The organism is Microcoleus sp. PH2017_09_SFU_O_A (genome assembly GCF_020738625.1).
Taxonomy (GTDB): domain Bacteria; phylum Cyanobacteriota; class Cyanobacteriia; order Cyanobacteriales; family Microcoleaceae; genus Microcoleus.
Window position 1 is genome coordinate 1 of record NZ_JAEQCF010000042.1, and the last position, 46,060, is coordinate 46,060.

Consider the following 46,060-nt stretch of genomic DNA (forward strand, 5'->3'; position numbering starts at 1 on the left):
CAAGGGTATGGCTTTTCTAATTTTGATAATTTTAGAAATCGCGTATTAGCTTGTTTCTTGCATTAGATAAAATTATCACCATAAGTTCTGGAGAGCCTGTCATAGCCAAATTACAAACCTTTTAAGTATTATAGCGGGCGATCGCCAATCAAACGCATCTTAAACGCATATCAAACTCATAGTATTTGAAACCCATACACAGGCTGACTTTCAAGGTTTTGCCCTTTATGATTAAAACATCACCAATCAAAAGGTAGCAATTATGAAAGCTCAACCAAATATGACACCTGCTAAACCTAAATCTCCTAAAATGATTCGTAAAAATACCTCTCCTCAACCTCCCTCTCCTTTCGAGTACGTCTTCGCAACTGTTGTCTGTATTACCTTACTTTCTGGAAGCGTGTCCTTATCGCTTAGTATGGAAGATCGGCTATCTCCGCAACAAATTCGCATTTTTGAGACTTGCAAGGATACTTGGAATATGGGTGTCGGTGCAATTTTCGGACTTTTAGGTAGTAAAGCAGATGATGATGAGTAATCTCTGATGGTTTATTTGCAAAAGTGCGATCGCCCTTAATGTCCAAAAGTGCGATCGCATTTAATCCCTCACCCAATTCCTCAAATTGTCCAATCTTCAAACCTCAAACCCGGTACTCGCTCAAAATCTCGCCGGTTCCGCGTCACCAGAATAGCGTTTTTAGAAAGCGCAATAGCAGCAATCCGCAAATCTTTTGTGCCGATGCGAATCTTTTGACGCACCAAATCTGTATAGCAATTGTAAGCATCGCGATCGAACTTCAACACATTCACACTGTTGAAATACTCTACTCCATCCAGAAATCCCTTATAACCCCAGATTACTCGCTCCGATTGAGAAGATTGGTTGATCGCATTCAACCATCCCCGCATTTGTTCCTCAACGGTAATCACTGTTACTGCAATCTCTTCAGGATTAACCTGACTAACTCGCAGCTTTACCAGCGGATGATCGTTTTGAAAAAGTGTCAAACAATCCGTATCCAGTACCCACAAACTCATTTTACTCCGATCTCCACATCAACTTGTGGGTAATCTGTTCCCATTTCCTCATCAAGGGTGTTGCGATCGGCTTCCATATAAGCAACCACCTCATCAAATAGCGGATTGTCTTTATACATTCCAGCAAACTTCATCCAAGGATGTTCCGGTTTGGGCGGTTGAATTGCCAAAGAAATGAGTTCGGCTTTCTCTAGCCGATCGCCCACAACTAAGCTAATATTGGTAATAACCTCTTCCCGGCTATTACCCTCTGCCTTACATTCTTCCCAACCCAAAGCCATCGCTTGATACTTTCCCTCTGTTTCCTGTTCGATCAGGATTGTCAAAGCTGGGCTATCGGGTTTTTGCTCTTGGATTTCTAGCGAAATGAATTCAGCTTTTTCTAAATGATTCGTCACAAGTTGGCTGAGATTTGCGATCGCCTCTTCGCGAGTATTTCCCTCAGCTTGACATTCAGGTAAACCCAATACCATCGCTTGATATTTTCCCTCTGTTTCCTGTTCGATGACGGCTGTCAATGAAAAGTTAGTTAATTTGTCCGACGACTTCAGTAATATTTTGGTAGTCATAATAGTAAATTCAAGTGAGAATTATATTGTTAATTATATCAACATCTTATATCATTTTCAATAAACCTTTTTGGCACGGGCAAGATGCCCATCCCACAAGAAAATTTACTCTTTGTGGAACAGGCATCTTGCCTGTTCGAGGTGATTGCAAAAAACTACGATAAAATTGACTCTTTGTGGAACAGGCATCTTGCCTGTTCCTAGAACCCCACAAGAAAAATGACTGTTTGTGGAACAGGCATCTTGCCTGTTCCTAACAAAGCCCTACAGACAAATTACGAATCGCGATCGAGCTTAAGCACAGCCATAAAAGCCTCCTGCGGCACATCCACAGTACCCACAGACTTCATCCGCTTCTTACCCTTCGCCTGCTTTTGCAGCAACTTCTTCTTCCGCGAAATATCGCCGCCGTAGCACTTCGCCAACACATCCTTCCGCAAAGCCGGAATATGTTCCGAAGCAATCACCTTAGCGCCAATAGTCGCTTGAATCGGCACCTTAAACTGGTGGCGGGGAATCAACTCCTTCAGTTTTTCCGTCAAGCCGCGGCCAACATTGTAAGCCTTATCCCGGTGCACGATCATCGCCAAAGCATCAACCGGATCGCCATTAATTAAAATGTCCAATTTCACCAACGGATTTTCGCGATAACCGATGATGTGATACTCCATACTTGCATAACCGCGCGATCGCGATTTCATCTGATCGAAAAAGTCCGTCACCACCTCCGCCAAAGGCAACTCATAAACCAACGTAGTCCGCCCCTGACTCAGATACTTCATATCCATAAAAATGCCCCGCCGACTTTGAGACAACTCCATCAGCGCCCCCACATAAGTTTCCGGCGACAGCATTTCTACCCGCACATAAGGTTCCTCAATCTTCTCCCGATATTGAGGATCTGGCAAGTGACTCGGATTGTCAATTGTTAACACTTCTCCCTTAATTGTTGTGACTTGATAAACCACAGAAGGAGCCGTAACAATCAAATCCAAATTGTACTCTCTCTCCAATCTTTCCTGCACAATTTCCATGTGCAGCAAACCCAAGAAACCGCAGCGAAAACCAAATCCCATCGCACTAGAAGTTTCCGGTTCGTAGGAAAGCGCCGCATCGTTGAGTTCCAGTTTTTCCAAAGCTTCCCGCAAGTCAGGAAATTGGTCTGCATCGATCGGGAATAAGCCACAAAAAACCATCGGCTTAGCCTCCGTATAACCAGGCCAAGGCTCCGGTGCAGGCTTTTTGACCAAAGTAATCGTATCCCCGACGCGAGCATCAGCTACCGCCTTAATTGCCGCGCCCAGATAACCCACTTCTCCCGCGTGCAGTTCGTCTACTTGTACTTGCGTCGGTGACAAAATGCCCAATTCATCGATGACATATTCCTTCCCCGAAACCATCAACAAAACCCGATCGCCCTTTTTGACACTTCCGTCCATCACCCGGAAATACACAATTACCCCGCGATAAGCATCGTAATAACTATCAAAAATTAGCGCCCGCAGCGGTTTCTCAACAGTATCCTGCGGCGGCGGCACCAATTCCACGATCGCCTCCAAAATATCATCAATACCAATTCCTTCCTTAGCAGAAGCCTCAATCGCCCCGCTACAGTCCAGACCGATAATTTCTTCAATTTCCCCTTTAACCCGTTCCGGTTCCGCCCCCGGCAGGTCAATTTTATTTAGAACCGGAATAATTTCTAAATTATTTCCCAAGGCAAGGTAGACATTTGCCAAGGTTTGTGCTTCCACGCCTTGAGAAGCGTCTACCACCAGCAGCGCCCCTTCGCAAGCAGCGAGCGATCGCGAAACCTCATAGGAAAAGTCAACGTGTCCGGGAGTGTCGATCAGATTTAGCACGTACTCCTGACCGTCCTTGGCAGTGTAATTCATCCGAGCCGCTTGCAGCTTGATCGTAATGCCACGTTCGCGTTCGAGATCCATATTGTCTAAAAACTGCTCCTTCATTTCCCGTGCCTTCACAGTCCCAGTCGCCTGCAACAGTCGATCGGCCAAAGTCGATTTTCCGTGGTCGATGTGAGCAATAATCGAAAAATTACGAATGCGAGATACAGGAACGTTTGTCATAAAACCTATCGGCAAAAGATTGACTTTTGTTATATTATAAAACTTCATTCAATCTACAGTCATTTATAGTCATTTAGAGACTTAAATAGAATTTAAATTTTTCTCGGTTGTGGGTTGACAAAGCCATTGTATTTATGCTATGTTTTTTAGCCTGCTCCAGCCTAGACGCCCTCCTCAGAAAAAGTTTTGTCTTTGTTCTTTTACAGAAAACTCTGGAACAGTTGAGAAAAAGGCGATCGGCAGCATCCCGCATCAAACGAACAGCCCAGTCCATTTGAGATTAGAGATTTTAGACTTCGGGGTGCACAACAGATTTAGATTTGAGATTGGAGACTGCGGCGTGAGACTTGAGCGAGCGCGAGCATCGAGTTCAAAAAAGGAGAACGATTTTCAACTTACTCCGCAACCGATAAATCTGGGAGATCGAGCAGGGGTCTAAAATTTTGGGCCGAGCACCACGATTGTCGGGCGCTTGTACCCATTTTTGGCGTCAGGTTACTCTACAGAGGCGGATAGCAAACTGAAAAATATTGGTGAGAAGTTGCTAGCGCTTGACAAGAAGCAGATAATTTGGTCAAATGACGGAAGCGGGGCGGCAAGGGTGTAAAAAATACAGGTTTTGAGCCGCTGTGCATCTCTACTAGGGATAAGGCATCACTTCCTTCAAAACACTTCCTTCAAAACAAAAAGGCGTAAATTCCTAGAAGGAATTGAAACTTAAGAATTAAAACTAGGATTTTTTAAGTATGAGCGAGTCAAGTATACACTCCCACAGTTCGTCAGAAAAAGTGGAACTATCTATCCATATAGATTCTGAACTGCTAGACCAAATTAAGCACTTGACAAATGACCCCAGCAAAGTCATTGAAACAGCAATCAAGCAGTGGCTCAGAGGCGAGCGTCGCGAAGACGATCAGGCTATGAGTTTGCGTCGCACCCCTCCTGTCCCGCCCCGCGGCGAATGGAACGACTGAGGTTGTCTCCTGTCTCGCCCTCCTACGGCGCGCACAAATCTGCTGGGCATAAAATTTCTGGGTGTGAAATTTAGATCGTCCGAGCTCCGGCGAGATAACTCCGGCAGATTTCCGGGCGAAATACAGGTGGTTCGGAGCAATATTGGTTAAGTAGAAGGAGCTTTTCTATTGTGACGGCAAAAATGCGATCGCCAGTCCCCGACTTGAGTTTTTGGCAGCCTCAACTTTTGGCGGAATTTTTAAACTCGATAGTTAATATGTGCAGACTACTAATTCCTACATCTTAAGTTGTATTTTTAAATTACCGAAAACTGCTGACAACAAATAGTTTTGAGTTTTGAGTTGAGTTATAAATTAATTTTTGGGGAAATTATTGATAACTAAAAATGCTGTGGTAGAAGTCTAAAAGAGTTCTGAGTTTCGAGTCTCGACCTGTGAATCATTCATTAAAAAGCCAACTACTTTGCAGTCAATTAATATAGCCACCGTGCCCGATCGCGGGGAATTTATTAATTGCTAAAACTAATGCGCTCGATTGCATCTTCCATCTTCAATCTTGCATCTTCCATCTTTTTAGCTTGAGCGACTTATACGGCTTAGCCGAAGGAAGCCGCAAGGGCTTATTCCTTCTTCCTTCTGTTAACCCTTGTCTTGCGCGATCGGGCTCTTCTGTCAACCCAACGACCGGCTTTTCGGGCTCTTCTGTCAACTATCAACTGTCAACTCTCCACTCTTCCTTATTGCTTCTACCATAACTCACATCTTAATTATCAAAACCCAAAACAATTTTGAGTTTTAAATTTTAAATCAAAAACTCAATACTCAAAATCAGAATTACTTTTATCCCCTAATCTGATGGACTCTAACACAGATTTCCGGCGATCGAACCTCGCCTCTACAGCATTTTTTCAAGAGTTAGGGGCAGAATTAGTATTTACCCAAGACGCAAGGGGTCGATATCTGTCTTTTTACTGGCAAAAAGCCGAGGAGTACAACCTCACAGCAGAAGAAATTGTCGTTAGCGAAGCCCTCGAAGAGGATCGCCCCCTTAGCGAAACCCTGCAACCCATCGCCCCTGCACCTTATCTCGAACGCCTGCGGCGGGCGCTCGAAACCCTTGTCCCCCAAAGGTTTAGCTATCCATTTTGCCACGCCGAACAATATTTTCTCTTCGATTTGACAGTCACTCCGGCGATCGACTCCAACGGTAAAGCTACAAAAGTCTTAGTTATGGGCAGGCTGCTGTCGGACAAACCCGTACAATTGTCGGCAGATTCCCCAGAATTCATGGCATATCCAGCTTTGCCATCTTCCTCCGACGCCAGCCAACAAATGCTGTATCCAGCCAGCCTCATCGGTAGACCGCTCACTACCTACTCGGAAATCGATCGCAAAATTATCTCCCAAATCGCTCAAAACCTGCACAGAACACTCGATTTACAGACAATTTGGCAGCAAACAGTTAACAGTTTGGGTGAAGTTTTGAACGCGAGCCGCTGTATCATCTGTTCCTCCAAAAAAGACAGCGAAAACCTCGAAATTTCCCCCTTCCCGATCTCAGAAAATCAGCAAAATTATCCAGATCTAGCAGCAGAATTGCAACACTCAATTGCCAGCGATGGATCGCCCCCGCTGTCTGCCGATCAAATCGAAAATCTCCAATCGAAAACTTTTAAAGTAGTAGCTGAGTACCGCCAAGAACCTTACTCTTCGATGCTGGGATTACAACTGCGCGCAGCCGAACAGCCGGGCTGGATTCAAACTTTAGCCACGTTAAAACCCGTAGCAGTCGATTACGCCTCCCCCATTGTCGATCGCTTCGATCGCCATTCCGTGCTCGTAGCAGCTACCTTCTATGAAGACCAACCCAATGCCCTGATATGTTTGCACCGCTGCGGCAATTCCCCGAAATGGAGTCCTGTCGAACTCGAATTTGCCCGCGAGTTAGTCGCTCAAGTCGGCAGCGCGATCGCCCACGCTACACTTTACCAAGAATTAGAACAAGCCCGTGCCGAAGCCGTCGCCCTTTCCCAACTTAAAAGTCAATTTCTTGCCAATACTTCCCACGAACTCCGCACCCCCCTCAACGGCATCCTCGGTTTCCTGAAACTGGTTCTGGATGGCATGGCAGATGACCCCGAAGAAGCGCACCAATTTATCGAAGAAGCTTATCAATCGGCATTACACTTGTTCAATGTGATTAACGATATTTTGGATATCGCTAAAATCGAAGCTGGCAAAATGGAGTTAGACCTCGCTCCAGTCAAACTCGGCGAACTTTTGCAGCAAGTGGAGAACTTTACACGGGTTCAAGTGCAAGAAAAGCGATTGCAATTTCAAATCCAAACACCAGCCATCGAGGACGAGATTATTTTGTATGCCAACTACCAACGCCTGCTTCAGGTAATTTTGAACCTCACCGGCAATGCAATTAAATTTACCAAGGAAGGCGGAATTCGCATCAGTGCCGAAGTTATTAAGAAAAAAGTAACTGTTAACAACCAGGAGTTACCCGGAATTGTGAAAATCCGAGTTGCCGATACTGGCATTGGGGTTTCTCTAGACAAGCAATATAAATTATTTGAGTCATTTTTTCAGGTGGACGGCGCTCGTACCAGACAATACGGCGGCACTGGTTTGGGATTGGCTATTTCTCAAAAACTGGTAGAAGCCATGGGTGGCACAGTAAATTTTTACAGTATGGGGGAAGGACTCGGCTCGACTGTTACTTTTACTGTGGTGCTTTATCAAGAACCGCTCTTGAAAAATTAATTATTGGTAATTGGTAATTGGTAATTGGTCATCGGTAATTGCTTCAGTTCTGGGTTATCCGAAGAGAGGAACGCTATCCATAAAAGCGATATCCGATCTATGAAAACTTTTGTGGGGTAGGCATCCTGCCCGCCCCAAAGATCAACTCATTTGATTAAAACTCTTGTGGGGTAGGCATCCTGCCCGCCCCAAAGATACAAACTAAATGCAAGACATTGTTTTTACCAGAAAGAATTGGTTGAAAGCCCCAAGTCTTTGAGGGAGAAATTAAAATCAGACTATTCATTACTCCAATCCTCTTCCTTCTAGGTAGAGGTCGCACTATTGAAAGCTTATCCCAAGCGTATTGGATCGTCGCGACGTTCAAGGACGTGGGGAAACGAATCAGTTTCAGGGATTTGACCGATTTAACGGATAGATGTTGAGGCCAGAAGTCCGAGATCAGAAGCCCGAGCAAATCACCAAGAAGCAAAACTTGTCCGCAGGCAAAGGAGGGAATAAGCAAGAAGCAAGAAATAAAAAATAGCTATAGCTGTTCTCAACTTGGGTGTCTCGCCAGTTGTCTTACCACTTACCAATTACCACTTACCACTTACAAATTTGTATATCACTCAGTTGATTATGTCGGGATCGGTGTATCCCTGATTACAAATTCGCGCATAAAAATCATTGATAATTGGTGGTTTTCATAATAACACAGTTATATTGCCCGTCGCAGTATCAAATTTTACCTTGTCCGCCACCAATCTCCCTCCTTCGGTGTTTTCCACTCAGACCGATCGCCCCACCGCTGCCGAACCCACGCAGAATTCGCATCAATGGCATTGGGGGGGGTAGGACAACAGATCATCTCGCTCTGTCTCTTCGCGGCTCACACCTGCGAATAAACCCCCCCAAAAAATCGCTAACCTTACCAGAACTGAATGCCCACCCATAGGACTGATTTAACTTCCACAGCCCTATTGTAAAGTTATATTAAGAAAACTTGACGTTCTTAGTTTTATGTGAGAATTGTAAAGATATTGTAAAGATCCTTGCAATAGATAGTATTTTTTGACTAAGTGTGGGAACATTTAAGTGTAATTACGCAAACCTCTATTTGAACAGTTTGCGTCTGGCAAATTAAGTAAATTTCTGCTGTGTTGGTGGAGTGGTAGACTTTTGCCAGTCTAGTAGAAAGAGGGTTGCTATGAATCAGCAAGTATCAGCTCAATCGCAAAAACTTTTGCTCCAAATTGGCAGAAAGATTCGTCGAACTTTGGATCTCGATACCATTTGGCAACAAACAGTTAACTCTCTCGGACAAACATTAGGTGTCAGCCGTTGCATCATTTGTCCCTATCAAAGTTCTAGCCAGCAAGTCACAGTGGCTGCTGAATACTGCCAAGAACCATTTCTACCAATGCTGGGAGTGAAAATCTCGCTCACGTCAGCACCTCATATTACTCAAGCTCTAGAGACCCTAAAACCGGTGGTAGTAGAATCGTTAGGAGCCGACGATCCTTTTGAACGGCATTCGCTGCTAGTGGTCGCTACCGCTTATCAAGATAAACCTAATGGCATAATTAGCTTGCACCGGTGCGAGGGCGGATTGTCAGGGAATGATGGTAATGCCGATCGACCTTGGACTCAAGACCAGATCGAATTCGCAGAAGAAGTTGCGGATCAAGTCGGAAGTGCGATCGCCCTAGCCACCCTCTACCAAGAGCGCAGCCAGCGAACAAAAGAACTATCCCAGTTTAAAAAAGAGTTTTTGTCAACCGCATCCCACGAGCTGCGAACTCCACTAAATCACATCATCGGCTATCTACAACTAACTGTAGATGATATGGCCGACGATCCAATAGAGGAAAGAGCTTTTATCCAAGAAGCTCACCGTTCGGCTCTCCATCTTTCCAAGGTAATTGGTAATGTCTTAGATTCCATTCAGTCAAGTAAAGCTTGTCAGGCTCACGTAGAGTTAGATGCTTTGAGGAGTCAGCAAAAATCTCTAAACAAGTAAAGATGCAATTCCCGCATTCAAAAACTCGAATATTGATCGGGCACACAAGTCTTCTGCCTGGAAAATGTGACACTTGCATCTATATAGCAATATAGCAATACTAATTTATTTGCTAGTTCTAGAAAAATTTAAATCCTTGTTCAACAAGGAGTCTAGCCAGACAAAAAAGTTTTTATCTTGTGCCAATCCGCTCTGATTGCTATAGATTTTTTCAAGAACTTCGATAGCTGGTTACTAAATTATTTTTAGGTCATTAGGGTTGTGTCTAACACAGCATAGCAAATAATAAAGGTAGAATCAGGGTGTATTTATTATGATATTATGTGGGATCGATCGAATAGCTTTGTAGTGAGGAAGTCCGTACTAATAAAACTCAGAATACCGACTTCCTTACTACAAATCTGCAACGGCTATTTTACCGGAGATGATATCGCCAGCAGAAGATTGCTGCTTCGGACTTTTAGTGTTTTTAACTTATAGCCTTTCTCAAAAAGATGAGGTATGACTGACAGCTTATATAACCGCTTAAACCAAGAGGGCCCAAGCCCAACAACATCCGCGAATCTTTCTGAGAACCGCTATATGCTTGAGGGAATTAGTTATCCCCATCTTTTTTCTTGGTTGGCGGGCGGCTGACATAGCGGGCCCAAAAAGGTTCTTCCATATTTTTCAGGGATGCTAGTTTTTGGCGCTCATCTTCTATGCGCTTGCGTTCTGAAAGGTCAGAAAATATGTTGATACTGCCGACTGTCTCGCCGCCTGCATCTTGTACGGGTGCGGCAAACAGCCAAAGGTCGATCGAACTACCGTCTTTTTTGGGCAAAGACACTTCCAAACCGTTTTCCGGTTTGCCATTACCCGCAGATTTCAGCAGCGCGTAAAAATCTTGCTTTTGTCCTTCAGGAATATTCGGCAATGGTTGACCCAAAACCTCAGCAGCAGTCCAGCCAAAAAGTTCTTCGGCGGCGCGGTTCCAGACAAGGGTGCGGCCGTCATTGTCGGTACAGTTAATCGCCAGCGGCGCCGATGCAATCTGGGCTTGCCAAACTCTGTTAACGAGTTGCAGTTTCAATTCTACTTGCTTGCGATCGGTAATTTCCTGACAAGCGCCCCACAAACGAACAACCCGCCCTTCAGTTTTGTCCCACACGGCTTGCCAGCAGTCCCGCACCCAGCGCACACCACCATTTTTGTTAACAATTCGATACTCATTGACTCCCATACCTCTAGAAGTACAGCCTTCTAATTGTTTAATTAACATTTCCCTATCATCAGGGTGAACGATATCTGAACTCCACCAGCCCGAGGCAGTTAATTCTTCAGGAAGATGACCGCTCACGCGCGCCAAAGCTTCCGTTACCCACTCACAAACAAAGTTACCGTTGGGAAGTGCCTTGAAAGAATAGGCAAAATCCGAAGTAATTTGTGACATAATTTTGTAGTGCCGTTGCGACTCCAGGAGTGCGCTTTCTGCTTGCTTGCGTCCCTCAATTTCCCGGGAAGCAATCAGAATTCCCTGTACGCTAGAATCGTGAAGCAAACTATTGCCGATCGACTCCAAGTAGATCCAAGAACCGTCCGCGTGGCGTTTGCGATATTCAATTGTCGCCCCAACTCCAGGAAATTCTAGCAACTTGCCAAAATATGCCTTCCAACTCAGCAAATCGTCTGGATGGATCAACTCGCCATGAAACTTGCCAATTCTCTCTTCTGGCTTGTAACCCAAAACTCTCTCTAGCGCTGCGCTGTGATATCGGACTCGCCCGTCGGAGCCAACAATAGTAATTATATCTGGAGAATTACGGAGCGCAGCCTGAAGTTTGGCTTCGCTTTTAGTTAATGCTTTATTATCCCGGCGGTGCTGGTTGATTTCTTCGTTCAACTGCTCCTGTAGCTTTCTGAGTTGCGCCGCTTGCTGGGCGACAGTGCGTTCCAAAAGACGATTTAAATTTTCCGCCTCAACTAACTTTGCCGCGTTATTTGTCGCACTTTCAAACTGGCGGCTGGTTGCCATTTCTTGCAAAGAAGTTGACAGAGTTTCCACAGTTTTTATTAAAATTGCCTGTTGGGGAGGTGGTAAATGCTTAACTTGTTCCTGCAACGTTTCTAGGTATTTGTAAATTGTTTCTAGCATTTTATTAATTAGGGAATCTAATAGTTGCCACAGGTGAAAACTCTAAAAAGCGGACAGAAGTTTTTTTTAAGATAACCCATAACTAAGAGTGATGTATGGCGATCGATCGCGATCTTAATCACCAGTCATTGCGTGACTTTATTTTGACATCATAGCAACTGAGACTGAAAGTAATTTTTTGTGGCGGTAAAGTTAATAGCCTAGCGACAGCACCCCATTCGGGAACCTGCGAGAGTCGGCAACCCGCCCCTGCCGTCAATGCAGGGCACAGGAGCGGTTACGCTAAACTAGATGGGTGTAAATAGAAAGAGAGATTTATGACAGAGCCAGCCAACGCTCGCGATTTGTTTCGCGCTGCTTACGAACACCGTTACACCTGGGATGCCAACTTTCCCGGTTACAGCGCCGATATTGAACTCAAGCAAGGCGACGAAGTATATACGGGTCATGTTTCCATTAAACCAGACATGACAGTGGAAGTCAGTGGCATTGCCGATGAGGAAGTAAAGCAGAGCGTTTACACTCAAATGCGCGATATTGTGACTCACCGGAAGCGATCGACATTTGAAAAATCCCACGGCAAAAACAGCTTCACCCTCGGCGAGAAGGACAGTACCGACGCTGTGGATATTTTAGTGCAAGGCGACTCAATGGGCTCGAATTATAAAATCCGAGGTCTGTCAATTTGTCAAGTCAGCCGGGTGATGGGTCGCATGGCTTTCGTCATTGACACGCACAAAAGCTTAGAGACACCCGAAGGTTCTTTGGCTAGTCATTACGATGCCGTTTTTCGCAACCCCGAAACCAACGAAATCACCAGAGAACTGGAATTTGAAGATACCTTTGACAAGATAGGCGACTATTATGTCATGACCAAGCAAGTAGTGCGATCGAAAGAAAAAGGTCAACTGACAACAACCGAGTTTAACTACTCCAACGTCAAACTGCTAGAACCAGCAGTAGTCTAGGGTTATACCCTTTTCGAGTTGCGCGTTGAAGATTAAAGACTTGGCAACGATGGATGACAACCCAGGTGGGGGAATCTCTCCTACAGTTGCAGTCATTCTGGGAAGGATTAATTGCAAAATCCGTTTTGTTGGAGCAAGCGGGTTTTGCGATTAGTGTCTCGGACTCAACTTCATTTAACGGCAAGTAACGGTACGATCGAACTAAGTCAATTGTACGAATAATTTTTGAGGCAAAATATGACAACACTAGCACTAACCAGAGATAACGTCGAAACAGTTCTCGATGAAATGCGCCCCTACCTGATATCAGATGGTGGCAACGTCGAACTGGTAGAAATCGACGGCCCAGTAGTACACCTGAGACTGCAAGGAGCTTGCGGCTCTTGTCCGAGTTCCACAATGACTCTGAGAATGGGCATTGAACGCCGCCTGCGCGAAGCAATCCCTGAAATTTCTGAAGTCGAACAGGTAATGTAATTAGTCAGTTGACAGTTGACAGTTGACAGTTGACAGTTGACTGTTAACGGTTGACTGTTACCTTTTTTCAATTCCTTATATAGCGACAGGTGATTTTAATCCAGAATTTACCAGCCTGAGTGTTAATTCATGACTGTACGGAAATGAAGATAATTCTAGTTGACTGGCTATTAAAGCTTTTACCGCTATTACCAGAAAGAATTGGTTGAAAGCCTGTCCATTTTAAGGAGAAATTAAAACAAGACGATTCATTACTCCAATCATCTTCCTTCTAGATAGAGGCTGCTGTCAACTGTCAACTGAATCCAATCCTCTTCCTTCGAGTTAAAGGTCGCCCTCAAGCGGTCAAATATCAATTGAATGAAAGCCCTAGATACAAAAAGTAGTTTTATGTGCTACTCGATGGTAGTAATGTGTGCAGCATCAACCTGCAATTGAGAAGTTGGAAGCGCTACTTAATAGGGACAATCTGCGCTGTTCATCACCCTAAAGATAGAAGTTAAGCATTCCTGACAAAATTACAAAATACCAATTACAAAATACCAATTACAAAATACCAATTACAAATTATAATTACCCATTACCCATTACCCATTACCAAAATCAATGTCTCACCCCCTTTACGTAGCCTTCATTTGGCACCAACACCAACCCCTCTACAAATCAAGATCGTTCACTAGCGCCGGAGCATCCGAGTATCGACTGCCTTGGGTGCGCTTGCACGGAGTCAAAGATTACTTGGATTTAGTCCTAATTCTGGCAAAATATCCCAAGCTGCATCAAACTGTAAACCTGGTTCCGTCCTTAATTTTGCAGATAGAAGACTGCATCGCCGACAAAGCATTAGACCCTTACTTGGCGGTAACTCTCAAGCCAGCAGAAACTTTAAACATCGCTGAACAAGAGTTCATTTTAGAACACTTCTTTGATGCCAACTACCACACCCTGATTCAGCCGCATCCCCGGTACGCTCAACTCTACACTCAGCGGCAGGAAAAAGGGATTCAATGGTGCTTGGCAAACTGGAAAGTGCAGGATTTTGGTGACTTGCTGGCGTGGCACAATTTAGCTTGGATCGATCCGCTGTTTTGGGATGACCCCGAGATTGCAGGGTGGCTGAAACAAGGACAAAATTTCAATCTGGCCGATCGCAAAAAGATCTATTCAAAACAAAAAGAAATCCTCGCCAGAATCATTCCCCAGCACCGTAAAATGCAAGCTGAGGGACAGTTGGAAGTGTCCACAACCCCCTACACTCACCCGATTTTGCCGCTGCTTGCTGACACAAATGGCGGCCGCATAGCGATTCCTAACATGACTCTGCCAGAACATAGGTTCCAGTGGGCTGAAGATATTCCCAGACATTTGAGAAAATCTTGGGATATGTATCAAGACAGATTTGATTGTAAACCGCGGGGTTTGTGGCCGTCGGAACAGGCAGTTAGCCCGGAAATTTTGCCCTACATTGCTAAACAAGGGTTTAAATGGATTGTCTCGGATGAGGCGGTATTGGGGTGGACAATTAAACACTTTTTTCACCGCGATGGGGCGGGGAATGTTTGCGAACCAGAATTGTTATATCGCCCTTATCGTTTAGAAACTCCTGATGGCGATTTGGCGATCGTATTTAGAGACCACAGGTTGTCTGATTTGATTGGTTTTACCTACGGTTCGATGGAACCGAAGAAGGCAGCGTCGGATTTGGTGGGACACTTGGAGGCGATCGGCAGAACTCTCAAACACCGACAACCCGACGGCCACACATCTTTAGAAAATCCGTGGTTGGTGACGATCGCCCTAGACGGCGAAAATTGCTGGGAATTCTATCCTCAAGATGGCAAACCGTTCTTAGAATCACTCTATCAAACTCTCAGCGACAATCCCGATATCCAATTAGTCACAGTGTCGGAATTTCTCGACAAATTCCCCGCCACCGAAACAATACCCGCCGCCCAACTGCATACCGGTTCCTGGGTAGACGGTTCCCTGACAACTTGGATCGGAGATCCTGCCAAAAATCGCGCTTGGGATTTGTTAGGGGCGGCGAGACAAGTATTGGCAAACCATCCAGAGGCCACGGAAGAAAGCAATCCCGAAGCTTGGGAAGCGCTTTATGCGGCGGAAGGTTCCGACTGGTTCTGGTGGTTTGGCGAAGGCCACACGTCGAATCAAGATGCTATGTTCGATCGGCTATTCCGCGAACACGTAGCAGCAATCTACGAAGCTCTCGGCGAGCCTGTACCCCCGGAAGTGCTGCGACAAGTAGAGGCACACGAGGTTCAAGGCGACCACCAACCGCTGAGCTTTATTCACCCGATTATCGACGGTATCGGCAACGAACAGGATTGGGACAAAGCCGGCCGGATTGAAGTTGGGGGAGCAAGGGGTACGATGCACCGGAGTGCGGCAATTCAGCGGCTTTGGTACGGCGTAGATCACTTGAATTTTTACCTTCGCGCCGACTTCAATGCTGGGGTGCGGCCGGGCATTGATTGCCCGCCGGAGTTAAACTTGTTCTGGTTTTATCCCGATCGCACGATGCACAACAGCTTGATTCCGCTGTCAGGTTTGCCCGATGAAGCACCCATCAACTATCGCTTCCACCATCAGTTAGAGATTAATTTGCTGACGAAATCGATTGGGTTTCACGAAGCAGGAGAGGGCGATGAGTGGCAGCCCCGCCTCAGCCGGGCCCAAGTGGGATTGGATAAATGTTTGGAGATAGCAGTACCCTGGGCGGATTTGCAGATTATGCCCGACTGGCAAATGAGGCTGATTGCGGTTTTATCGTCCGGGGAGCGCTACTCTAGCTGTATGCCGTTCGATTCTTTGATTGGAATTGGAATGCCTTAAAGAGTCATGAGTCATGAGTCCTGGCGTCATTAGTCATCAGTCATTAGTCCGATCGCGTCCGGTCGATCGAGCGCTATAAAATAGGTTTGTAGTCAGGACTTCAGTCCTCTGTTTTTTGAGGACTGAAGTCTTAACTACAAACCTGCTATAAAATAGGTTTGTAGTCAGGACTTCAGTCCTCTGTTTTTTGAGGACTAAAGTCCTCATTACAAACCTGCGCTAGAAAATTGGTTCGTAGTAAGGAATTCAGTCCTCTGTTTTTTGAGGACTGAAGTCCTCACTACAAACCTAATAATGGGTGAATTTACTGGACATCTAATCATTAGTCATTGGGAAATCATCAAACTAATGAGCCGCATTTTGCTCTCGCTCGATCGCTACCAACAACCCTTGCAGATCGCACACCTCAACACTGAGCATGAGGTGATGCTACTCGATTGGACTTCCGAACCAAACTCAGAATTTATTCTTCCAAAAATAGCTTTTGACTTGTGCATTCTCGACGAGGCAAACTTCGATCGTATCGGGCACATGGTTGAAACATTAAAAACTGCGGTGGAGCCTAGTTTTTTACCGTTTTTGCTATTGATAAATTCCCAAACGCCGACTCTTTCCGAGCAGCAGTTTTTGCTGAGTTCCAAACAACTCGAAGGCAGAATTGATGATTTGATAGTAAGTCCCATAGATGCCAGCCAACTGCACTTGCGCGTAGAAAATTTGTTAGCTCGCAGGCAGCTATCGTTAGAACTCCACAGACTTCAACAAGTAATTAAAGAACGCACTTTTACAGAAAGTTTGTTGATCGACTCGCTGCAAACGGCAAACGAAAATTTGCAACGGGAAATCGCCAAGCGGGGAGAGGTAGAAGCTGCACTCCAAGAAAACTCCTATCTCGAATCGCTGATGAATGCCATGCCAGATATTGTCTGCTTTAAAGATGGCGAGGGCAGGTGGCAGGAGGCAAATCAAGCAATATTGGAATTGTTTGAGCTATCAGCAGATAACTACCGGAGCCTCACAGATACTCAGTTAGGAAAACTCAGCAGTTTTTACGGGGAGGCTCTACAGGCTTGCGAGGTGAGCGATCGAGCAGCGTGGGAAAAAGGTACTCTTTGTAGGGGAGAAGAAGTGGTTCCCCGATCGAACGGTACTGTAAAAATCTACGATGTAATTAAAGTACCCGTATTTCATGCCGACGGCAGACGTAAAAGTATCGTGATACTGGGCCGCGACATTACTGAATACAAGCAAGCTAGAGATGAACTCGTGCGCTTGGCGTCGATTGTCGAGTCTTCCGACGACGGCATCGTGGGCAAAACCCTCGCCGGGACAATTCAGAGCTGGAATGCAGGAGCCGAGAAGATTTACGGCTACTGCGCGCAGGAAGTCAAGGGACAGTCGATCGAGATTTTAGCAATTCCCGAACGCCCCAAGGAAATCCCCCAAATTCTGGAAAATATTCGGGCTGGAACTACGATCGACCATTACGAAACCGTACACTTGCGTAAAGACGGCGAACAGATAGATGTGTCTCTGACGATTTCTCCGATTAAAGACGCCACAGGAGCAGTAACGGGCATTTCAACTATCGCTCGCGACATCACCGATAGCAAGCGAGTTCAAAAAGCTCTCGAACAACTCCGCCACCAAACAGAAATGATTTTGTTCTCCGCAGCAGAAGGAATTTGCGGGTTGGACAAACAGGGAAAAGTAACTTTTGTCAATCCGGCGGCGGTGAGAATGGCTGGTTGCGAATCGAAGCAATGGATCGATCGACCTTTGTCTGAAAGCTTACACCGTTCGCAGGCAGAATGCTCGAAGGCGATCCTCTTCGAGGGCTGCGCTAACGAGCAAATGTCACCTGCAACAGATATCAATTCCGGCTCTCAACTTGCCCCCGAGGGCGCCACACCAACCACGGGAAAACTCTCGAACCCAGTATGTTCTCAAATTTTAGACACCTTGAGAGACGGAGAGGTTCGGCGTGTCACGGATGAGGTTTTTTGTCGGCAAGACGGCAGCAGTTTTCCAGTTGAGTACGTTGTCGCTCCGATGCGAGAACAAGGCGAAATTATTGGCGCTGTGGTGACTTTTAAAGATATCACCGATCAGCTTGCGGTCGAGCACATGAAAGATGAATTCATATCTGTTATCAGCCACGAACTGCGGACGCCCATGACTTCGATTCACGGGGCACTCGGTCTCCTCAACAGCGGCCTGCTTGAGGCTCACCCCCAGAAAGCCAAGCGGATGCTGGAGATTGCGATAGCTAATACTGACCGGTTAGTGCGCTTGATCAACGACATCCTGGATTTAGAGCGCATGGATTCTAATTACAGCACTGCCATCAAACAAACTTGCAATGTCGCGGATCTGATGTTGCAGGCGGCTGACGAGATGCAGGGAATGGCCCAGCAGGCAGGAGTTACTCTGTCTGTGAGACCTGTGAGGGCGCAATTGCTCGCTGTTCCCGATCGGCTAATTCAGGCATTGACAAATTTGCTCAGCAATGCTATAAAATTTTCGCCCGCAGGTGCTACGATTTGGCTGAGCGGTGAGTCGATCGAGCATCCGGATTTGGCAGAAAAAGCTGAGTTGAAGTCAGTGTCGTCTCCTTGTTTGTTGTCTCCCGAGACTGCCACCAATCCGCACTTACCCGTGAGTTCGGAAATCCTGATTGCGGTTAAAGACCAAGGACGCGGCATTCCGGCGGACAAGCTAGAGATGGTCTTTGAGCGCTTTCAACAGGTTGATGCTTCTGATTGTCGCCAAAAGGGAGGTACTGGTTTAGGGCTGGCTATTTGTCGCAGTATCGTGCAGCAGCACGGGGGCCGGATTTGGGTGGAGAGCATTTTGGGGGAGGGCAGCACTTTTTTCTTACGTCTGCCAGTTATGGGGGAGGGAGAAGGTTAACGAAAGGCACTTATGTATTCGGCAGATGATATTCCCCATTAGGTAGATTGCATTCGCCATTACTCATGAAAAAATATTAATGCAAAAATTTTCATACCATCCTGGATGCAGAAACCAGGCTTTTTTACCAAAAGACTGGGTTGCAGGCAGCAGAAACGCTAAAAAACCAGCTTTCGAGGCGTCTGAAGTGCGTCCGGGCCAGTCATTTTTGGCAAAGACGGATTATACAGGCAGGGACGGGCAAAATCGCGATTGTCGATCGAACAGCGGATTTTTGGGGACTCCGTTGTATAGCAACGGCCAAGGCGGTTAGGACGTTCTTAATTGCTGAAACCCTTGCGCTAGATAGCTTCTATCGCGAGGAAGAAGGAAAGATTTCCTTCTTCCTTCCATCCGTTACATCCCGTACATTGCTCGTTGCCGAACTTCATTCTTCTGTACAGTTTTGCAGCTTTACTGTAAAGTCCGATCGGTAAAAAAGTTTGCTTTACAAAACATTCACATTTCGCCTCTAGTCTGTGATCAGTTCTGATTCTTAAAAAAGATGTTAATTTTGACTGCCAAACGCATCTTGGTTATTGACGATGCCGAAGATATTCGGGAAGTGGCTCAAGTCAGTCTTGAGGTGGTGGGGGGCTGGGAAGTCCTGACCGCAAGTTCTGGTCGCGAGGGTATGGCTAAGGCTCTTGCCGAACAGCCTGATGCTATTCTCCTCGACGTGATGATGCCCGACCAAGACGGGCCTACTACTTTTAAACAGTTACAAGCTAATCATGCTACCCAGCACATTCCGGTAATTTTATTGACGGCTAAGGCTCTCGCTAGCGACAGGCGGATGTTCGCAGATTTGGGGGTAGTGAGTGTGATTGCTAAGCCTTTTGAACCGATGGCTTTGGCTGCTCAGGTGGCTGAAGCTCTGGGCTGGCAGGAAGCATAGGTCGATTGTGCGCCTTAAAATCTGTGAAATCTCTAACCAAAAAAACAAATTATTTCTGCTCGGTTTTTATGCTGAATATAATCGGGCAGAATTATATTTTTTTTTGTAACAACTTACTTATCTTCATAAGTTCTTCAGGTTTAAGTTTTAATTTAAGCACATCGTCAGGAATCGATCCTGACTGTTTGCCAAAACCTTGGGAGAAGACGACTATGCCCTCAGCTTACATTTTGCTACTGATAGTTTCTCTGGCAGCCGTCTGGATTTACTGGCAAACCTCTCAAGATATTTTTGTTCTTGTGGCTTTGGCCGGACTGGGTTGTTTTATTTGGGGTTTCTCTTGGGCTCCTTGGGGCGTTCAGGTTCTAATTGTGGTGTTGCTGTTGGGCATCCAAAAGTGCTACTTGTCAGACGCTCAAAGTTTGGAGTGAAAAGAGCTTTTTTATTGTTGTGCCTGGAGTAGAGATACAGCGGCATTCCTCAATCTCTGTAATCAATTGGTTTATCGATCCATATCTTAAAGAAGGTTTAAAATATCATGAATAGTTGCCCTTGTTGCTCCTCTCAATTGTTACGCCACGCTCGCCACAATCGCGTTTATTGGTTCTGCTCGCGCTGCTGGCAGGAAATGCCGGATCTGTCGGAGATGATTTTAGGTAAAAGCCTGCGGACTCACAAACAGGAAGGTTTGGTTAAGCTTCCGGCTTTGACTCCTAAAGCGAGAATTTTGGATTCAGTAGGAATTGCTTAGGAAAGATCGAGTTTGACTGACGATAAATATTGAGACGAAAAAGTTTTTTGATTGTGCCATCGGTTTGAATTTTTAATAAAAAATGCAAAAGTCCCTTCACTGTGAGTGAAGGGACTTATTTGCGTGCGGGCGATCGCACTTGTAAGGGGGTCGATCGCCCCCACAAATTACAGCTCTTGTATGGAGTTAAGCTGATTACATCAAACCGATTTGAGAGAGAATGCCTTGACCGGTGAGGAATTCGGTAGCTAAGCCGATCGCAAAGCCTAGCATTGCCAAACGACCGTTCCAGGTTTCAGCGAACTCGGTGAAGCCTACTTTTGCGTCTTTGTTTTCCATGACCATAAACCTCGTTGTATTTCAACCTTATGTAACTAAACTTAACATAGCGAAAGAAACATTGCAACATATTTTTACATTTATTTTTCAAATGCTGCTTGTCAGCAGGATGAATCGACGTGTAGAGGGGCTTGTGGGCGATCGCACGGGGGTGAGAAACCGGGTTTCTCCCGATATGTTCTGTGAGTAGTCGCCAAATCTCGTAGAAACGGGGTTTCACTCTTGTCGCAAGCGCGTAACTTGCGATCGGTGTCAGGTTCACGAAAATATTGCTCAGAGGTCTAAGAATGTCAGAAAAATAATTTTTACTAAATACTTGACATCAAAAATTCAAAAAGCTAGATTAAAGGCAGAGCTAAAACTAAATATCGCATTCAAAATTAAGGAATGTTGATTGAGTCGTCTTAGCTGCACGGTTGATAGAACTGTAGCAAGTTTCTAGAATCCCGTTGAGCGGAAATTAAGTCTAATGTCGTTTTAACAAGTTAATAAGTAGTTGTGCAGAATTAATTACACGGCATTTCGCCTGAAACCATTACAAGCGTAAAGAGTCTTTATGTAATTAATTTTCCCCGGTTACTTACAATTTTGACATAAATCGAAACATTATAGAGTTAGATTTCCCTTCAACGGGCTGCTACTAAGCTCGTTACAGTTCTATCAACCCTGTAGCTAAGACGCTAATCAAATCCCTACAAAATCAAAGTGTTTTATGGTAACAGATTGTCTTGTGCCGAGATGTTCATTTTTGAGCAAATCCACAGACAAAACTCCATTAATGCTAGATGCGCGATATGTCGAGGCTGTCCAGCCCACCAAATTTTAGGAATTACTCAAATGGACACTCATCGAACCTCAAATGGATTAATCTACCAACAGCAAGCTTTAGTTTCCATTTATTGGGATTATCAAAACATCCCAACCTTAAAAATATCCCCAGATTTATTGCTCTTGGCTAATAAATTTGGATATGTAGTTAACCGCAAAGTTTACGATAATTGGCAACAACAAAATAAGGCAGCACAAGTAAATTTGCGCTCTCAAAATTTTGAATGTTTTCATGTATCCCAAAACATTAAAAATGCTGTAGACTTTCATTTGTCAGCAGACTGCTTTAGTGAGGCTTCAAGTAGCCTATACCCACACACATTTATTATTGTCTCTGGAGACGGCTACGGTGAGATTTTGATTCAGAAGCTGCATGAAAAGGGGAAGAAGGTAATAATTGTTGCCCGCAAAGGTAATGATAGTCACAATCTCAAAAAGCTTGCAGATAGATTTTACTTGATCGATGAATTGCCAAAGTCGATCGAGACTTACAAAGTCACAGCATAAACAACCTCGACATTTACCCCGCCGCAGATAGCAAAAATCTAGTTTATTTGATAAACTAAATTCTCCAAACCAACCGCCATCTGCGGCTCTTTCATGTCCGCCAACATAACAACAAGAAACTCCAAAATCAATAACAATTATCAAACTCCCATGCCATCAACTAATCAAACACAAGAACTCCAAATAACGATTCCCCAATTCAACAATGAAAAACTGCTGCGCCAAGCACTAACCCACCGTTCCTACGTCAACGAAAACCCCACATTCCGCGAAGCAGACAACGAACGCTTAGAATTTCTCGGCGATGCTTTGCTGACATTTCTCAGCGGCGAATATCTCTATCAGCGTCACCCAGAAATGGGAGAAGATCAAATGACTCGCCGACGTTCTGCATTGGTAGATGAAAAACAATTAGCCAGATTTGCTACTGAAATCAGTTTAGACTTAAAAATGCGGCTCGGCAAAGGAGCTTATCGAGAAGGTGGAATTACTAATCCAAATTTGCTCAGCAGCACCTTTGAAGCATTCATTGGCGCTTACTATCTCGACACCGAAAATATGGACAAAGTTCGTGAGTTTGTATGGCAAATGTTTGATTCTGTTCCCGACAATGTGGTGGAAACGCGATCGACTGTAGACTCGAAAAACCGCTTTCAAGAATGGGTACAAGCCAACGGTGACACGACTCCGCCCAAATACGTGACAGTCCAAGCAGGAGGAACGCCCCATCAGCCCGAATTTCTCGCTAAAGTTTATGTTGGAGACAAATCCTATGGAGAAGGTAAAGGTAAAAGCAAGAAAGATGCTGAGAAAAATGCGGCTGAAGATGCGCTAGCAAAGCTGAAAAAACGCGGACTGATCTAAACGTGAAAACACCGATAAAAACTACTATAGCCTTTCTCAGAAAGATGAGGTACTCATGGGCATGGGGCATCGGCCAAACAGGGCATCGGGGATACCTAACCACGATTAAGAACCGCTATAGTTTGTTTTCCAGATGACACAATAGACGCGCGCCTCAGTGGCTCTGGGGATACATCAACTCGCCCAATCAAAGAGATATAAAAACCCGAAATGCTGCCTAAAGCCACTCTTTCTTTCTCAAAGTAGAAGCTCTTTTGGCTATCCTAATTAAATCTGTAGGCGACGTATTTTTATCGACAGTGATGCGAGAGATGCGGTAGTTATTTTCCAGTCGGTTTACTCTAAATAAATGGTCATTGTACAAAAAGCCACTTAAATGATATTTAGGCAAAATATCTTCCACTTCCGAGTCTGATGCGCCGTAGGGATAGGCGATGTGAGCGCCGATAACTTTATTTTTGTCTAAATCCCCCAGACATTTTCTCAACTCTAACTTAGATTTTGCAATTTCAAATTCTAATTCTTTTCCGCTCACCTTAGTTAAGTCTTTGTGAGTAAAACCGTGTGACTGAATGTCATAAAAACCTTTTTGATATCCATCTCTTAAATCGTTGCAAGTAGTGTGTGCTAAAAAATCTTTGCCCATATCAATACCTAAAAAGTGAGGGTTGACAAATAACACAAATTTACCCTTTTCTTTGTTGGTTACAGACAACTTTTCTAATATTGGAAGTGCATTTTCATGAACGCCTTTGTAGCCGTCGTCAAAGGTTATCATGATTGGTTTTTGACCGAGATTTTTAGCGGGTATTGGCTGCGACTTGTCAATAAAGTATACGTACAAGTCTTGAGATGATAAAAACCAATAGTTTTCTTTAATTAGATATTCTAAAAATACTGACAAGTCTTGTTTGGTGTAGTTAGTGGGAAAAGCGAGCCTCCGAGGTGGTAAGTCGGCGGGATTGCGAGTGTCTACAATGTTGTGAAAACCGATTATAGGGATTCTGGTGAAGTTAGATTCTACTGTCCAGCCAGAAATACCTATACTGATGGCAAATATCACCAATAAGTAAATCAGTTTGACTTTGTGTAGCAGTCTAAAAAGAAAATTTTCCAGGAATTTTATGTTTTCTAACAATTGCTCGAAGCTCATACTTTCTTTACCAAGTTGTGTGCTTTTTACCTCTACCATTAATAGAGGCAAATTCAGCTAACTTGACATTTTTTTTGGTATTTCTTTGGAATCTAGGTAGAGTGTGGATGCCGTAAGCCGATCGCCCAAAATGCTTCCGAGAACCCAAAATGCGTTATAATCGGGGCTGGCGCGAGTGTTACGGCTGTCGATCGAGGGTTGCAATGGCAGAAATCCGTTGACCTCACCTGGATAGGGATGCAAGCCCTTGACAGGAGTCGTAAAGATTCCCCAAATTTAGACTTTGGTTGGATCTCCCAGATTCATCTATGGAGTCAATCTAAAATCTAAAATCTAAAATCTAAAATCGACTGACGAGTACCCGAGTGTCGATCGTACTTTTTGGAAATATCAGAGCAATTGATGTCTACTCACAACCCGACTACCCTAACTGTAGAAGCAGCACAGCAAATCCTCAAGGATTTTACTTGTCTGGATATGCAATCTGTAGCATCGCCACTGGAAAAACAGGCGCTGCGTGAAGCGATTTTGCTGGTAGCAAGTTTGTCGGATTACCAAATGCTTGGAGTTTGCGCGACTTCGACGGATGAGGGTTTTGCAGCTTTAGCAACTTATTTGAAGGCTTTGGGATATGATGCTGTTTTAGATCCAAGTGCTTTTGCTGCATTTAGTGGTTCGGTTTATATTAAGTTCAATACTTTGAAGGGTTCATATTATGTTGATGGCTATCCTGGAACTTATCGGGGCGTGTTAGTATCGTGCCAATTTTCCTCGGAAGATGGAGTTAGCGGGACTTACGGTCATTTACCTCTCGATTTATTTGTTGATTAATTGAGTAGAAGGAAGAAGGAAGAAGGAAGAAGGAAGAAGGAAGAATAGAAATTTAGATGATGTCATTGCGAGGCACGAAGCAATCGCAGGGTAAGAGAGATTGCTTCGTGCCTCGCAATGACACGTTTTCGAGTGCGTCAGCAAATATCCTACTCATTAAAGCGACAATAACGCCTGACGCACCCTACAAAGAAAGAGATTAACCTTTACCAATGATTAATTCGGTTTCCGGTTCCGGTGCGATTTCGTCTGGTGAGATGCCGAGAATTTCGCTGTACAAGTTGACATATTTTCTGGCAGAAATGTCCCAGCCAAAATCTTCTTTCATGCCGCGCTTTTGCAGTTCTTTCCACTTATCTTTGTAGCGGAAACCTTCCCATGTTCGGATCATGCAGGTGAATAAGTCGAGGGGTTCGTAGCGATCGAAACAGTAACCTGTGCCGGTATCATTAATCGGGTCGTTGTGAGATACGGTATCGACTAAACCGCCGGTGCGGCGCACCATTGGGACGCAACCGTAGCGGAGGGCGAGCATTTGGCTGATGCCGCAGGGCTCGAAACGGCTGGGCATCAGGAAGGTGTCGCAGCCTGCGTAAATGCGGCGGGAGAGGGCGTCGTTGTAGAGTAATTGGGTGGACATCCGGCCGGGATAGCGGGCGGTCATTTGCCAGAGTTGGGTTTCGTAGTAGCGATCGCCAGTTCCGAGTACAATAAACTGAGCGTCGGTATAGGCCATGAAGCGATCGAGCATTTGAATGATCAAATCCAGCCCCTTCTGTTCTACCAGCCGCGTCACCATGCCGATTAACAGGGCATTTTTATTGACTTCCAAACCGACTTCTTCTTGCAGCGCAATTTTGTTAACTGGGCGCTTGTCAATAGTATCAACACTGAATTGTTGGTGGAGGTACTTGTCAGTTTCTGGGTTGTAAGATTCTGTATCAATTCCGTTCAAAATACCTGATACTTTGCCGCCGAGGAAAGATAGCAAACCTTCCAAAGTTTCCCCATAGGCTGGGGTTTTGATTTGTTCGGCGTAGGTGGGCGAAACTGTATTTACGCGATCGGCAAACTGTACAGCCGCAGCCATTGTATTGTGACCTTGCATATACCAAGGGCACCAAGTCATCTGATCCAAACGCCAGCGCCACGGCCCTTGATAAGCTAAATTGTGAATAGTAAAAACTGTGCTGATATCGGGGTCTTGCTTCATCCAAACAGGTATCATCCCCGTATGCCAGTCGTGACAGTGCATAATTTGTGGTTTCCAGTGATTCCAGGCAAATTCAGCGGCAGCATTGGCAAAGAAAGTGAACCGCCAATCTTCATCGACGCCGCCGTAAACCCGGCGTGGTAAGAAAGATGGATGTTGCAATAAGTATAAAGGTACATCGGTTCCCGGCAAAAGAGTTTCAAAGACGGAGAAGCTTTGGAACATGGCCGCCCCATTCCAAACAGGTTTTTTGGGAACGTCCATTTTGTCGGGGACGAAGCCGTAGTAGGGCATGAAGATGCGGACATCGTGACCCATGCGGCGCAGAAATTTAGGCAAAGCGCCGACGACATCGCCCATACCGCCCACTTTGGCTAGGGGTGCTGCTTCGGCGGATACAAATAAAATTCGCATTATTTTTTTGTGTTCCTTGGGATAGTTAGGCTAGATCAAGTTTAAATGGCGAGGGACACAATGTTAACGTGCCGTCCAAAAAACAAGTATAAATCTCTATTGTCGATGGTTAAGCAATTTTTTTAGTGCTCGGTTCAAGCATTTAGTAGAGGCTGTGAAGGAAATCTCAAATTTCTTGTCTCAAATCTCTAGTCTCAAATCGACCTTAGAGGTAGGAAGTATGGAGTTTCTGGTAGATAAGATATGTTTTGATAATTCCGATACAAATACTGGGAATTGCTAATGGCGGACGTACTGATTGCGATCGCACGTATTGTACCTGACTATGTATGAATGGCGCTGGGGGCGATGGTGTAAATTATTGTTGCAAAACTTGCCAATATGCTTCAACAGTTGACAGTTGACAGTTTGAGAGCGACCTCTACCTAGAAGGAAGAGGATTGGGGTAATGAATAGTCTGATTTTAATTTCTCCCGCTCCGACGGGCGGGCTTTCAACCAATTCTTTCTGGTAAAAACAGAAGGCTTTTTCCTAAACACCTATAGAAGCTGAAGTTTGGGGAGGAAAAAGCTATGGGGTTTGTGTCAAATGATGCTGCGGGCGATCGGGCTGAGAAAGCGGGAGACAGTAATAGTAAATCTAAGTCCAGTCAGAAGGTGGAAACAGATATGCGATCGGGGCGAGAAAGTAGGGATAATCCGATTAATCTGGTTTTTGATAAAATCGAGGACATTCTGTCGGAAACTTGGGAAAAAACTGGGTTTGGAGAGGTGACTATTGAGAGTGAGAGGGAGAAGAAAAATTTGATTCGGGTAACTACTGTTAAGGGTTCGACTCATTATCGGTATTTTATTACTGATGAAGATGTTGAGGAGTGGAAGTCGAGAAGGTAAAGTGCGATCGGGCTATTACGCTAATCCGTCAGGTTAAACACGCTAACAGCTAGATTTTACGCGATATCTGTAGGGACGTGGCATTGCTGTTTCCTTACCGGGATCTGCTAAATAAATGGGGTTTTTCAACCGAGGGCGATCGCTAATAAAATTTTTGCATTGGGGTATTGATAAATAGAAGAGAATGATGTAAAATATCATTTTAGGGTTTTTCAACCCTAAAGTGCATCTAGGCTGTACGGCTGTGAGGGCTGACAGCATTAAAGTTTGAATCAACTGAATATAGGTGACATAAAACCTAGTCTGTGACGGATGTGAGTTTCGCGGGGCTGGGGAAATGGCAGCAGGCGATCCGTGCGATCGCATTTGTCACTTTTCCGGCTTGTTGTTTATTGGCAAATAATTAGTTTTTTGAGAGAAGTTAATAATCATGAGCAAATGGCAATCAATGACTGCTTTGACAGTAGGGGCGATCGCGATCGCCCTTAGCAGCGTATCTTTAAGCGCTAAACCCGCTCAAAGTCAACCGGCACCGGGACAGCGCGGTTTTTGGTGCGACAATTCAAGCGGTGTGCCGATTACGATGTATCAAAACGTACAGGGAAATCGAGAACCTTGGATTCGGTGGGTTTCTAATGATTTCTCCGGTGCTGGGTACGATCCTGCGACTCGTTGTCGCGAGGTGAGCAGTCGCCTGGAAACTTTCCGCAGTAACAAAGAGCTTAAGTTCATCACTGTAGGGCTAATGAACGGACAGCGAGTGGTTTGCACTGCCAGCCAAGTAAATGGCCGCTGCCAAGGATTGATATTTACACTGAAACCGAATCAAGATGCAGTGAAAACACTGAATAATCTCTTGGCTTGGCGGGAGGGACAAGCGGGTGCGCCTTCTCTGTCTGAAAGCAAAGACAGTATTCCGTTCATTGATGTCAGCGGCAGGTTGGGGGACGAGGGAAGTACGATCGCGCCCGTAGCTGCGCCAAAACCCGCATCAGGGCAACCGCGAGTAGCCCCCGCCCAACCGAGCACTGGTGCCGGATCGCGGGAGCTTTAAGGTGATGAATTTGCGAAGACTGGGACTGACGGGAGTTTGTGCGGTTGTGCTGAGTATTTTTCCAGCTAGTTGCAGCGTTATTGCCCAACCAGTTAGCGCAAATTCTCCCGTTACTGATGCTCAAAATGCTGGTGTTGAAAGGTTGGCAAAGCTAACGACGGTACGTATTTTAACGCCTGATGCTTCAGGTTCCGGGGCGATCGTCCAGCGGCAGGGTCAAGTTTACACGGTGCTGACAAATTGGCACGTTGTCGGTTTCAGCCAGCAGCATACCGCGATCGCCCCGGACGGTGAGCGTTATCGGCTGCTGGGTGCTCCGAGACAGTTGGGAAATGCGGATTTGGCGATCGTCCAATTTCGCAGTTCCAACACCTATCAAGTCGCCCAAATTAGCACTGATTTATTAAGAGTAGGAGAACCCGTATTTGCCGCCGGATTTCCGATGTATCGGGGCCGCAGTTTAACAACTACTTTCGAGCAAGGAATTCGGGCATTTAGATTTACCCAAGGTGCTGTATCGGTGCTGCCGCCAAAATCCCTCGCTCAAGGATATCGTTTGGGATACACAAATGATATTGCTGTAGGGATGAGCGGCGGGCCAATTTTTAACGATCGGGGGCTTTTAATTGGGATTAATGGTCGGATGAAGAACGGCGATCCAGATTTTGGAATTTATGCCTTTGAGGATGGAACTGAGCCATCGGGAGCAATGTTGGAACTCATGGTTAATTCTAGTTGGGGAATTCCGATTAGTACCTATTTGCGTTATGCGCGAGTTTCTTTGTAGGGGCGGTGCCCCCGTGCGCGCCCTTAAATTAGGGGCAACCACGGGGGGATTGCCCCTACAAAATCCCCGAAATTTGGGGCAACCACGGAGGGATTGCCCTACAAAATTTAGAACTTGTACGCCATTATTTGACATTTTGTTTCAGATTATCAAGGGAGTTATTTATGAATTTCGGAGTTTCTCGTTTTAATTATGTTCCGGCGATCGTAGCAGGAACCGCAACAGTTGCAGCAATTATGATTAGCCAGCCTGTCATGGCAAAAACTGCTAAAGAAGTCGCTCAAATAGCAGTTCCCACTACAGTACAGATCAACAATATCCTGAGTCCAGGAGATAGTGGTTCTGGAGTAATTATTACTAAGAAAGGTAAAACATACACGGTGCTAACGGCAAATCATGTCGTGAAAAATCCTAATACTGAATTTATGATTCGGACTTCTAAGGGGAAAGAGCATAAGGTGACGGATGTCAAGGGTTTGCGGAATAATGAGAGCGGGCCGGATTTAGCAGTTGTGGTATTTGAAAGTGACGAAGAATATTCCGTTGCACCGATTAGCAATTCCGATGAAGCAACGATTGGATCGGGGGTTTATATTTCGGGATATCCTTTACCTGCGGGTGTGGGGAGTCAAGAACGAGAATATCAGTTTACCAATGGGCAAGTTACTAATGTCCGGTCAAGTAACGATCAAGGATATACGATGCGTTATGCTGCGGTGACGCGGCGGGGAATGAGTGGCGGGCCTGTTTTTGATGTTAGTGGTCGAGTGATTGGTATTCACGGACAGGGAGATACTGACGGTCTTATAGCAGTTCAAAATGAGAGTGGACAAAATACGGGAGAGGCGAAAACGGGGTTTAATTCAGCGATTCCGATTAATACTTTTGTGGGGATGATGTCGCAGGTGGGGATAGATAAATCTGCTTTTAAAATTGATAATAAACCGCCAGCTAATGTGGATGCGGAAGAGGTAAAGCCTGGGGAGGCTCAGGGTTGGTTTGGAGATTTTGGTAAAAATATTGTTAAAGATGTGATTCAACGGGGTATTCGGAGGATTTTGCCGTTTTAGGGCGTGAGGGCGATCGCTTTTATTGAGGTGGCAAAATGAGGGATGAAATTGATAATAAAACATGAATAAAATTCGTAGGGGTGGGTTCGCCGATGAATTTTGTCACCCACAGATAATCTTGATAAACCCGCCCCCACCCAACGAATAAACCCGAATAACATCCCCCACACCGTTAAATTCAATTAATTCTTTAATTTTTGCGTGGGGTGGGGGCGGGTTGACGAATTTGTCGATGGGTGTCAAATATCTTGGCGAACCCGCCCCTACAAGATTGATCGGAATGCGGATGTTTAGTTAATTGTTTACGTGAGGTAAATTATGCGTCGTATTCGTCTTTTTGCTCTGGGTATTGTCAGTTTTATTGCTGTTTTAATGAGTGCTTTGCTGGCTCCTGGTACGTTTGTCAATCGGGCTTTATCGGCTGCACTTTGTACGGTTTTTAGTTTTAATTCTACTATTTGCACGGTGAATTTAGTTAATTCGTCCGATCGCGTGGTGGCGGCGACTCCGCCTGCTGTGGAAAGGAATATTGGGGATTGGTTGGTGCGAGATCCGGGAGAATTTGATGATGCACCGAGTGTGCGGCCTGGGAGTAATCCGCAGGCGCCACCGTTTCCTCAAGATCCGGGGCCGAATCAGCCATTGCGTCCTGATTTTGATAACCCAACGGGACAGACAACCGTCACCACACAAGTACCTAACTTAGAAGGTATATGGCTATATGCTGGAAGTTATCAACCAGATTTTTCAGGTTTGGTGGTTGGGAAGTTTATGAGGTTTTCAGTGGTTGAGGGAGCTTTGAAGATTGACAAATGTTCTTCTAATTGTAGATCTGAAATTCAATATCCGGTACTCAACAACAGTACGGTTCCTTTTGAGCAAATGCTTGAGGTAGATTTTGCAGATGACGATATGAAGATTAAGCTTTTTCCGAACAAAGATTTCACTCTTTTTTTGGGTAGTGCAGACAAGGTTGAAAAACAAAATTCTCAGGTGATTTACTTTTTTCTTTCAAAATTAAGTCAATCAAAGTATCCTGTAAGAAATAATAGACAGAGAAAAACTAGCAATAAAGAAGAAGTTTTTCTGCTTGCTAGTAACATTAATAAGAGTAAGCTAGAGATCGGGAAGAAACAAGAAGTTTTTCTGCTTGCTGGTGGTATACCTAATTATAAAGCGAAATGGGGTGCCAACCCAAATTTTGATAATTTTGCATCCGGTGCAGAAAGAGCAAATTCAACAGCTAATCAAGCTGAAGCAATGTTGCAAACAGGAAATGAGGTTGATTATTTCACTCGGGAAAATCCAGATACTCCCAAGTCTGGATTCGGTGGAAAAGGGCCAAATAATCCAAACAATAATCCATCACAAAACGGTAATCGAGGAGGGAACAATGGCTCAGGAGGGAACGGTAATCAAAGACGCAACAATAACTCGAATACGGGTACATCTAGAGAGGAGCAAGCAATTCAATTAGGTCAGGATCAGGCACCTCAACAGATAGATTTATTACAGGGAGGTGTCAAGAAAATAGGAGATTCAATGCAATCGATCCTGAATAATGTGGGGACACAAAAAAATACTATTGCTGGTGTGGCCGTTGGTGTTGGCGGAATTGCTGCTTTGGGATCAGGAAATGCCAACGCATCAGAGATGGGAAATCCCGTAGATGACGCGGCTCAAACTGCGGCATTATCTGCTGCATCAACTTATTCCAGGGAAAGAAATGGAGACTATTCTGGACTTGGGGAACAAGCCGCTAGAAATCGTTCTGAGGATACTGCTTCTGCTGCGGCTCGTGAAGCACTGGGCACGATAGAAGGTAAAGTCATTGGCAATGCCTCATCCTGGGGCGATCCACATCTCACAAGCTTTGACGGTCAAAAATACGATCACCACGCAATGGGTGAATTTGTCCTAACCCGATCGAAAGACAAACGATTCGAGGTACAAGTTCGTGAAGCTCCCTATGGATCGAGCTCATCCCTGGGAATAAATATCGCCGCCGCTATGCGAGTTGGCAACGATCGCGTCGCCATCTATTCCCAAGATTTCCCTGATAACAACACCCAAGATCCCTTGCGCGTTAACGGCAAAACCATCTCAGGGGAAAAACAAAACCTATCAGGTGGTGGGTTTGTTGCTCGCACAGGCAGTGGCAGCTACCTCGTGCAGTGGCCCAGTGGTGAACAAGTAACCGTGAAGATTTTTAACAAGCTTGTTGAAGTGACACCGGGCGTAACCGAAGGCGATCGCGGTCAACTTGAAGGTTTACTCGGCAACTTCAATGGCAACCTCTCAGACGACTTTATGACTCGTGATGGTCGCGTCATTGCAGAAAATAAAGAAGCGATGAACATTGCCCGCTCAGTATTAAGTAACTTTGATGTTAGCCGCTGGATTCCTATTCCACTCGACCCACTGACCGAAGCTTTTTTAGACTCCATTCATCGGCAATTTGGCGATAGTTGGCGGATTTCCCAAACAGAATCGCTGTTTGATTATCCCGCTGGCAAAAATACCGATAGCTTCACGAAAAAATCCTTTCCTAATGGTTTTGTAATCTTGCGGATGCTTGCCCCCCAAGCCGTACAACTTGCGGAAGAAACTTGTCGTAAAGCTGAAGTACCAAACGAACGCCTAGAAGGATGTTTATTTGATGTGGCGGCCAGTGGCGATGTCAGCCTTGCCAGTGTTGCTGCTAACATCCTTAAAAACGAAGTTAAGCAACGAGTTGAACAAGAAATTCGTAATCGCGTTCCGATTCCGATTCCTTTACCCTTCTAATTCGCGATCGCTCTTTTCATGCCCTTTCAAAAAAGAGCGATCGCCCCTAAAGATATTATGAGGCGATCGCTCTTTTGTGTGGAAGGGCGACCCCTTATAACCACCTATTAGTGAGATTGCTTAGGTGCAATTTCAAATCCTAGTTCAGATACATAAAAACAAACATCAAACTCTGCCAAAAAATTTAACCTTCCTAAAATGATGGGCATATTTCTTTGTCTAGTCCAAGCAAAAGCCAAGTTAACTGGTGCAAACCTGCTGACTGTCCCTGACAACAACAAAGCCCTAGCCTCGATATTTGCCAGATTTCCAGATAAAGAAATAACAAAGGTTTGTTCGTCCCAAACAGCCCCTAATTGTAAACCAATTTCATAAGGCAAAACATTCATGCTTGCCCCAGTATCCAGCAACCCCATCATTTCAATTGACTGGTTTCGATAGCTTAATATTATCGGTAAATAAGGCGCATAAGATACCTCGCCAAAGCGATTGAATTTAGAGGCAAAAGAGTATTTTTCACCATTTAGCATTTTGCAGTTGCTTTTGTTCCTCTAAAAACTGTGCCAATTGACGTGCTCCTTCATCGGAATTATGCAACATCTCAAAATAATTATCTTTAGACTCTAAGTTAGCCAAATCTTCTTCTTTTGCTAACTCAGAAACCAAAAATTCTATTACTCTTAATTTATCCACACGGGATAAATGACCAAGCAGAGGAAATAATTGTGCAATTGGCATAATTAAAATTTCCATTTATATTCATCTTATTCAGATTACCACCTGTTTTACGCTTTTGTCAAGCTCATCGCTTTTTTGGGGAAGTGCGATCGCCTTTCTGGAAAGAAGGGCGATCGCCCTTCTTTCCTCGTCGTTAATTTGCGGTAAAAAAAGAGCGATCGCCTTTCTGGATGCGAAGTGCGATCGCCTTTATTTATCTGGTCTTAAACACTGGCATAATGTTTAGCGATTAACTCTCTAACTAACGGTAATAACTCCAAAGGAATTTGGACAAACGCTTGATCTTTATTGTCAAACGCTGCTTCATCTTCTGCTACTGCTTCATCTTCTGACTGTCGATCGTAATGTTCGATCGTTTGGCGCACTCGTTTTTCATCCCAACTCAAGGGAAATTGATTTTGTGTTGCCATATTTACCTACCACGTTGTCGGCGTTTATAAGCACTCAAAGGTTTACCTGTTAACTCATACGCTGTTATAACAAAAGCGCTATATGACTCAGGTTCAGGAACGTAAACTATCTTAAGATAACGACCATCTATAGTTTGACCAATAGCTACCCGCGTACCTTCGCGCCCCAAACGATCCTCACCTGGCTTTCTCAGTATATCCTCAACTTCTACCTCATTAACTCCATGCTCATAGATATGAGGTAAATCAGTTTCAGGATCGATATAAAAGCGCAAATTCATACATTAATTATTTTTATTAAACAGATGAACCCCAATCAAATATAGCATAAAAATTGGCAATGTGATGTATAAGGAGCTATGAAAATGAAATTTCCCTTGTTTAAAAGAGTAGCATTACGAACCGATGTACCCAAGTACAAACTCTGTCGAGGAGATATTGCCACTATTGTTGAGCATCATCCCCACCCCGATGAGGATGGCTACAGTCTTGAAGTTTTTAATGCTTTAGGTGAAACTATAGCTGTAATTACTTTAGCTGAGTCGGAAATTGAACCGTTAATGTCTAATGAAGTTTTGCGTGTCAGAACTTTGACCGAGGCCGCATAATAAATATCCAATACTCATCGCTAGAAGGACGGCTTTTTTGTGTGTAAGGGCGATCGCTGTGAATGTATGGGAGGGAGGGCGATCGCTTTTTTGGGAGAAGGGCGATCGCTATGTATGATTAAAGTATTAGAGCTTTTAGTTGAAGAATATCAGGGAGACGGTACATCTCTCCCAAAACCTAAGACGATCGCAAAAAACCTACTATTTGCTTGAACCGTCGTTTGAGCCGATCGCCCTTTTCACATCTTTTCACAAAAAGTGCGATCGCCCGAATCACAGATTACCGACAACTAGCGACTATTCCTCATCAGGTTCACCCTCAAAAGTTTCTTCAAATCCAGCCAAGAAGTCATCCAATGCAACGGAGGCGATCGCCAAATTAATAGTATCAGCATCTTCCAACCCCCACGTATTCACCCCAACCACTTGACCGGCCATATTAATCAAGGGCCCGCCCGAATTTGCCGGATTAATCGCCGCATCCGTTTGCAACACCTTCACCTCGGCAATCTCATCCTCATCATCCTCGCCCACCTCATACTCTTCCGGTTCGCGAATTGCACTAATAATACCTTGAGTTACAGTTGCAGCAAACTGTCCCATAGGATTGCCCACAGCAATTACCCGATCGCCCACTTTGACATCAAAAGACAATTCTAGGGGAGGATATTCTTCGGGAGACTCCACTTGTTCCCCTGTTGCCGGATCGATGATAAAACCAGTAATCAACAGCAATGCTAAATCCTCTTCCGCATTACCTGTAAATACCACCTCTGCCATTCTCAACTTTCCGTCGTAAGTTTCCACTAAAACCTGTTCGACTTCATCTTCCTCGTAGAAGTAATCTTCATCGGCAATATCTTCGATAACGTGATAGTTAGTGACAATTACGTCAGGAGATACAAAAAAGCCGCTCCCGGAAGAAATTTCTTCTCCTGTATCCCAATCCATCACGTAAACTGAAACTACGGAAGGCAAGACTTGCTCGACGACATCGGAAAAGTTTCCTGTCTGAGTTTTAAACTCTTTCAATTGCTGCTGCAAAGCTTTCCGATCTGCCTGCATTTTGCGATAAAGTTGCTGAACTTTTGCCAATTCTAGCTTTAATTGAGTTTCCTGAGCGCTCATATTTTGCATTTCCCTGAAATAGGTTGTTGATTTATTGTCGATGTTTGATTGGAGATTTTGGATTGTATATTGACAATGATAGGGCTGATGCAAAGAAACCCAGTTGCTACGAAAAATCCTGGGCTTTACAGCAAGGTATCTATCCATAAACCGGGCTTCTCAACATCCTGCGGAGCATCCTAAATTAGTCAGATATTTGTGAATTTGGCAATTTTATTTAAAATCACCATCTAAAATCTACAATCAGACTGCTATTGTACCTGTCAAAACAAAAGCGAACCGCCAGTTATTTTTATTTTACCAAATGCGATAAATCGCGTCTCAAAGCCGTGAAAAACAGATGTCGATCGCATTTATGAACCGCGTTGAACTTCGACAAAGATTTCCTCTAAAATAACACTCGCTCCCTGGGCGCGCAGGCGGTGAGCGAGGTCTATTCCCAGCATTTCAGCAGTCTCGGCTGCGCCGGAAACAGTATCTTTGACGAATCGCTGGCCGTCGAGACTGGATACCATTCCAGTTAATGTTAATTGACCGTTTTCTATATTGGTATTGACGCCAATGGGTACTTGACAGCCGCCTTCTAATTCCCGCAGAAATGCGCGTTCAGCATGACATCTTTGGGCGGTTTCGGAGTGTTCGAGAGCTTTAATAACTTCCAGGATTTCTGGATCTCCGGCGCGGCATTCGATGCCCAAAGCACCTTGTCCGACGGCGTGGAGGGAGATTTCAGGATCGATAACTTGGTGGATGCGATCGCCCATTCCCAATCTTTCGAGTCCGGCAACTGCTAAAATAATCGCGTCGTAACCGCCATCATCTAATTTAGCGAGTCGAGTATTGAGATTGCCGCGAATATCTTTGAATACAAAATGAGGGAAATGGTGCCGCAGTTGAGCCAGCCTGCGGAGGGAAGAAGTGCCGATTACTGCACCTTCGGGGAGGGTGTCAAGTTGCTTGTCTTTGTGCTTGGAGTGAACTACCAGGGCGTCAGCGGGATTTTCCCGTTCGGTGACACATCCTAATATTAAACCTTCGGGTAAGTTGGTCGGTAAATCTTTGAGGGAATGCACGGCAAAGTCCGTTTCACGGTTCAGCATTCCCGTTTCTAATTCTTTGGTGAAAAGTCCTTTGTCGCCGATTTTAGCGAGGGCGACATCAAGAATTATGTCCCCTTGGGTGGACATGGTGTGGACTTCAAAAGTGTGTTGCGGGAAGCGTTTCTGTAATTCTGCTTGCACCCAGTGGGTTTGAACGAGGGCGAGTTGGCTTTTGCGGGAACCGATGCGGACGGTTCGGGAAGGGGCAGATGTGGTTGGGGACATAAGATCGATCGCAGGATAGCTTGAAATGAGCCAGTATATTCACCTGATCTAGCGTACCGCAGGTGGGGACTTTAATTGCTGGTTGGGACAATTCGGGCGATAAAATAGTAATACCAGATATTGATCGGCAGCAGCGAGCTTTAAGGGTGTTTCCAATTTTGCGTTGGCTTGGGTGGCTTGAGTCGATCGGCATTTCGAGCCAAAGGCAGCCGAGGATGTATGATTTTCCTAGAGTTAATGCGGATGAACGCGGTAGAAGCCGGCGGCAGAGTTAGCTCAAAGGTGGCGGGATTTGGAGAGAGAAATATAGACAGGAGGGGAAAAGGGCGATGTAATTGCGATCGAACTTCTGAACCGGGCTAATAGAGTACCATCAAAAGTTAATTTATCAAATTACTAAAGTCATAAAACCATGAAAAATGCTCTTGATGTAGCCCGTTACTTTTTATGTCGTGTCGATCGCGAAACAAATGTAGGTTATTAAGGTACGTTGTTGCGCTTTAGCGCTCTTCTCTTGTCTATAAGACAATACGGTTTACTTAAGACTGCCCTGGGGGTAAAACCCTATGAAAAATAGATACTGCGTTGGCGAAGCCTGCCCGTTGGCGAAGCCGCCCTGAAAGGGCTAGGGCTTATGCTTCGTTCCTCTCTTCCGACCATCTTAAGTAAACCGTATTGGTCTATAAGAAAGAGCGCTAAAGCGCAACAACGTACCTAATACAAAATCGAAAATAGTATTAACGTTGTCCTGCTTGAAGTGCAGAATTTACCATCGCAACAACATCTGACTGCCGTCCGTTTTTGAGACTTACTCGATACAACACCCCCAGCCTTTGCCACTCAACAGAAGCAATGCAGTAATTACCGCAACTATTGAAATAAGTTCCCTTCATTCCGCCTGCTAATTCAATACTTCTGTAAGTATCTCTCGGCAATTGCGAAGGAGGCGAAATCGGTTCATCTCTTTTCGCTTCAATTGTGCCGAAAGTACAGGCTCCCCCGCGACATCCTTTGCCGAAATACATTCCAACAATGTAGCCGTGGGAGCCAGCTTTGATATCAAAATCAAGTTGCTGAGTATCCGATAGAGGAAGCATACTCGGCAGAAAAACTGGTACTCGTGTTTTGCCTTTGATTTGCCCAAAAATGTTACTTACAGGAAAACGAGTTTTAGCTTGATTTGTACCTGACTTATTGGGGATTGGGGGAAACTTTTGGACATAATCTCTCCACTGTAAAACTCTATTTTTAGCAACGTTCAGAGTGGGAATTGAATATTTTACAACTGCAAGAGAAGGGCGGCCGTCTTTTTGATCGAAGTTGCGGCGAATGACTGTATTTTCGAGTTTGCCTAATCCGTAAGTTATGGCGGTGGAACGGGCTTTCTCGCAGCTAATTTTGAAGATTCCCATGTCAATGTTGCCATTTTCGGCTTGGTAAGACCAATTGTAACCTTCAGAAGTGCGATCGCGATCGCACAAAAAACGCGAAATCTCGAACATCTTGGCAAGATGAACGTCGTAGGGGCGCAGCTTGCGGCTGCTGGTAGATTGTGCAGTATTGCGATCGGGCACAATAAATTGGATGGATTGCCAGCCATCTTTGGAGGTATAATTAAACCAGCGAATTTCTGTCACAGACACTTCTGGACGTGCTAGCGCGGAGTTGGGCGTCAAAAGTGCGATCGGCAAAGCAGTCACCACACCAGCAAAAATCGCCCAAAATAGTCCTTTTCCCCTCATCCTGATTTCCCTGTAGACATCACAACCATTCTCTCTTGCTTCCCCAGCTTAACTGGTTTCAAGGCTCCCAAAATATATAATATTCTCTGTCATTGCGAGGAACGAAGCAATCGCCAGGACTAAAATTGCTTCGTTTCTCTACAAAATCGCAAATTATCTTAGCGTTTACCAGCTTGAATAGCAGAATTTGCAATCTTAATTAAATCTGCTTCACCTCCATTTCTAATGGCTAGAGTATACATAAAACCCTGAGTTTTCCACTCAAGATTAGCCGTACAGTAAGCCCCGCAACCGTCGTGAAAATTTCCTTTCACTCCGCCCGCAAGTTGAACAGTTTTTAATGTCTTAGTTACCCCTTCCATTTTAGTAGAAAACTCACCACCTTTTTGACCTCTAATTTCCCCAAAAGTGCAAGCGCCCGTACCTTTGCAATCTGCTGTAAACTCCATAGAAACAATATAGCTGTCGGGTTTACTTTGGGTTCGATAGTAAAGTTTCTGCGAAACAGGAACCAAGCTGGGGATAAAAATAGGTACTTGCGTTTTGCCTTTTAACTTTGGCAAAATTTCACTTACAGGCACGGCAGCATCAGCTTTAGCAACAGGCTTTGTTTCCGCCAGCATCTGCGGCAACTTGCCCGCACCGAAAACTTGCGATACAGGTACTAAAGCAGTCAATACGCACGCAGAAGTCGCCAAAAGTAATAATTTATTGTTCACTATTTTCGTCCTCAATGTCGAAACAGTCCAGTTTGGCACCCAAGCGTGTTCACTTAATTTACAACACAACTCCCAAATACAAAAGCCACAACAGGCATTCAGGAAAAAAGCAAGTTTAAATTTTCTTTACAAATGCACGGAAATATGCAATTTCCGATAAAATAGAGAAGGCGAGTAATTTAGGAGTCAAACGTGGAACTGCAAGAGTATTTACGCCAGCACGGATTAGAAACTTTGTGCGAAACTTATCATATCAAAGTTACCCGCCACCGCCAATATCCTCATCTAGTCTGCCTGAAATACTCGCAGATAGAATCCCCGCTGGGCGAAAAAATAGTCCAGCAGTGTCGAGGTATTATTTTAGATTCATCTCAAAACTGGGAAATAGTTTCTTATCCCTACGACAAATTTTTTAATTACGGGGAAGGCCACGCCACAGCGATTGATTGGAGTCACGCCAAAGTTTATGAAAAGTTAGACGGTTCTCTGACTGTACTGTATTTTTATCAGGGAGAATGGAGAGTGCAATCTAGCGGCACTCCCGATGCAGCGGGTGAAGTTAATGGTTTTGGATTTAGCTTTGCCGAACTGTTTTGGAAAGTCTGGAAAGAATTGGGCTATGAATTACCGGAAGCAACCGATGAGTGTTTTATCTTTGAGTTGATGACACCTTATAATAGAATAGTTGTTCAGCAAAAAAACAATGATATCGTGCTGCACGGGGTTCGCAATACTGAAACCTTGCGAGAAACAGATCCCCTTTTCTGGGCAAACAGATATGTCTGGAAAGTAGTCAATTCGTATCCTTTAACTAGCTGGAAAGAAGTTATCGAAGCAGCTCAACATTTAGATCCAATGGATTTAGAAGGGTATATTATCTGCGATGCTAACTTCAACCGAGTTAAGGTTAAGTCTCCGCAATATGTGGCGATTTCCCACCTTCGCGAAGGGTTTTCGACGCGGCGGATGATCGAAATTGTTTTGACTAATGAAGGAGAAGAGTTTTTAGCTTATTTTCCCGAGTGGATTGACTTGTATCAAAAAGTTAAGAGTAAATATGAATTGTTAGTTCAAGAAATCGAGGAGCTTTACCGACAGCACGAATCTATCGAAGTGCAGAAAGATTTTGCCTTCGCTGTCAAACATTTGCCATATTCTGGGATTTTGTTTTCTTTGCGGGCTCGCAGGGTTGCGGGAGTGAAAGAAGCTCTCCGCGATGTTACGATTCATAAGATAGAGGAGTTATTGGGTTTAGATTATATCAATTTAGGTTTGTGAGGTTCGCAGAGAATCGGCGGTTGAAACCGCTACTACACAAACAAAGTCCGCCTCCGCGGACTAAAGAATTAAGTTGCAAATTACCAATTATCCATTACCCATTACTATGAAAAGAGTTATTGTACTTGTCGGCTTACCTGCTTCTGGAAAATCTCTATTTGCGAGAGAATTGCTGCTGTCTGAACCTGCAAGATGGGTGCGTAGCAATAAAGATTTACTTCGAGAAATGGCTCACGCTTCTCATTGGTCTCCGGCGAATGAAAAGTTTATTGTGCAGTTGAGAGATACGATTATTCTGATGGCTTTGGAAAGTGGCAAGCACGTGATTGTGGACGATACTAATTTCGGGCCGCATATCGAACATATCAAAGAGTTGGTTAAGGGTAAAGCCATCGTTGAAGTTAATGATTCTTTCCTGCAAGTTCCGGTGGAGGAGTGTATTAAACGGGATTTGAAAAGACTTAATTCGGTGGGTAAAGATGTGATAATGAAGATGTACAATAAGTACGTGCGGGTTCCGGTTGCGCCGCCGGAATATAACCCGGATTTGCCGGATGCAATTCTTGTAGATATGGACGGTACATTAGCGCTTCTCAATGGTAGAAATCCTTTTGATGCTTCAAAGTGCGATCGCGATTTACCGAATCAGCCTGTCCTAGATACCATCCGCAAGTGGCAGTCTAGCGTTAATATTATCGTAGTATCGGGCAGAACCGATGACTGTCAACCTCAGACTGAACAATGGTTGCGGCAATACGAGGTGAATTATGCAGGTCTCTATATGCGGAAAACTGGGGATATGAGGAAGGATGCGATTATGAAGGAGGAAATCTATCGGCAGCAGATTGCAGGGCAATATAATGTTAAGTTTGTATTGGACGATCGCCAGCAGGTGGTTGATATGTGGCGATCGTTGGGATTGACTGTATTTCAAGTAGATGAAGGGGATTTTTAACGAAGGATGGATTCGGGCGATAAATCGCCCTGGCCGTGATGCTACAATCGAAGTAAGATTGAATCCAAATTTTACCTGTCAACTGTCAACTGTCAACTGTCAACTGTCAATATGATAGCTATTCCCCAACAACCCCCAAGGATGACCTTCGAGGAATATCTCGAATGGGAAGCGCAACAAGACATTCGCTACGAATATGTCAACGGCGAAGTCTTTGCGATGACTGGCGGTACAATTCCCCATAACGATCTTGCACTTAATTTTTACACGGCTGTGCGCCCTCATCTGCGTTCTAGAGGTTGTCGCGCGAACGTGTCAGATGTTAAATTGCAAGTCAGTCCTCGCAGCCGTTACTATTACCCGGATGTGATAGTTAGTTGCGATCCTGAAGATATGAATGCGCGCAAGTTTATTCAACATCCGAAACTAATTGTGGAAGTTCTCTCGCCCGGTACAAGTGGTAAGGATCGGGATGAAAAATTCACGGCTTACCTGAAAATTCCGACTTTACAAGAGTATATCTTGATTGATTCTGAAAAAATCTCCGTTGAACGTTACTGTCGGGGTGAGGGTAAAATGTGGCTTTACTATTCTTATAGTGCTGGAGAGATTGTAACTTTGTCAAGTATTGAATTTGAGTTGGCGATCGCACTTTTGTATGAAGGTGTTACCTTTGAAATAGAAACGGAAACAGAAACTGAAAAATAGGCTATTTCACATTTAAATTGCATATTCGGGACGGGCTAGAAGCCCATCCCACAAGAAACATCAACATACATAATTTGTTTCACCTTTAACTTTTATGTTTCGGACGGGCTAGAAGCCCATCCCACAAGATTAGATACAATTTGTGCGTAAATTATAATGGCATTTTTTACCGCGTCCAAGCCAGCCATTTATTGAACAAATTTTTCACAAAGGGAGTCAAGCGAGTACGATTGTAGGCATCCCCGGCTTTGCGAATCGCATCGGCTTGCGTTGGATACGGATGAATGACGCTGGCAATTTTTCCTAAACCAATATTGTTTACCATTGCTAAAGTAATCTCGCTAATCATATCTCCCGCGTGTCGCGCCACAATAGTTGCACCTAATATTTTATCGCTGCCTTTCTTGACGTGAATTTTCACAAAACCTTCATCTTCACCATCTATAATTGCTCTATCGACTGTATCGAAAGGAATCAAAAACGTATCGACATCAATCCCCGCGGCTTGCAATTCTCGATCGCCCATTCCGACGCGCGCCACCTCTGGGCTAGTATAAGTACACCAAGGTATCGTCAAAGTGCTGAGCTTTTTGCGTCCGAAAAACAGGGTGTTTTGGATGACCATTCTGGCGGCAAAATCAGCAGCATGGGTAAATTTATCCTTCATACAAATGTCACCGGCGGCGTAAATGCGGGGATTGGTTGTTTGCAAATTGTCGTTGACAAAGACGCCTTTTTCTGTATCGTACTCCACGCCGACAGTTTCTAGGTTCAATCCTTCCACGTTTGGCGATCGCCCTACGCTGACAATAATCTCATCTACCGTTACCGACGCTTCCTTACCTTGAGATTGATAATAAACTACTTTGCCTGCATTTGTTTGTTCAACGCGCTCTATTTTTGAGTCTAAAATTAATTGAATATCTTCCCTGACAAAAGCTTCCTGCACAATGGTAGCAGCATCGACATCTTCCTTGTCCAAAATCTGAGCATTTTTGTGCAGCAACACGACTTTGCAACCCAGGCGCCGAAAAGATTGGGCTAATTCGCAGCCGATCGGCCCACCGCCAATTACCGCCAAACGCTGAGGTTTTTCTGTGAGGTTAAATACAGTTTCATTTGTCAAATATCCAGCTTCCTTCAAACCTGGAATTTGCGGTTCTAGCGCCCTTGCGCCTGTGGTAATTACTGCTTTTTTGAATTTAAGAGTTTGACCTGCAACTTCTATGGTAGAATTGCTAGTAAAGCGACCGGAACCTAGGAAAACATCGACTCCTAAAGTGTGCTGGTAGCGTTCCACAGAATCAACATCGCTAATTCCCGCCCTAATCCGCCGCAATCTTGCCATTACGGCTGAAAAATCAATTTCTGTACCGTTAGGAACGCTAACCCCAAATTTACTTGCTTCCCCAATATCGGCGACAGCGCGGGCCGATCGAATTAAAGCTTTTGACGGGACACAACCGACATTCAAACAGTCGCCGCCCATTAAATGTTTTTCAATCAAAGCAACTTTTGCACCCAAACCTGCGGCGCCCGCAGCCACAATTAATCCGGCTGGGCCCGCGCCAATTACTACTAAGTTGTAGCTACTAGCGGGCTGCGGGTTTACCCAATCCGGCGGATGCAAGTAGGAGACTAATTTTTGGTTGTATTCGTCCATCGGGGGGACTGTTACGCGATCGACTTTTGACTGCGACATGAGCAAATCTTCCTAATTAAATAGTTTCATCTAAAGCTTTGCGAGCAATCCTAGTTATATAGACGGTGACGGCGACAGCAGCCGTAAAACTGATGATATTAATCAACCATTTTACAAGTTCGGCTTGAGGATTTGCAGGCTGATTTACCGTACATATAGCAGCAATATTTCCTACCAAAGAACCTGAGTAAACGTACATCACGGTTCCCGGAATCATGCCGGAGGAACCTAATACATAATCTTTCAAAGAAACCTGAGTAATCCCCAAAGCGTAATTCAATAAATTGAACGGAAATAAAGGACAAAGACGAGTTAAAAAGACTATTTTTAATCCTTCTTTAGCAACGGCGCGATCGAGGGCTTGAAACTTTGGGTGAGCTTCCATATATTTTACCACGCGATCGCGCGACAGGTATCGCCCGATCAGAAAAGCAAAGGTCGCCCCTAGGGTGGCGGCGATTAACACGTATATCGAGCCCCACCACAGCCCAAACAGCACGCCGCCTCCCAAGGTCAGCACGGAACCAGGTATAAATAGTATCGTAGCGAAGTTGTAGGTAGCGATAAAGGCGATCGGGCCCCAGACGCCTAAATGCTCGATTTGGATTAAAACAGCTCTTAACAGTCCTTGAACGTAGGCGGATCTAGTTGCTACAATTAACAGAGGGACTGCAAGGGCGATCGACAAAAACAACAATCTGCTTTTAAAAGTATAGCTGCTAGAAATCTGACTTGCTTCTGGCTCCATAATTGACCGATAAATAAATAGATACCAGCATTATATAGCAGTTGTTAACTTACCAGAAAGAATTGGTTGAAAGCCTCTCCCCTTCAGGGGGAACGCATCTTATTGAACACTCTTCGCTAGTGGTGAGTATATTTTGAGATAAATTCACCATTCTTAGAAGCTATAGATACGCTTTGTAATGACTTTTATAAGAAAACAGTAACTGATCAATGGTGGTTTTTATGCCTGTCCTATTTTTGAGACAATAAAAATATTACAACTACTATTTACAAGTTGTATAATATTTAGTGATGAGTTATTTGTGAAAATTTAGTTGACTGCCACAGCGAGGATCTTGGCCAAATAGCCATCATCCCACCCGGCTCGGAGTCGCTTATTCTTTACTCCGGTTTTTGAGGCTTTTTCTTGATTCAAAAGATTGAGCGAAATGTGTCTAAGAATGGCAAAGTTTTGCGGAGCATTATCTTTCCTGATTCGACAATCATCTTCACGAAAGCCCACATCTAACACCCAATGTAAACGATTTTCAATTCCCCAATGGCTGCGAACTGATTCACCAAATTTTTGAGCATTATTTGGTGAACTACTAATGTAATAACGAGTTTCAATACTTGTTTTTCCTTTCACTATTCTCACGGATTCTATCATGCCTATACTATGAAGTTTCTCCCATTGATTGTCGGGATCTATCAGCTCTTTGATGTCACTTAACATTAAATGATGTCGGATTTCTGAGCGACCATGATTACTTTCTTTCTTGGTCGAATAAGCTGTATGTGTA

46 protein-coding genes are annotated in these 46,060 nt (G+C 44.6%); 26 read left to right on the forward strand and 20 right to left on the reverse strand.

Going from position 1 to position 46,060, the window contains the following annotated elements:
• The first annotated feature begins 262 nt into the window (after positions 1–262).
• Positions 263–538, forward strand: a complete 276-nt coding sequence (locus tag JGK16_RS16805) for a hypothetical protein (protein WP_293177044.1) — start codon at positions 263–265, stop codon at positions 536–538.
• An 80-nt stretch (positions 539–618) separates the two neighbouring features.
• Here JGK16_RS16805 and JGK16_RS16810 read toward each other — a convergent pair whose 3' ends face one another.
• The 3 genes from JGK16_RS16810 to lepA form a co-directional block, all read right to left on the reverse strand.
• Positions 619–1,038, reverse strand: a complete 420-nt coding sequence (locus tag JGK16_RS16810; RefSeq protein ID WP_293191452.1) for a type II toxin-antitoxin system VapC family toxin — start codon at positions 1,036–1,038, stop codon at positions 619–621.
• Positions 1,035–1,607: a type II toxin-antitoxin system HicB family antitoxin gene (locus JGK16_RS16815; protein ID WP_293177040.1), complete on the reverse strand. Its 573-nt coding sequence runs from the start codon at positions 1,605–1,607 to the stop codon at positions 1,035–1,037. The genes JGK16_RS16810 and JGK16_RS16815 overlap by 4 nt, the downstream gene beginning before the upstream one ends.
• Positions 1,608–1,882: 275 nt before the next feature.
• Positions 1,883–3,697, reverse strand: coding sequence for a translation elongation factor 4 (gene lepA / locus JGK16_RS16820; RefSeq protein WP_293177038.1), 1,815 nt, complete (start codon positions 3,695–3,697; stop codon positions 1,883–1,885).
• A 746-nt stretch (positions 3,698–4,443) separates the two neighbouring features.
• Here lepA and JGK16_RS16825 point away from each other — a divergent pair.
• Both JGK16_RS16825 and JGK16_RS16830 read left to right on the forward strand, forming a co-directional pair.
• The gene (locus tag JGK16_RS16825; protein WP_293146178.1) at positions 4,444–4,671 is read left to right on the forward strand and encodes a type II toxin-antitoxin system CcdA family antitoxin; all 228 of its coding nucleotides are present in this window, start codon (positions 4,444–4,446) and stop codon (positions 4,669–4,671) included.
• Positions 4,672–5,526: 855 nt separating this feature from the next.
• Positions 5,527–7,443 carry a GAF domain-containing sensor histidine kinase gene (locus tag JGK16_RS16830; protein ID WP_293177036.1) on the forward strand — a complete coding sequence of 639 codons (1,917 nt, stop codon included), beginning with the start codon at positions 5,527–5,529 and terminating at the stop codon, positions 7,441–7,443.
• A 154-nt stretch (positions 7,444–7,597) separates the two neighbouring features.
• Here the strand turns inward: JGK16_RS16830 and JGK16_RS16835 are convergent, their stop codons facing one another.
• Positions 7,598–7,729: a hypothetical protein gene (locus JGK16_RS16835; protein WP_293203287.1), complete on the reverse strand. Its 132-nt coding sequence runs from the start codon at positions 7,727–7,729 to the stop codon at positions 7,598–7,600.
• 903 nt (positions 7,730–8,632) lie between these two features.
• On the opposite strand from JGK16_RS16835, the gene JGK16_RS16840 reads away from it, so the two are divergent.
• Positions 8,633–9,445 carry a GAF domain-containing protein gene (locus JGK16_RS16840; protein WP_293177034.1) on the forward strand — a complete coding sequence of 271 codons (813 nt, stop codon included), beginning with the start codon at positions 8,633–8,635 and terminating at the stop codon, positions 9,443–9,445.
• A 595-nt stretch (positions 9,446–10,040) separates the two neighbouring features.
• Here the strand turns inward: JGK16_RS16840 and JGK16_RS16845 are convergent.
• On the reverse strand, positions 10,041–11,579 hold the full coding sequence (locus tag JGK16_RS16845; protein ID WP_293191449.1) for a PAS domain S-box protein: 1,539 nt from the start codon (positions 11,577–11,579) through the stop codon (positions 10,041–10,043).
• A gap of 317 nt (positions 11,580–11,896) precedes the next feature.
• On the opposite strand from JGK16_RS16845, the gene JGK16_RS16850 reads away from it, so the two are divergent.
• The 8 genes from JGK16_RS16850 to JGK16_RS16885 all read left to right on the forward strand — a co-directional run bounded on the left by JGK16_RS16850 (position 11,897) and on the right by JGK16_RS16885 (position 20,478).
• Positions 11,897–12,547, forward strand: a complete 651-nt coding sequence (locus JGK16_RS16850) for a DUF3386 domain-containing protein (protein WP_293177030.1) — start codon at positions 11,897–11,899, stop codon at positions 12,545–12,547.
• A 237-nt stretch (positions 12,548–12,784) separates the two neighbouring features.
• Positions 12,785–13,024 (forward strand): NifU family protein, encoded by a 240-nt coding sequence (locus JGK16_RS16855; protein WP_193975189.1) that lies wholly within the window; start codon positions 12,785–12,787, stop codon positions 13,022–13,024.
• Between the two features lie 606 nt (positions 13,025–13,630).
• Complete coding sequence (locus JGK16_RS16860; RefSeq protein WP_293191446.1) at positions 13,631–15,877, forward strand: glycoside hydrolase; 2,247 nt, start codon at positions 13,631–13,633, stop codon at positions 15,875–15,877.
• A gap of 294 nt (positions 15,878–16,171) precedes the next feature.
• Positions 16,172–18,790: a PAS domain S-box protein gene (locus JGK16_RS16865; protein ID WP_293177026.1), complete on the forward strand. Its 2,619-nt coding sequence runs from the start codon at positions 16,172–16,174 to the stop codon at positions 18,788–18,790.
• 79 nt (positions 18,791–18,869) lie between these two features.
• Positions 18,870–19,103 (forward strand): hypothetical protein, encoded by a 234-nt coding sequence (locus tag JGK16_RS16870; protein WP_293177024.1) that lies wholly within the window; start codon positions 18,870–18,872, stop codon positions 19,101–19,103.
• A gap of 231 nt (positions 19,104–19,334) precedes the next feature.
• A complete protein-coding gene (locus tag JGK16_RS16875) occupies positions 19,335–19,727 on the forward strand; it encodes a response regulator (RefSeq protein WP_293177022.1) in 393 nt (130 codons plus the stop codon).
• A 212-nt stretch (positions 19,728–19,939) separates the two neighbouring features.
• On the forward strand, positions 19,940–20,158 hold the full coding sequence (locus tag JGK16_RS16880) for a hypothetical protein (protein ID WP_293177020.1): 219 nt from the start codon (positions 19,940–19,942) through the stop codon (positions 20,156–20,158).
• Positions 20,159–20,265: 107 nt separating this feature from the next.
• Entirely contained in the window at positions 20,266–20,478 is a 213-nt protein-coding gene (locus JGK16_RS16885; RefSeq protein ID WP_293177018.1) for a hypothetical protein, read from the forward strand.
• A gap of 195 nt (positions 20,479–20,673) precedes the next feature.
• Here JGK16_RS16885 and JGK16_RS16890 read toward each other — a convergent pair whose 3' ends face one another.
• Positions 20,674–20,817, reverse strand: a complete 144-nt coding sequence (locus tag JGK16_RS16890) for a chlorophyll a/b-binding protein (RefSeq protein ID WP_325314842.1) — start codon at positions 20,815–20,817, stop codon at positions 20,674–20,676.
• A gap of 837 nt (positions 20,818–21,654) precedes the next feature.
• On the opposite strand from JGK16_RS16890, the gene JGK16_RS16895 reads away from it, so the two are divergent.
• A complete protein-coding gene (locus tag JGK16_RS16895) occupies positions 21,655–22,152 on the forward strand; it encodes an NYN domain-containing protein (protein ID WP_293177016.1) in 498 nt (165 codons plus the stop codon).
• A 150-nt stretch (positions 22,153–22,302) separates the two neighbouring features.
• Positions 22,303–23,016: a ribonuclease III gene (rnc, locus tag JGK16_RS16900; protein WP_293177014.1), complete on the forward strand. Its 714-nt coding sequence runs from the start codon at positions 22,303–22,305 to the stop codon at positions 23,014–23,016.
• A gap of 217 nt (positions 23,017–23,233) precedes the next feature.
• Here rnc and JGK16_RS16905 read toward each other — a convergent pair whose 3' ends face one another.
• Positions 23,234–24,169: a polysaccharide deacetylase family protein gene (locus tag JGK16_RS16905; protein ID WP_293146205.1), complete on the reverse strand. Its 936-nt coding sequence runs from the start codon at positions 24,167–24,169 to the stop codon at positions 23,234–23,236.
• A 402-nt stretch (positions 24,170–24,571) separates the two neighbouring features.
• Between JGK16_RS16905 and JGK16_RS16910 the strand changes: the two genes are divergently transcribed.
• Complete coding sequence (locus JGK16_RS16910) at positions 24,572–25,000, forward strand: DUF1824 family protein (protein WP_293177012.1); 429 nt, start codon at positions 24,572–24,574, stop codon at positions 24,998–25,000.
• Positions 25,001–25,199: 199 nt separating this feature from the next.
• On the opposite strand, the gene glgA is transcribed toward JGK16_RS16910, so the two are convergent.
• The gene (gene glgA, locus JGK16_RS16915; RefSeq protein ID WP_293177010.1) at positions 25,200–26,627 is read right to left on the reverse strand and encodes a glycogen synthase GlgA; all 1,428 of its coding nucleotides are present in this window, start codon (positions 26,625–26,627) and stop codon (positions 25,200–25,202) included.
• A gap of 572 nt (positions 26,628–27,199) precedes the next feature.
• Here glgA and JGK16_RS16920 point away from each other — a divergent pair.
• Positions 27,200–27,520 carry a hypothetical protein gene (locus JGK16_RS16920; RefSeq protein WP_293177008.1) on the forward strand — a complete coding sequence of 107 codons (321 nt, stop codon included), beginning with the start codon at positions 27,200–27,202 and terminating at the stop codon, positions 27,518–27,520.
• Positions 27,521–27,562: 42 nt separating this feature from the next.
• Here the strand turns inward: JGK16_RS16920 and JGK16_RS16925 are convergent, their stop codons facing one another.
• On the reverse strand, positions 27,563–27,886 hold the full coding sequence (locus JGK16_RS16925; protein ID WP_293177006.1) for a hypothetical protein: 324 nt from the start codon (positions 27,884–27,886) through the stop codon (positions 27,563–27,565).
• A 64-nt stretch (positions 27,887–27,950) separates the two neighbouring features.
• Between JGK16_RS16925 and JGK16_RS16930 the strand changes: the two genes are divergently transcribed.
• The 4 genes from JGK16_RS16930 to JGK16_RS16945 all read left to right on the forward strand — a co-directional run bounded on the left by JGK16_RS16930 (position 27,951) and on the right by JGK16_RS16945 (position 33,218).
• Entirely contained in the window at positions 27,951–28,574 is a 624-nt protein-coding gene (locus tag JGK16_RS16930) for a COP23 domain-containing protein (protein WP_293177004.1), read from the forward strand.
• A 4-nt stretch (positions 28,575–28,578) separates the two neighbouring features.
• Positions 28,579–29,361: a serine protease gene (locus JGK16_RS16935; RefSeq protein WP_293177002.1), complete on the forward strand. Its 783-nt coding sequence runs from the start codon at positions 28,579–28,581 to the stop codon at positions 29,359–29,361.
• Between the two features lie 164 nt (positions 29,362–29,525).
• Complete coding sequence (locus JGK16_RS16940; protein ID WP_293177000.1) at positions 29,526–30,431, forward strand: serine protease; 906 nt, start codon at positions 29,526–29,528, stop codon at positions 30,429–30,431.
• 516 nt (positions 30,432–30,947) lie between these two features.
• Positions 30,948–33,218 carry a VWD domain-containing protein gene (locus JGK16_RS16945; RefSeq protein ID WP_293176998.1) on the forward strand — a complete coding sequence of 757 codons (2,271 nt, stop codon included), beginning with the start codon at positions 30,948–30,950 and terminating at the stop codon, positions 33,216–33,218.
• Between the two features lie 107 nt (positions 33,219–33,325).
• Here the strand turns inward: JGK16_RS16945 and JGK16_RS16950 are convergent, their stop codons facing one another.
• Together JGK16_RS16950 and JGK16_RS16955 are read right to left on the reverse strand one after the other, a co-directional pair.
• Positions 33,326–33,748, reverse strand: a complete 423-nt coding sequence (locus tag JGK16_RS16950) for a retroviral-like aspartic protease (protein WP_293176996.1) — start codon at positions 33,746–33,748, stop codon at positions 33,326–33,328.
• Positions 33,735–33,971, reverse strand: a complete 237-nt coding sequence (locus JGK16_RS16955; RefSeq protein WP_293176994.1) for a hypothetical protein — start codon at positions 33,969–33,971, stop codon at positions 33,735–33,737. The genes JGK16_RS16950 and JGK16_RS16955 overlap by 14 nt, the downstream gene beginning before the upstream one ends.
• Positions 33,972–34,011: 40 nt before the next feature.
• On the opposite strand from JGK16_RS16955, the gene JGK16_RS16960 reads away from it, so the two are divergent.
• Positions 34,012–34,182: a hypothetical protein gene (locus JGK16_RS16960; protein ID WP_293176992.1), complete on the forward strand. Its 171-nt coding sequence runs from the start codon at positions 34,012–34,014 to the stop codon at positions 34,180–34,182.
• Here JGK16_RS16960 and JGK16_RS16965 read toward each other — a convergent pair.
• Positions 34,160–34,366, reverse strand: coding sequence for a hypothetical protein (locus JGK16_RS16965; RefSeq protein WP_293191443.1), 207 nt, complete (start codon positions 34,364–34,366; stop codon positions 34,160–34,162). The two genes, JGK16_RS16960 and JGK16_RS16965, sit on opposite strands and share 23 nt — an antisense overlap.
• A 2-nt stretch (positions 34,367–34,368) precedes the next feature.
• Positions 34,369–34,647 (reverse strand): hypothetical protein, encoded by a 279-nt coding sequence (locus JGK16_RS16970; RefSeq protein ID WP_293176988.1) that lies wholly within the window; start codon positions 34,645–34,647, stop codon positions 34,369–34,371.
• Positions 34,648–34,731: 84 nt separating this feature from the next.
• Here JGK16_RS16970 and JGK16_RS16975 point away from each other — a divergent pair, with 84 nt between their 5' ends.
• Positions 34,732–34,974 carry a DUF4926 domain-containing protein gene (locus JGK16_RS16975; protein ID WP_015176446.1) on the forward strand — a complete coding sequence of 81 codons (243 nt, stop codon included), beginning with the start codon at positions 34,732–34,734 and terminating at the stop codon, positions 34,972–34,974.
• A 39-nt stretch (positions 34,975–35,013) separates the two neighbouring features.
• Entirely contained in the window at positions 35,014–35,187 is a 174-nt protein-coding gene (locus tag JGK16_RS16980) for a hypothetical protein (protein ID WP_293176984.1), read from the forward strand.
• A gap of 84 nt (positions 35,188–35,271) precedes the next feature.
• Here the strand turns inward: JGK16_RS16980 and JGK16_RS16985 are convergent, their stop codons facing one another.
• From JGK16_RS16985 to JGK16_RS17000, 4 genes are all read right to left on the reverse strand, one after another.
• Positions 35,272–36,102, reverse strand: coding sequence for a S1C family serine protease (locus JGK16_RS16985; protein WP_293176982.1), 831 nt, complete (start codon positions 36,100–36,102; stop codon positions 35,272–35,274).
• 353 nt (positions 36,103–36,455) lie between these two features.
• Positions 36,456–37,427 (reverse strand): hydroxymethylbilane synthase, encoded by a 972-nt coding sequence (gene hemC / locus JGK16_RS16990; protein WP_293176980.1) that lies wholly within the window; start codon positions 37,425–37,427, stop codon positions 36,456–36,458.
• A 737-nt stretch (positions 37,428–38,164) separates the two neighbouring features.
• Positions 38,165–39,169, reverse strand: coding sequence for a hypothetical protein (locus JGK16_RS16995; RefSeq protein ID WP_293191440.1), 1,005 nt, complete (start codon positions 39,167–39,169; stop codon positions 38,165–38,167).
• Between the two features lie 158 nt (positions 39,170–39,327).
• Positions 39,328–39,888, reverse strand: a complete 561-nt coding sequence (locus JGK16_RS17000; protein ID WP_293176975.1) for a hypothetical protein — start codon at positions 39,886–39,888, stop codon at positions 39,328–39,330.
• A gap of 192 nt (positions 39,889–40,080) precedes the next feature.
• On the opposite strand from JGK16_RS17000, the gene JGK16_RS17005 reads away from it, so the two are divergent.
• The 3 genes from JGK16_RS17005 (at position 40,081) to JGK16_RS17015 (ending at position 42,829) form a co-directional block, all read left to right on the forward strand.
• The gene (locus JGK16_RS17005) at positions 40,081–41,166 is read left to right on the forward strand and encodes a T4 RnlA family RNA ligase (protein WP_293176973.1); all 1,086 of its coding nucleotides are present in this window, start codon (positions 40,081–40,083) and stop codon (positions 41,164–41,166) included.
• Positions 41,167–41,272: 106 nt separating this feature from the next.
• Positions 41,273–42,121: an AAA family ATPase gene (locus JGK16_RS17010; RefSeq protein ID WP_293176971.1), complete on the forward strand. Its 849-nt coding sequence runs from the start codon at positions 41,273–41,275 to the stop codon at positions 42,119–42,121.
• Positions 42,122–42,262: 141 nt separating this feature from the next.
• Positions 42,263–42,829 carry a Uma2 family endonuclease gene (locus tag JGK16_RS17015; protein WP_363319657.1) on the forward strand — a complete coding sequence of 189 codons (567 nt, stop codon included), beginning with the start codon at positions 42,263–42,265 and terminating at the stop codon, positions 42,827–42,829.
• A gap of 166 nt (positions 42,830–42,995) precedes the next feature.
• Here JGK16_RS17015 and JGK16_RS17020 read toward each other — a convergent pair whose 3' ends face one another.
• From JGK16_RS17020 to JGK16_RS17030, 3 genes are all read right to left on the reverse strand, one after another.
• Positions 42,996–44,531 carry a mercuric reductase gene (locus tag JGK16_RS17020; RefSeq protein WP_293191438.1) on the reverse strand — a complete coding sequence of 512 codons (1,536 nt, stop codon included), beginning with the start codon at positions 44,529–44,531 and terminating at the stop codon, positions 42,996–42,998.
• A gap of 16 nt (positions 44,532–44,547) precedes the next feature.
• Positions 44,548–45,279 (reverse strand): TVP38/TMEM64 family protein, encoded by a 732-nt coding sequence (locus JGK16_RS17025; RefSeq protein ID WP_293191436.1) that lies wholly within the window; start codon positions 45,277–45,279, stop codon positions 44,548–44,550.
• Between the two features lie 309 nt (positions 45,280–45,588).
• A partial coding sequence (locus JGK16_RS17030) for an ISAs1 family transposase (protein WP_293191434.1) occupies positions 45,589–46,060 on the reverse strand: 472 nt, incomplete at its 5' end.

Bases quoted from the DNA above. Each gene is read 5' to 3' on its own strand.
- glgA (WP_293177010.1), bottom strand. From the start codon at position 26,627: ATGCGAATTTTATTTGTATCCGCCGAAGCAGCACCCCTAGCCAAAGTG.
- JGK16_RS16815 (WP_293177040.1), bottom strand. From the start codon at position 1,607: ATGACTACCAAAATATTACTGAAGTCGTCGGACAAATTAACTAACTTT.
- JGK16_RS17010 (WP_293176971.1), top strand. From the start codon at position 41,273: ATGAAAAGAGTTATTGTACTTGTCGGCTTACCTGCTTCTGGAAAATCT.
- hemC (WP_293176980.1), bottom strand. From the start codon at position 37,427: ATGTCCCCAACCACATCTGCCCCTTCCCGAACCGTCCGCATCGGTTCC.
- JGK16_RS17020 (WP_293191438.1), bottom strand. From the start codon at position 44,531: ATGTCGCAGTCAAAAGTCGATCGCGTAACAGTCCCCCCGATGGACGAA.
- JGK16_RS16930 (WP_293177004.1), top strand. From the start codon at position 27,951: ATGAGCAAATGGCAATCAATGACTGCTTTGACAGTAGGGGCGATCGCG.
- JGK16_RS16885 (WP_293177018.1), top strand. From the start codon at position 20,266: ATGAATAGTTGCCCTTGTTGCTCCTCTCAATTGTTACGCCACGCTCGC.
- JGK16_RS16825 (WP_293146178.1), top strand. From the start codon at position 4,444: ATGAGCGAGTCAAGTATACACTCCCACAGTTCGTCAGAAAAAGTGGAA.
- JGK16_RS16925 (WP_293177006.1), bottom strand. From the start codon at position 27,886: ATGCGATCGCACGGATCGCCTGCTGCCATTTCCCCAGCCCCGCGAAAC.
- JGK16_RS16870 (WP_293177024.1), top strand. From the start codon at position 18,870: ATGCAAAAATTTTCATACCATCCTGGATGCAGAAACCAGGCTTTTTTA.
- JGK16_RS16910 (WP_293177012.1), top strand. From the start codon at position 24,572: ATGTCTACTCACAACCCGACTACCCTAACTGTAGAAGCAGCACAGCAA.
- JGK16_RS16835 (WP_293203287.1), bottom strand. From the start codon at position 7,729: ATGAATAGTCTGATTTTAATTTCTCCCTCAAAGACTTGGGGCTTTCAA.
- JGK16_RS16805 (WP_293177044.1), top strand. From the start codon at position 263: ATGAAAGCTCAACCAAATATGACACCTGCTAAACCTAAATCTCCTAAA.
- JGK16_RS16935 (WP_293177002.1), top strand. From the start codon at position 28,579: ATGAATTTGCGAAGACTGGGACTGACGGGAGTTTGTGCGGTTGTGCTG.
- JGK16_RS16865 (WP_293177026.1), top strand. From the start codon at position 16,172: ATGGGTGAATTTACTGGACATCTAATCATTAGTCATTGGGAAATCATC.
- JGK16_RS16970 (WP_293176988.1), bottom strand. From the start codon at position 34,647: ATGAATTTGCGCTTTTATATCGATCCTGAAACTGATTTACCTCATATC.
- lepA (WP_293177038.1), bottom strand. From the start codon at position 3,697: ATGACAAACGTTCCTGTATCTCGCATTCGTAATTTTTCGATTATTGCT.
- JGK16_RS16940 (WP_293177000.1), top strand. From the start codon at position 29,526: ATGAATTTCGGAGTTTCTCGTTTTAATTATGTTCCGGCGATCGTAGCA.
- JGK16_RS16920 (WP_293177008.1), top strand. From the start codon at position 27,200: ATGGGGTTTGTGTCAAATGATGCTGCGGGCGATCGGGCTGAGAAAGCG.
- JGK16_RS16875 (WP_293177022.1), top strand. From the start codon at position 19,335: ATGTTAATTTTGACTGCCAAACGCATCTTGGTTATTGACGATGCCGAA.
- JGK16_RS17025 (WP_293191436.1), bottom strand. From the start codon at position 45,279: ATGGAGCCAGAAGCAAGTCAGATTTCTAGCAGCTATACTTTTAAAAGC.
- JGK16_RS16965 (WP_293191443.1), bottom strand. From the start codon at position 34,366: ATGGCAACACAAAATCAATTTCCCTTGAGTTGGGATGAAAAACGAGTG.
- JGK16_RS16985 (WP_293176982.1), bottom strand. From the start codon at position 36,102: ATGAGCGCTCAGGAAACTCAATTAAAGCTAGAATTGGCAAAAGTTCAG.
- JGK16_RS16810 (WP_293191452.1), bottom strand. From the start codon at position 1,038: ATGAGTTTGTGGGTACTGGATACGGATTGTTTGACACTTTTTCAAAAC.
- rnc (WP_293177014.1), top strand. From the start codon at position 22,303: ATGCCATCAACTAATCAAACACAAGAACTCCAAATAACGATTCCCCAA.
- JGK16_RS16950 (WP_293176996.1), bottom strand. From the start codon at position 33,748: ATGCTAAATGGTGAAAAATACTCTTTTGCCTCTAAATTCAATCGCTTT.
- JGK16_RS16830 (WP_293177036.1), top strand. From the start codon at position 5,527: ATGGACTCTAACACAGATTTCCGGCGATCGAACCTCGCCTCTACAGCA.
- JGK16_RS16890 (WP_325314842.1), bottom strand. From the start codon at position 20,817: ATGGAAAACAAAGACGCAAAAGTAGGCTTCACCGAGTTCGCTGAAACC.
- JGK16_RS16845 (WP_293191449.1), bottom strand. From the start codon at position 11,579: ATGCTAGAAACAATTTACAAATACCTAGAAACGTTGCAGGAACAAGTT.
- JGK16_RS16855 (WP_193975189.1), top strand. From the start codon at position 12,785: ATGACAACACTAGCACTAACCAGAGATAACGTCGAAACAGTTCTCGAT.
- JGK16_RS16895 (WP_293177016.1), top strand. From the start codon at position 21,655: ATGGACACTCATCGAACCTCAAATGGATTAATCTACCAACAGCAAGCT.
- JGK16_RS16955 (WP_293176994.1), bottom strand. From the start codon at position 33,971: ATGGAAATTTTAATTATGCCAATTGCACAATTATTTCCTCTGCTTGGT.
- JGK16_RS16880 (WP_293177020.1), top strand. From the start codon at position 19,940: ATGCCCTCAGCTTACATTTTGCTACTGATAGTTTCTCTGGCAGCCGTC.
- JGK16_RS16905 (WP_293146205.1), bottom strand. From the start codon at position 24,169: ATGAGCTTCGAGCAATTGTTAGAAAACATAAAATTCCTGGAAAATTTT.
- JGK16_RS16995 (WP_293191440.1), bottom strand. From the start codon at position 39,169: ATGAGGGGAAAAGGACTATTTTGGGCGATTTTTGCTGGTGTGGTGACT.
- JGK16_RS17015 (WP_363319657.1), top strand. From the start codon at position 42,263: ATGACCTTCGAGGAATATCTCGAATGGGAAGCGCAACAAGACATTCGC.
- JGK16_RS16840 (WP_293177034.1), top strand. From the start codon at position 8,633: ATGAATCAGCAAGTATCAGCTCAATCGCAAAAACTTTTGCTCCAAATT.
- JGK16_RS16860 (WP_293191446.1), top strand. From the start codon at position 13,631: ATGTCTCACCCCCTTTACGTAGCCTTCATTTGGCACCAACACCAACCC.
- JGK16_RS16975 (WP_015176446.1), top strand. From the start codon at position 34,732: ATGAAATTTCCCTTGTTTAAAAGAGTAGCATTACGAACCGATGTACCC.
- JGK16_RS16850 (WP_293177030.1), top strand. From the start codon at position 11,897: ATGACAGAGCCAGCCAACGCTCGCGATTTGTTTCGCGCTGCTTACGAA.